The 55,338-nt window shown below is 69.2% G+C and carries 50 protein-coding genes and 6 pseudogenes (2 of these 56 running past the window's edge); 25 read left to right on the top strand and 31 right to left on the bottom strand.

Going from position 1 to position 55,338, the window contains the following annotated elements; all coding sequences use genetic code 11:
• Positions 1-139: the final stretch of a hypothetical protein gene (locus tag QFZ74_RS00230; RefSeq protein ID WP_307618733.1), read on the top strand. Its footprint begins 1,145 nt before the window's first position; the window shows 139 of its 1,284 coding nt (coding positions 1,146-1,284); its start codon lies off the left edge, out of view; it ends in the stop codon at positions 137-139.
• 1,042 nt (positions 140-1,181) lie between these two features.
• Here QFZ74_RS00230 and QFZ74_RS00235 read toward each other — a convergent pair.
• From QFZ74_RS00235 to QFZ74_RS00245, 3 genes are all read right to left on the bottom strand, one after another.
• Positions 1,182-1,289 (bottom strand): ATP-binding protein, encoded by a 108-nt coding sequence (locus tag QFZ74_RS00235; RefSeq protein WP_307618734.1) that lies wholly within the window; start codon positions 1,287-1,289, stop codon positions 1,182-1,184.
• A gap of 126 nt (positions 1,290-1,415) precedes the next feature.
• A complete protein-coding gene (locus tag QFZ74_RS00240) occupies positions 1,416-1,817 on the bottom strand; it encodes a hypothetical protein (protein ID WP_307618735.1) in 402 nt (133 codons plus the stop codon).
• A gap of 77 nt (positions 1,818-1,894) precedes the next feature.
• Entirely contained in the window at positions 1,895-6,148 is a 4,254-nt protein-coding gene (locus QFZ74_RS00245) for a hypothetical protein (RefSeq protein WP_307618736.1), read from the bottom strand.
• A 206-nt stretch (positions 6,149-6,354) separates the two neighbouring features.
• Here QFZ74_RS00245 and QFZ74_RS00250 point away from each other — a divergent pair.
• A pseudogene (locus QFZ74_RS00250) lies at positions 6,355-6,784 on the top strand (transposase); the annotation flags it as partial.
• Here QFZ74_RS00250 and QFZ74_RS30360 read toward each other — a convergent pair.
• The gene (locus tag QFZ74_RS30360; RefSeq protein WP_373462327.1) at positions 6,729-7,148 is read right to left on the bottom strand and encodes a helix-turn-helix domain-containing protein; all 420 of its coding nucleotides are present in this window, start codon (positions 7,146-7,148) and stop codon (positions 6,729-6,731) included. The pseudogene QFZ74_RS00250 and the gene QFZ74_RS30360 overlap by 56 nt on opposite strands.
• A gap of 358 nt (positions 7,149-7,506) precedes the next feature.
• Here QFZ74_RS30360 and QFZ74_RS00260 point away from each other — a divergent pair, with 358 nt between their 5' ends.
• Positions 7,507-8,139, top strand: a complete 633-nt coding sequence (locus QFZ74_RS00260; RefSeq protein ID WP_307618737.1) for an ATP-binding protein — start codon at positions 7,507-7,509, stop codon at positions 8,137-8,139.
• Positions 8,140-9,110: 971 nt separating this feature from the next.
• A pseudogene (locus QFZ74_RS00265) lies at positions 9,111-9,481 on the top strand (ATP-binding protein); the annotation flags it as partial.
• A gap of 911 nt (positions 9,482-10,392) precedes the next feature.
• On the opposite strand, the gene infA reads toward QFZ74_RS00265, so the two are convergent.
• From infA to QFZ74_RS00280, 3 genes are all read right to left on the bottom strand, one after another.
• On the bottom strand, positions 10,393-10,617 hold the full coding sequence (infA, locus tag QFZ74_RS00270; protein ID WP_307618738.1) for a translation initiation factor IF-1: 225 nt from the start codon (positions 10,615-10,617) through the stop codon (positions 10,393-10,395).
• A 254-nt stretch (positions 10,618-10,871) separates the two neighbouring features.
• Complete coding sequence (locus tag QFZ74_RS00275; RefSeq protein WP_307618739.1) at positions 10,872-11,681, bottom strand: GNAT family N-acetyltransferase; 810 nt, start codon at positions 11,679-11,681, stop codon at positions 10,872-10,874.
• Between the two features lie 1,063 nt (positions 11,682-12,744).
• The gene (locus QFZ74_RS00280) at positions 12,745-13,467 is read right to left on the bottom strand and encodes a dienelactone hydrolase family protein (RefSeq protein WP_307618740.1); all 723 of its coding nucleotides are present in this window, start codon (positions 13,465-13,467) and stop codon (positions 12,745-12,747) included.
• Positions 13,468-13,561: 94 nt separating this feature from the next.
• Between QFZ74_RS00280 and QFZ74_RS00285 the strand changes: the two genes are divergently transcribed.
• Together QFZ74_RS00285 and QFZ74_RS00290 are read left to right on the top strand one after the other, a co-directional pair.
• Positions 13,562-14,023, top strand: a complete 462-nt coding sequence (locus QFZ74_RS00285) for a hypothetical protein (protein WP_307618741.1) — start codon at positions 13,562-13,564, stop codon at positions 14,021-14,023.
• 49 nt (positions 14,024-14,072) lie between these two features.
• Positions 14,073-14,399 carry an MGMT family protein gene (locus tag QFZ74_RS00290; protein ID WP_373462456.1) on the top strand — a complete coding sequence of 109 codons (327 nt, stop codon included), beginning with the start codon at positions 14,073-14,075 and terminating at the stop codon, positions 14,397-14,399.
• Between the two features lie 354 nt (positions 14,400-14,753).
• Here the strand turns inward: QFZ74_RS00290 and QFZ74_RS00295 are convergent, their stop codons facing one another.
• Positions 14,754-15,191 carry a glutaredoxin domain-containing protein gene (locus QFZ74_RS00295; RefSeq protein ID WP_307618742.1) on the bottom strand — a complete coding sequence of 146 codons (438 nt, stop codon included), beginning with the start codon at positions 15,189-15,191 and terminating at the stop codon, positions 14,754-14,756.
• Between the two features lie 142 nt (positions 15,192-15,333).
• On the opposite strand from QFZ74_RS00295, the gene QFZ74_RS00300 reads away from it, so the two are divergent.
• From QFZ74_RS00300 to QFZ74_RS00315, 4 genes are all read left to right on the top strand, one after another.
• On the top strand, positions 15,334-15,687 hold the full coding sequence (locus tag QFZ74_RS00300; RefSeq protein ID WP_307618743.1) for a VOC family protein: 354 nt from the start codon (positions 15,334-15,336) through the stop codon (positions 15,685-15,687).
• A gap of 469 nt (positions 15,688-16,156) precedes the next feature.
• Positions 16,157-16,654 carry a hypothetical protein gene (locus tag QFZ74_RS00305; RefSeq protein ID WP_307618744.1) on the top strand — a complete coding sequence of 166 codons (498 nt, stop codon included), beginning with the start codon at positions 16,157-16,159 and terminating at the stop codon, positions 16,652-16,654.
• The gene (locus tag QFZ74_RS00310) at positions 16,651-16,950 is read left to right on the top strand and encodes a hypothetical protein (protein ID WP_307618745.1); all 300 of its coding nucleotides are present in this window, start codon (positions 16,651-16,653) and stop codon (positions 16,948-16,950) included. The genes QFZ74_RS00305 and QFZ74_RS00310 overlap by 4 nt, the downstream gene beginning before the upstream one ends.
• Positions 16,947-17,093: a hypothetical protein gene (locus QFZ74_RS00315; RefSeq protein ID WP_307618746.1), complete on the top strand. Its 147-nt coding sequence runs from the start codon at positions 16,947-16,949 to the stop codon at positions 17,091-17,093. Before QFZ74_RS00310 ends, QFZ74_RS00315 begins: the two co-directional genes overlap by 4 nt.
• Here QFZ74_RS00315 and QFZ74_RS00320 read toward each other — a convergent pair.
• Positions 17,086-17,298 (bottom strand): annotated as a pseudogene (locus QFZ74_RS00320) (hypothetical protein); the annotation flags it as partial. The gene QFZ74_RS00315 and the pseudogene QFZ74_RS00320 overlap by 8 nt on opposite strands.
• A gap of 89 nt (positions 17,299-17,387) precedes the next feature.
• Here QFZ74_RS00320 and QFZ74_RS00325 point away from each other — a divergent pair.
• The 4 genes from QFZ74_RS00325 (at position 17,388) to QFZ74_RS00340 (ending at position 20,045) form a co-directional block, all read left to right on the top strand.
• Positions 17,388-17,798: a hypothetical protein gene (locus tag QFZ74_RS00325; RefSeq protein WP_307618747.1), complete on the top strand. Its 411-nt coding sequence runs from the start codon at positions 17,388-17,390 to the stop codon at positions 17,796-17,798.
• A gap of 127 nt (positions 17,799-17,925) precedes the next feature.
• The gene (locus tag QFZ74_RS00330; RefSeq protein WP_307623992.1) at positions 17,926-18,288 is read left to right on the top strand and encodes a MarR family winged helix-turn-helix transcriptional regulator; all 363 of its coding nucleotides are present in this window, start codon (positions 17,926-17,928) and stop codon (positions 18,286-18,288) included.
• On the top strand, positions 18,285-19,718 hold the full coding sequence (locus QFZ74_RS00335) for an MFS transporter (protein ID WP_307618748.1): 1,434 nt from the start codon (positions 18,285-18,287) through the stop codon (positions 19,716-19,718). The genes QFZ74_RS00330 and QFZ74_RS00335 overlap by 4 nt, the downstream gene beginning before the upstream one ends.
• A 33-nt stretch (positions 19,719-19,751) precedes the next feature.
• Positions 19,752-20,045, top strand: coding sequence for a DUF1330 domain-containing protein (locus tag QFZ74_RS00340; RefSeq protein ID WP_307618749.1), 294 nt, complete (start codon positions 19,752-19,754; stop codon positions 20,043-20,045).
• 128 nt (positions 20,046-20,173) lie between these two features.
• Here QFZ74_RS00340 and QFZ74_RS00345 read toward each other — a convergent pair whose 3' ends face one another.
• A complete protein-coding gene (locus tag QFZ74_RS00345; RefSeq protein WP_307618750.1) occupies positions 20,174-20,527 on the bottom strand; it encodes a transposase family protein in 354 nt (117 codons plus the stop codon).
• 197 nt (positions 20,528-20,724) lie between these two features.
• On the opposite strand from QFZ74_RS00345, the gene QFZ74_RS00350 reads away from it, so the two are divergent.
• The gene (locus QFZ74_RS00350; protein ID WP_307618751.1) at positions 20,725-21,060 is read left to right on the top strand and encodes a hypothetical protein; all 336 of its coding nucleotides are present in this window, start codon (positions 20,725-20,727) and stop codon (positions 21,058-21,060) included.
• Here QFZ74_RS00350 and QFZ74_RS00355 read toward each other — a convergent pair.
• Positions 21,057-21,877 (bottom strand): IS5 family transposase gene (locus tag QFZ74_RS00355; protein WP_373462328.1). Its coding sequence is split into 2 segments (ribosomal slippage): positions 21,057-21,535 and positions 21,535-21,877, totalling 822 coding nucleotides; the frame shifts between segments, so codons are not numbered across the junction. The two genes, QFZ74_RS00350 and QFZ74_RS00355, sit on opposite strands and share 4 nt — an antisense overlap.
• Positions 21,878-21,942: 65 nt before the next feature.
• Positions 21,943-22,299 (bottom strand): helix-turn-helix domain-containing protein, encoded by a 357-nt coding sequence (locus tag QFZ74_RS00360; protein ID WP_307618753.1) that lies wholly within the window; start codon positions 22,297-22,299, stop codon positions 21,943-21,945.
• A gap of 466 nt (positions 22,300-22,765) precedes the next feature.
• Between QFZ74_RS00360 and QFZ74_RS00365 the strand changes: the two genes are divergently transcribed.
• Positions 22,766-23,491, top strand: a complete 726-nt coding sequence (locus QFZ74_RS00365) for a hypothetical protein (RefSeq protein ID WP_307618754.1) — start codon at positions 22,766-22,768, stop codon at positions 23,489-23,491.
• 13 nt (positions 23,492-23,504) lie between these two features.
• Here QFZ74_RS00365 and QFZ74_RS00370 read toward each other — a convergent pair whose 3' ends face one another.
• The 3 genes from QFZ74_RS00370 to QFZ74_RS00380 all read right to left on the bottom strand — a co-directional run bounded on the left by QFZ74_RS00370 (position 23,505) and on the right by QFZ74_RS00380 (position 25,903).
• Positions 23,505-24,425, bottom strand: coding sequence for a hypothetical protein (locus QFZ74_RS00370; RefSeq protein ID WP_307618755.1), 921 nt, complete (start codon positions 24,423-24,425; stop codon positions 23,505-23,507).
• A gap of 569 nt (positions 24,426-24,994) precedes the next feature.
• Positions 24,995-25,645 carry a peroxiredoxin-like family protein gene (locus tag QFZ74_RS00375; RefSeq protein WP_307618756.1) on the bottom strand — a complete coding sequence of 217 codons (651 nt, stop codon included), beginning with the start codon at positions 25,643-25,645 and terminating at the stop codon, positions 24,995-24,997.
• A 111-nt stretch (positions 25,646-25,756) separates the two neighbouring features.
• A complete protein-coding gene (locus QFZ74_RS00380; RefSeq protein ID WP_307618757.1) occupies positions 25,757-25,903 on the bottom strand; it encodes a hypothetical protein in 147 nt (48 codons plus the stop codon).
• 165 nt (positions 25,904-26,068) lie between these two features.
• On the opposite strand from QFZ74_RS00380, the gene QFZ74_RS00385 reads away from it, so the two are divergent.
• Entirely contained in the window at positions 26,069-26,668 is a 600-nt protein-coding gene (locus QFZ74_RS00385) for a TetR/AcrR family transcriptional regulator (RefSeq protein WP_307618758.1), read from the top strand.
• A 20-nt stretch (positions 26,669-26,688) separates the two neighbouring features.
• On the opposite strand, the gene mctP is transcribed toward QFZ74_RS00385, so the two are convergent.
• Genes mctP through QFZ74_RS00410 form a run of 5 tightly spaced genes read right to left on the bottom strand, consistent with a single transcriptional unit; the run spans position 26,689 to position 34,045 of the window.
• Positions 26,689-28,320: a monocarboxylate uptake permease MctP gene (mctP, locus tag QFZ74_RS00390; protein WP_307618759.1), complete on the bottom strand. Its 1,632-nt coding sequence runs from the start codon at positions 28,318-28,320 to the stop codon at positions 26,689-26,691.
• Positions 28,317-29,891 (bottom strand): MFS transporter, encoded by a 1,575-nt coding sequence (locus tag QFZ74_RS00395; RefSeq protein WP_307618760.1) that lies wholly within the window; start codon positions 29,889-29,891, stop codon positions 28,317-28,319. Before QFZ74_RS00395 ends, mctP begins: the two co-directional genes overlap by 4 nt.
• A 2-nt stretch (positions 29,892-29,893) precedes the next feature.
• A complete protein-coding gene (locus QFZ74_RS00400) occupies positions 29,894-31,558 on the bottom strand; it encodes a histidine phosphatase family protein (protein WP_307618761.1) in 1,665 nt (554 codons plus the stop codon).
• Complete coding sequence (locus tag QFZ74_RS00405; protein WP_307623993.1) at positions 31,558-33,600, bottom strand: FAD/NAD(P)-binding protein; 2,043 nt, start codon at positions 33,598-33,600, stop codon at positions 31,558-31,560. The genes QFZ74_RS00400 and QFZ74_RS00405 overlap by 1 nt, the downstream gene beginning before the upstream one ends.
• Positions 33,601-33,634: 34 nt before the next feature.
• Positions 33,635-34,045, bottom strand: coding sequence for an OsmC family protein (locus QFZ74_RS00410; protein WP_307618762.1), 411 nt, complete (start codon positions 34,043-34,045; stop codon positions 33,635-33,637).
• Positions 34,046-34,308: 263 nt separating this feature from the next.
• On the opposite strand from QFZ74_RS00410, the gene QFZ74_RS00415 reads away from it, so the two are divergent.
• Positions 34,309-35,805 carry an NB-ARC domain-containing protein gene (locus QFZ74_RS00415; RefSeq protein WP_307618763.1) on the top strand — a complete coding sequence of 499 codons (1,497 nt, stop codon included), beginning with the start codon at positions 34,309-34,311 and terminating at the stop codon, positions 35,803-35,805.
• A 43-nt stretch (positions 35,806-35,848) separates the two neighbouring features.
• A pseudogene (locus QFZ74_RS00420) lies at positions 35,849-36,439 on the top strand (haloacid dehalogenase type II); the annotation flags it as partial.
• Positions 36,440-36,481: 42 nt separating this feature from the next.
• On the opposite strand, the pseudogene QFZ74_RS00425 reads toward QFZ74_RS00420, so the two are convergent.
• Both QFZ74_RS00425 and QFZ74_RS00430 read right to left on the bottom strand, forming a co-directional pair.
• Positions 36,482-37,284: pseudogene (locus QFZ74_RS00425) on the bottom strand (ABC transporter ATP-binding protein); the annotation flags it as partial.
• 582 nt (positions 37,285-37,866) lie between these two features.
• Positions 37,867-39,234: an alkaline phosphatase PhoX gene (locus QFZ74_RS00430; RefSeq protein WP_307618764.1), complete on the bottom strand. Its 1,368-nt coding sequence runs from the start codon at positions 39,232-39,234 to the stop codon at positions 37,867-37,869.
• A 458-nt stretch (positions 39,235-39,692) separates the two neighbouring features.
• On the opposite strand from QFZ74_RS00430, the gene QFZ74_RS00435 reads away from it, so the two are divergent.
• Positions 39,693-41,357 (top strand): cytosine permease, encoded by a 1,665-nt coding sequence (locus tag QFZ74_RS00435; RefSeq protein WP_307618765.1) that lies wholly within the window; start codon positions 39,693-39,695, stop codon positions 41,355-41,357.
• 178 nt (positions 41,358-41,535) lie between these two features.
• Here the strand turns inward: QFZ74_RS00435 and QFZ74_RS00440 are convergent, their stop codons facing one another.
• From QFZ74_RS00440 to QFZ74_RS00460, 5 genes are all read right to left on the bottom strand, one after another.
• On the bottom strand, positions 41,536-42,078 hold the full coding sequence (locus QFZ74_RS00440) for an FABP family protein (protein ID WP_307618766.1): 543 nt from the start codon (positions 42,076-42,078) through the stop codon (positions 41,536-41,538).
• Between the two features lie 495 nt (positions 42,079-42,573).
• Positions 42,574-42,813, bottom strand: coding sequence for a hypothetical protein (locus tag QFZ74_RS00445; protein WP_307618767.1), 240 nt, complete (start codon positions 42,811-42,813; stop codon positions 42,574-42,576).
• 99 nt (positions 42,814-42,912) lie between these two features.
• Positions 42,913-43,197, bottom strand: coding sequence for a DUF1876 domain-containing protein (locus QFZ74_RS00450; protein ID WP_307618768.1), 285 nt, complete (start codon positions 43,195-43,197; stop codon positions 42,913-42,915).
• Between the two features lie 75 nt (positions 43,198-43,272).
• Positions 43,273-44,031 carry an HAD family phosphatase gene (locus QFZ74_RS00455; protein ID WP_307618769.1) on the bottom strand — a complete coding sequence of 253 codons (759 nt, stop codon included), beginning with the start codon at positions 44,029-44,031 and terminating at the stop codon, positions 43,273-43,275.
• A gap of 25 nt (positions 44,032-44,056) precedes the next feature.
• Positions 44,057-45,124 carry a zinc-dependent alcohol dehydrogenase family protein gene (locus tag QFZ74_RS00460; protein WP_307618770.1) on the bottom strand — a complete coding sequence of 356 codons (1,068 nt, stop codon included), beginning with the start codon at positions 45,122-45,124 and terminating at the stop codon, positions 44,057-44,059.
• A 325-nt stretch (positions 45,125-45,449) separates the two neighbouring features.
• Between QFZ74_RS00460 and QFZ74_RS00465 the strand changes: the two genes are divergently transcribed.
• Positions 45,450-45,911 (top strand): Crp/Fnr family transcriptional regulator, encoded by a 462-nt coding sequence (locus QFZ74_RS00465; protein WP_307618771.1) that lies wholly within the window; start codon positions 45,450-45,452, stop codon positions 45,909-45,911.
• A gap of 370 nt (positions 45,912-46,281) precedes the next feature.
• Here QFZ74_RS00465 and QFZ74_RS00470 read toward each other — a convergent pair whose 3' ends face one another.
• The 4 genes from QFZ74_RS00470 to QFZ74_RS00485 all read right to left on the bottom strand — a co-directional run bounded on the left by QFZ74_RS00470 (position 46,282) and on the right by QFZ74_RS00485 (position 51,233).
• Positions 46,282-47,154 carry a universal stress protein gene (locus QFZ74_RS00470; RefSeq protein WP_307618772.1) on the bottom strand — a complete coding sequence of 291 codons (873 nt, stop codon included), beginning with the start codon at positions 47,152-47,154 and terminating at the stop codon, positions 46,282-46,284.
• Positions 47,155-47,432: 278 nt separating this feature from the next.
• Complete coding sequence (locus QFZ74_RS00475; RefSeq protein WP_307618773.1) at positions 47,433-48,392, bottom strand: ABC transporter substrate-binding protein; 960 nt, start codon at positions 48,390-48,392, stop codon at positions 47,433-47,435.
• A gap of 164 nt (positions 48,393-48,556) precedes the next feature.
• Positions 48,557-49,588 carry an ABC transporter permease gene (locus tag QFZ74_RS00480; RefSeq protein WP_307618774.1) on the bottom strand — a complete coding sequence of 344 codons (1,032 nt, stop codon included), beginning with the start codon at positions 49,586-49,588 and terminating at the stop codon, positions 48,557-48,559.
• Between the two features lie 61 nt (positions 49,589-49,649).
• Entirely contained in the window at positions 49,650-51,233 is a 1,584-nt protein-coding gene (locus QFZ74_RS00485) for a sugar ABC transporter ATP-binding protein (RefSeq protein ID WP_307618775.1), read from the bottom strand.
• A 308-nt stretch (positions 51,234-51,541) separates the two neighbouring features.
• Between QFZ74_RS00485 and QFZ74_RS00490 the strand changes: the two are divergent.
• The 4 genes and pseudogenes from QFZ74_RS00490 to QFZ74_RS00505 all read left to right on the top strand — a co-directional run.
• A pseudogene (locus QFZ74_RS00490) lies at positions 51,542-51,691 on the top strand (GNAT family N-acetyltransferase); the annotation flags it as partial.
• Between the two features lie 109 nt (positions 51,692-51,800).
• Positions 51,801-52,769 (top strand): LacI family DNA-binding transcriptional regulator, encoded by a 969-nt coding sequence (locus QFZ74_RS00495; RefSeq protein WP_307618776.1) that lies wholly within the window; start codon positions 51,801-51,803, stop codon positions 52,767-52,769.
• 67 nt (positions 52,770-52,836) lie between these two features.
• Positions 52,837-54,315, top strand: coding sequence for an FGGY-family carbohydrate kinase (locus QFZ74_RS00500; protein WP_307618777.1), 1,479 nt, complete (start codon positions 52,837-52,839; stop codon positions 54,313-54,315).
• Between the two features lie 36 nt (positions 54,316-54,351).
• Positions 54,352-55,338 carry the 5' portion of a fucose isomerase gene (locus tag QFZ74_RS00505; RefSeq protein ID WP_307618778.1) on the top strand. It continues 654 nt past the right edge of the window, so the window shows 987 of its 1,641 coding nt (coding positions 1-987); it begins with the start codon at positions 54,352-54,354; its stop codon lies beyond the right edge, outside the window.

Here is a 55,338-nt window from a genome sequence, read left to right on the forward strand (position 1 = left end):
CGCCGGGTTCGAACCGTTGGAGCCCTATCCGGGGAGGACCACCGACCGGTGGCGCTGCCGCTGCAGTTGCAGCACGGACCTTACGCTCACCCTGACCAGCATCAGAGCAGGCCGTACCGCGTGCGGAACCTGCTCCTGAGGCATGACTCGGTAACCGTCGCTCACGATGAGCGCCGCCACTGACACCGAGTAGTTGAGCAAGCCCGGGTTCCGCCGTACTAACCGTTTCTAGGAGATCGCTGCCAGCCCACGGCACCCTCACCCATCGACCCCTGCGAATATGCGTTCGGCGGATTATGAACGCCTCGGCCTTCAGGGATGTGGCCGACGTTCTTTCAACGGTGATGGCCTCTCAGCTGACAAGGGCAGGCTGCACAGTCTTCAATGGTGTCGTGGCCACGCCGATACCACTACCCCCGCCCGCCACCCTGGAGATGATCTCGGGTAGCGCTGCGCTGGACGAAGTCCTGGCGTGTCTACGCGCACGCCGACCGGTGTTCCATTCCGAAGCCGATCTCCAGCACAGTTTCGCCCTCGCCGTGGGCGAGGTCGCGCCGGAGGTCAGGTGCCGTCTCGAGGTCCCGGTGCGCGGGAGCGACGCCTCGGAGTACCTGGACCTACTGTGCCTGGGGCCTGCGGGCCGTACGGCAATCGAATTCAAATACGTGACCCGGCAGTGGTCGGGTACCGCCGGGAAGCCTCCCGAGGAGTACGCCTTGCGCGGACACAACGCGCCGGACGTCGCGCGTAGGGACTTCCTGCGGGACGTAGGAAGGCTGGAACGCTTCTGCGACCGCGAGGACCAGAACGGGCTGGCCCTGCTCATCACAAACGAGACCGCCCTGTGGCGCCCCAGGCAACGCAGGATGCCCACCAGGGACGAGGAGTTCCGGATCCACCACGGCCGCGAACTGAGCGGCACCTTGCTGTGGGCCGGCGGTTCCTTCCCGGACAACACCCGAGTGCTGCGGGGCGCCTACATGCTCACCTGGCGTCCATACACCCAACTGGAGGCCCGAGTAGCGAGTTCCGCTGCCTCGCGGTGTTTATCACTCCGAACCCAGCGCAGCCCCAGCCGCCGCACGAGGCGTAACCAGCAGACTGCCTCGCATGTCATTGACGGTGCGGCAATGTCAGCGACGCGCGAATCCACCGTGGGCTTCAGCGAGGCGGGTGACCCACTAGGCGGCGATTACGAAGGCGACCCGGTGACCGGCCTGGCAGGCCCGGATGCCGAGGCTGGTGGCGAGGAGGGTCTTGCCGGTGCCGAGTGCCCTCAGGAAGATCACGTTGTCCTTCCCGACGACGACCTGACCTAGCTCACCCGACCCATTGCACAGCCCCTAGCGGTGGCGCTGGACCGACCGGCCCGAGCTGCCCTTGGAGACCTGCCCAGTGCCCCAGCTTCAGCTGACTCAGGCGTCGCCCGTCGAGGCGCTGCCGATATGACCGCCCGCTGCGATGGATCTGTCGCCGGCTGCGGTTACGGTCCCGGACGCCGGAGGCGGAGTGGGGGCCGCGGACGGTGTCGGCGCGGATGCGGGCGCGGCGCCATTGCCTGTCGTGGCGGCGCCGATGCTGCCTCCGGCCGCGATGGACCGTTCTCCGTCGGCGCTGACCTGGGTTCCGCTGGTGGCAGGAGCGGCCGACTGAGCGAATTGGGCGTACAGCGCCAGGGCGATGCCCGCCAGACTTGCGATGCCACCACCGACGCTGGCCCACGGGTCCGCCGCGTCGACGTCGACAACCGCGCCGACAATCAATGCGATCACGCCGGCACCGCAGAGTCCGACTCCGGTGTACACGAGCGGCTTCATGTCTCGATCAACTCCTGTGTTGGTCGTAGGCCGGCAGGTCACGCCTGCCATCGTGGCGGCGTCTCAGCCCGTCCATCTCATCGGTGTGGGTTGGTCTTTCGAAGCGCCGAGCGCGCTGGGGGTGGCTCGCCCTGCGATACCAGGTCCTGTCTCTCTCGTAGCAGCGGCCCCAGTGCGGTTGGCAGAGCCTGGGATGCTGTCCGGCGAACCGCCTCCAAACAGGTGGGCCACGAGGCAAGGCTCAGTGCTTCGACTGCGGCTGCACGGCCTGCGGGGCAGTCCCCCCATCCTTCGGCCGCGGCGGCCTGAAGGCGGCCTCGCCGGCGTTCCGCCCAGTCTTCCGTCGACTCCAAGGCGGCCGTCAGGAGGGTACCGACCTCGTCGGTGAACTCGTCGACGCAGCGGCGGGCGCCGTGCCGACGGGCGGCCGCCGCGATGGCGCACAGTGCGCGCACCTGGTCCGCGGTGTCCCGGAGGGCGCGGGCGGCGGCAGCGGCTTCAGCGTACTGCCGCTTCGCCGCCGCGAGGTTCACGACGTTGAGCAGAGGGAACCTCCTTTGCTCAACGGGGTGTTCCGCGGCGGACAGGTCGACGGCGATGAGGAAGTCTCCGCGCCGAGCGGCCCAGCAGGCGACGTCATCAAGCACCCGCTCTCGCTCGACCCCTTTCGGCAGGCTCCATGCCAGTTCGCGAGCCACCGCGTAATGCCCAGACGCCGCAAGGGCCTCGGCCGACGCGGCAGCGGCGTTATCCCTGCTGGGGCTGTCGTCCGGCAGTGCGTTGAGCAGGGACCAGGCGCGGTCGTGCTGTTCAGTCCAGGCCAGAGCGGCCACGACGGAGCCGAGGTCCTGCTGGTGATCATGCACATTCGTGATCTGTTCTGCGAGGAAGGCCGCCTCAGCGGTCATGTCCTCGTCGTCCGGGTCGGCGCCGGAAACTGCCGTCAACCCAGCGGCAGTGCCACACAAAGCATCACACTCCGAACGCCGTCCAGGGTCTGCGATGTGCTGGCTCAGGGCCGCGGCGAGGTCTGTGCGGTCGTGGCGGAGCAGCAGTCCCACCTGTTCTGACAGCGCACGGTCGGTCCAACCCGGGCTGCTCAGAACGTCGGCCAGGGCGTGGGCGTGACGGGCCAGGACCGAGTCCCGTACTATGCCGTCCGCCCCGGCCAGGGACTTCGCGGTCAGCGCCAGTGCCTCCGCCTGGTCCGCCGCCCGTGGCAGGAGATCAAGAAGAGCCAATGCGCGTCGAGTTGATCCAGCTTTCGCCCATACAGTGGCGATCGGTGCGGTAAGGCGCGCAGCACGCGGAGATGTCACCAAGTGGCCCACGAGCGAGAGTGCTTTGTCATCCTCTCCGCGCTCGGCGAGACTCCCGGCGATGGCCGCGAGGACCGCCGCCCGGCTCCCGTTCTGTTTTACGGTGTCGGCTACGGCATCCGCCGCTTCGTCCTGGCCGTCCTCGGTGAAGGCCTTGGCAAGTGCGGCAAGGGCCGCTGTCCGGTGATCGCTTGAAACGAGGTCCGCTGGAGGTAGACCGCTCTCGATCTCTCGCATCTCCTGGATCAGGCTGGCCGCCAGGCCCGTACAACCGCCGCGGGCCGCTGCAGTTGCCACCCAGCCGAGCGCTTGCGCTCGGCGCCAGGGGTCCTCGCTCGCGCGGGCGATGTCCGCGCCATGGTCCGGATTGTCGGAAGCTGCAGCGCCAGCTGCCTGCTTTAGGGCCATGGCCTGTCTGTCCGGTTCGCCAATCTTCCGGGCGGCCTCGACGGCAAGGCCCGGCGCCTCCGCCTGAGCCAGGACTGTGGCCAGTTGAGCGACGTGATGGAAGTTGCCCCACCCGGTGTTCTCCCGGGTCACGTCCGACGCCTCCTGCGCCAAGGCCTGTGCCCGCGCACGGTCTCCGGCCGCGAGGTGGGCTGCCGCCAGGTACGCCAACGCCCGGCTCCGGCTGCGTGGAGAGCTCAGGCTGTGGGCCAGTTCGGTGGCCCGCTGGAGATCATCCGACGTTTCCGCCAAGCACCTAACCATGTCCGCCGCAGCCTCTTCCCGAGCCACAGCCGACCTGAGGGGAGCCAGCAACTCAACAGCCGACTGGTGCTGGCGGGCCAGAGCCAGAGCCACTGCGGCCATGGTGAGACCATCGGAGCGCTGGTTGTCCGCGGTCACCTTGTCCGCGAGGGCAGCGGACTCGTGAGCCAGGTCCGCGGCTTCGCCGACCTCGCCGGAGGTGGCCAGCACCGCTGCGACGCGAGCCAGGGAAGTCATTCGGTCGAACGGGTCGGACAGCGACCGGCAGATCTCGCCTGCCCGCCTGGGTTCACCGGCGTAGGCGATGGCGAGAGCAGCTGGGATGAGCGCACGTTGTCCTCCCTCCGCGAGGGCTTCGGCGAGGGCTTCCTCGGCAACGAGGACAGCATCGGTGTGCCCGTCCTCAGCCATGGCCGAAGCGGCGTCCGCCAGCAGCTGTGCCCGCAGGCCGCGGTCACCGACCGTCCGGATGACCGCCACAGCCCGCGGACAGTCACTGTCCAGGATCATGGCCTGCGCTTCCATAACCGGCACAGTGTCGGGGAGCGAGGCGGCGGCCGCACGGGCGAGGATCTCCGCAGTCCCGCGCTGCCCCGCGTACAGGGCGGCCGTGGCCGCCGACGCAAGCACCTCGTCCTGCCCTTGCTGGGGCACCTGCGCGCGCGCCATGCTGTACGCCCGGTTCGTCGACCCGACTACGGCCAGCATGATCACCGCGTACGTCACGGCCTCCCTACGCCCCTGTCCGGCTACGGCATCAGCCAGTTGGGCTGCCTCGTCGGCCACTTCCGTCGCCCGCTGCAGCTCAACCTGCGCGACCAGCACCCGCACAACTTCCACAAGGGCTCTCAGACAGGCCACTTCACTCTGCCGGGCTCGAGCCAGGCTGACAGCGCGCCGCACCCGCCCCAGACCCGCCCACACCGCGATCAAGGCGTCCGGAAGACTATCGCTGCGCGAAAGCAGGGCGTCGCGTCGCACGGCGAGCACGAATGCGTCAGCAACCTCGGCAGGATCTCCGCCGCCCTTGGCCACCAGGCCCTCGAACGCCGTGGACAGCTCGTCCAGCCCGTCCAGATCGGAACCGGACCGCTGCCACAGCCGCGCGTGACGGTGAGCGTCACCGGCCAGACGGACAAGGCGTCGTGTATCGCCCTGTGCCCGCAGCAGTTGACCGTAGCCGCGGAGCAGATACTCCGGTGTGCGGGGCGGCCAGCGCCGCGCTTGGTAGTCGTCCGCCCACTCATGCAGCCGCTCCCGGTTCGCCGCCAGCTCCTTGTCGGTGAGCAGTTCGACCGCGCTGCGCCGGATCTCCTCGTGGGCCAGGACGTAGACGCCTGATGCGGACGCGTCGGCGTCCTGGGAGGACCAGTGCGGCGTGCGGACGCGGAAGGCCCGCCCGGTAACGGTACTTAACTCCTTTTCGACCAGCCGGGGACGGGTATCTGCCAGGCGGGCGAGGTCCGCCGCCGTCAGGCCACCACCGGCCGCCGTCACCAGTCCGAGCAGTTGCCGTGCGAGGCCACCGGCCTGCAGCATCCGCATGAGGCTGTCCTCCGCCTCCCGGCGCACGACTTCCGCGTACAGCGATGGTGCCAGCCACCGGTCGATGGCGCCGCTTCTCAGCGGGTGCGCGTGAGCCACATCGTCCGGGATGGGAGGATGTGGCCGCCCGGCCACTATTACCCGCATTCCGTGCTTGGGCGAGCGCGGCAGCAGTGCGGCGATGCTGTGGCTTCCGGGGCCCGCGAGCACCCCACAGTCCTCATCCAAACCGTCGACGACGAGCACCAGTCGTCTGCCTCGGCTCTCGCACAGGGCTGCGGCCCGGTCCATCGCGGCGAGCATGCTCTCCTCGCGCGTGTGCTCGGTGACCGCTGGTTCCTCCTCACCCAGCAGCGCGTAGAACTGCCGGTGCACCACCTCGCAGTACGCCTCACGGTCGTTTTGCCGGTTCAAGCGCGATGTGATGAAGAAGGACACGACGTCGACCCCGGCAGGGGGCTCCATCACGAACTCGGCCATGAGAGCCGTCTTTCCAGCCCATGCGGGGGCGAGCCACCTCCAGTACGCACCCTCGGCACTGTCGGCATCTTGCCGCGCGGTGCAGAACTCCGCTATCCGCGCCAGTTCTTGAGACCGTCCGCGAAACTCGGCAGCTGCCAGGGACTCCACTTGGTAGCGGTAGTTGGACGTGGCGACGCGCTGTGGAAAGGTGACGAACTGGAACTGATTGCCGTCGCCCGTGACGACCAGACCGATGTCCCCCGCTGCCACCACGGAGCGAGCACCGGTCGCCATAGGCATGCCATCCAGGGGCAGCGACTGCTGTCGCCGTGGACGGCCCCACCACCTACCCAACAATGGTGCCGGGCCTCCCCTCGGCGCTCCGTGCCCAGCGTCACTGGATCTGGCACAGAAGATCCTGATACATCGTCTCGACGAGTCTAGTCCCGCGAAATCACGGCTTCCCGGATACGGTCGGGGACTTCAGGGCACGGGGCTCAATGGATGCGCAGGTGAACAGCCCTTTGGCCACCAGCCAACGCACCGCGACTGCGGCTTCCCATGCCCGCTGGGAGTTGGTCGAGCCGATCCTGACCACCTGGCGGGCCGAACATTGCGGCCGCGGACTGGACATCGACCGGCTCCCAGACCACGACTTGCACAGTCCCCCGGACGCGATCCTCTACGTGAACCGCAATGTGATCCCCTGGCGCCACCTCCCGCACGACTACCCGCACTGGAACACCGTCTATGCCTACTTCGCCCGCTGGCAGGAGGGGGTGCCTTCGACCAGCTCAACAGTCTCCTCCGCCGGCAAGTCCGCTGGCAGGAGGGCCGGGAGGCCGAGCCCAGCGCGTCATCGACGCACAGAGCGTCAAGACGTCCACCAACGTCCCTGCGGCCGGCCAGGGCGTCGACGCGGGCAAGAAGACATCCGATGCGGAAGAATCGTTCCTAGATACGGACGACAGCCCAAGAGCGGTAATGGACGACTGCCACGTCTGCCACCAACCCTACGGTGAAGGATCGAGACCCGGGAGCGGCCACTGCTGCGGGTTGATCTGGTGAGCCAGGTCAGGCCGATCTCGTTGAACCGGTGGATCACGTCCCGGACGGTGTCCTCGTCGGCCTGCACCAGCTTCGCGATCACCGGCACACGGTTCCCGCCCGCCGAGGCCAACAGCATCATCGCTCGCCGGTAGCGCACGGAACTGGTGCTGCCCCGGCGCACGATCTGCTGCAGCTTCTGCCCTTCCTGGTCAGTCAGTCTGCGCACACGGACAGGCTCAGCCACCACACCCCCAGCAGTCGGACGGAACCATCCGGACATCCAACGGCGGGAACCACCATCCCGGCCAACCTTCCCGGTCAGAGCACTAGACACCAACCCCACCCCGTAGGTCGGTTGGCCACACTCGCTGGCCCACGACGCATGCACTCGAGATACCCGCTCGTCCCTTCCATCACCGCTCCGCAGGCCAGCGCATCACTCACCCGGTGAGGTTCCCAGGCCGTTGATGCAGGCCGTGGGCCTCTCACCGTGGCCGCGGGCGGATGCGCCGCGCCGATCGGAGCGGCTGTACTGCCATGTCTCGGCTGGGTGTTCAGTGTGGAGCGTGGCCGTCGGTGCGTATCAACGGCACACTGCGCGGATGGAGATGCGCTCAAGGAGCCCCTGGCAGAACACGACACATGACTGGGCGAGCACCGTCGACCTCGACCACCTGCGGCACATCCGCCGGCACCCGGCTCTCTTCGCCCCGGGCGGTGTCCGGCATCTGATCCTCGAAGTCGTCGCCTACGCGGCTGACGAGGCCGGATGCAAGGGGGGTGGTCATTGCAGGATCGCTCTGCACTCCGATGGTTCTGTCTGCGTGGCCGATGACGGGCGCGGCACGGACACACGCCTCGATGACCGCGGCAGAGCCGTGAAGAAGCCGGTCATCTCGACCAAAGATCTGCGTTTCTTCGACCACCCCGACGCGCAGATCCTTCCCGACGGACACCCCCGGCGGGGCATGTCCGTCGTGGCCGCACTCAGCGACCATCTGGAGCACACCAACCGCCGCAGCGACGGAGCATGGATCCAGCGCTACGAGCGAGGCATTGCCGTCACCGATCTGATACCGCTCCCCCATGACCGCACGATGACCGGGACCACCATCCGCTTCCTTGCGAGCCCGTCCCTGACCGCCACGGCCGCCCTGACTCCCGATGACCTGACGGCACTCACCGCGGCGTGGCCCCGTCTCACCCTCGAAGTCCACGGCAGGCACCCGGGATGAGACGGGGGCGCGGTCGAACGCGCCGGCGACAGCTCGTCCCGGCTGCTCGCGCCAGTTGCTCGCGCCAGTTGCTCGCGCCGGTGGCGCCGTGTCAGGGCCGGCACGGTCACGCGCCACCAGGCGCGGGTACGGATGAGGGCAGAGGCCGGCGGGGGCCGGGATGGTTGTGCGAGGCCTGGCAGACCCTGGACACCGTGGAAGCCGCCCCTCGCCCCTGGGTGAAAGGGGGAGGTGGGAGGGGGAGACTGTGGCCCGGCTCGGGTTGCGCCGGGTCGAGTTCGACAGGATGCGGTGCGGGGCGTCGGCGCAGCCCTGGTTCTGGTCTGTGTGGTCAGTTACGGGTAGGCGAGGCCTTCTCCTTGGCAGTTCGCCAGGTGGGTGGTCCACGTGTCGACGCGTACCTGGTGGGCATCGGCTCGCTCGGCGCGGGTCGGGTACGCCGGCTCCGGCTCTCTCTGTCCGAGCCCCTGGTGCCGGGGTCCTCGGATGAGGGGAAGGGGCCAGGTTGTCACGAGGGGCCGCCGGGTCCGGGTCAGCATCGATTGCGGTGGTGGTGCGCACAGCCCTGGGCAGGGGAGGCTTGAGGCTGGTTTGAGCCGGGGCAGCCGCCGGCAGTAGGGCAGTTGCGCGGGGAGCGGCCGTCCGGTGTCCCGGTCCATGTCTCGCCTGCGGCGCTGTTTGCCGCCCCGGCCATGCCGTCTGTGTGCCGAGGAGCGCTGTCGGCGTCCAGCCGCTGTCGTGCGCAGCCATGAGTTGGGGGGGGGGAGGTTGGGGCCGGGCGATTGGGCACGTACGAGGCGAGGTGTCGGGCCTCGGTCCCGGCGGTGGCCGGCAGGGTGCCTGAGAGGCCATCAATTGGCTGGGCGCGTCGGGCGGTTCGCTATGTGGAGCAGGGTCGGGCGTCGGTGAGGTACGCGGCAGCCGGGCGACACCTGAAGACGCCGGCCGTGGTGATCTCCGCCCATCGGGGTGTCGCTGAGCTCGTCGAAGCTGCCGACGAGAAGCAGCTGACCAAGACCATCGCCCGCTACGGGCGCGTTGATCTTTTGTGCATCGACGAGCTCGGCTACATGGAACTCGACCGCCGCGGCGCCGAACTCCTCTTCCAGGTCCTGACCGAGCGGGAGGAAAAGAACAGCGTGACCATCGCCTCAAACGAATGGTTCTCCGGCGGGACGAAGCCCTTCACCGACCCGGCTGCGCCCGCCTGGACTGCCCCCGGCTCTGCGCGGCCATCGTCGACCGCCTCACCTTCGGCGGCAACATCATCGAGACCGGCGCCGACTCCTACCGACTCGCCACCACTCGCGCCCGCGCCGAACAGCAGGACACGGCCGGCTGACCTCACCCGCAGCTCAGAGCGCGACCGGTCGGTACTTTCAGAGCCTCGTCGGCAATCTGCTCCGCGGACGCATCTTTAAGGCCGCCCCAGGGGGGGAAGACCAAGTCACTCACCCGGGGATGCGACACGTTCGCCTCCAGGAGCCGCAGATAGTGGTCGCTCTCCGGGGCGGCCATCAGGAGTCTGCGAGCGATCTCGACGAGCTCGTCCCGGGTGACGTCCGCGACCACGGGGCGAGCCGGCCGGGCCGCCTCCTCGCGAACTCCTCCAGACTTCTGCTGCCGTAGCACCCGGCGAAGTCGAGAGCCTCGTCATCGTGCCCAGTCATCGCATTGAAGGCCGCGATCGCCTCGCCCGCCACCTCCGATCCGGCTTCCAACCGGTCAGCGATCCGCTCCACCTCGGCGCACAACTTCATCCAGCCGCTGCCGGCTCACGGGCGGGGGCAACAATTCCGGTCTCAGGTCCACAGCCGGATTGTGTCCATCGGTGCCGACACGCCGAGCCGGGCCCTCTGGGCGCTCTGCCACTTCTCATCAACATTTCCGGACATCTCGATCAAGAATCGATGCCAGGACCCATCGACATTGCTCTCTGTTCTCACCTACGAAGCGAGTGCGGGCATGGGTGCGGGTGCTGTGGGGGCATGCACGGTTCGGTGTGTCCGGGCCAGGAGCCGGGGGCGTGCACCGGCGATCTCCGCGTGTGCGGTCAGGGAAGGCCGGGCGACGAGAGCGGCCACCGCGGCCCCCCTCCGGCCCTCTGAGGATGAAGGCGTCATCGCCTGTTGTTGCGGCTTGTGGGCGTCCGCAGCCGCGGGCAGTTGCCTGGAAGCAGGCCGGACAGCGGCCGGGTCAGGCTGTCCGGCGTAGGGGCTCCTTGCTCCAGGCCGGTCCGGCCGGCTCCTTCCGTCATGCCCTGTAGCGGTAGCAGATCCGGCCCCGGGTGAGGTCGTAGGGGCTGAGTTCCACCAGTACTCGGTCGTACGGGAGGATCCTGATGTAGTTCTTCCGGATCTTGCCGCTGATGTGGGCGAGCACCCTGTGCCCGTTGTGGAGTTCCACCGTGAAGGTGGCGTTGCGCAGGCACTCGATGACGATGCCTTCGGCTTCTATGCCCCGTGCTGTTTTGGTCATGATCTCTTGATCTCTCACTTCTCGCGTTCTGTGACGGTTTTTTTCGACAGGACTCGGCAGGCAACGCATGCGATGCGCGGGCGCGGAGCGGTCCCCCTCTCGGCCGGCGGCCCTGCGCAGCCGGCCCCTGGACGACGGCGGCGGCGGACGGCGAACGGCGGCGGTGGCGGCGGTCTGGTATCCGCCCGGTCGAAGCGGCCTTCGCCGGGCCTGCATCAGGTCCGGTGTGGCCGCTCGGTCCGGGTGACGGGACGTCAGCGGCGGACGAGTTCCACGGTGCCGGCCGTGCGGCGCGCACCGGCACTCTCGAACAGGGCGGTAGCCGCCGTGTTCGACTCGTCCACCTCGGCCCATGCCGCAGCCGTCCGGCGGCGGTGCAGCGAACCCAGTGCGTGGGCCAGCAGCGCCCGGGCGATGCCGCGGCGGTGCCTGTCGGCGCGGACGGCGATCAGCCCGATCCGTGGCTGCCGGGTCAGCGGCGCCACCCGGATCAGTCCCACGTACAGGCCACCGTGCTGCGCCACCGCGTACTTCGAGGGGTCGAGGACGGTGGTCCCCGCCGGGCAGGGCAGTACCTCGGCCGGCATCGTCCGCCATCCGGCGGCGGCCTCGACCTCGTCGCGGATGACGCGGTCCAAGGCCCGCAGCGGACCCTCCTGCGCCTGGCCGGCCGGCACGATCGTCACGCCTGCAGGGGGCCGCACCCGGCCGAGCCCGCCGGCCTGCGGGTCGGTCGGCACCAGATAGCCCCGCTCGCGGCGTGCGGCGGTGAAGCCGGCCCGTTGCCAGGCGGACCTCGCATCGTGGTCGGCCTCGTCGACGACGGTGTACAGCGGGAGGGGCAGATCCGCCGACATCACCTCGGCGATCCGGTCGAAGACCGCGCCGTGCCACGCGTCGATGCTGATGAAAAGCCGCCCGTCGGGCCGGCGCGACGCATCACCGCGTCCGATCACTTGGCCGGCCGCCCGGCCGTCCTCCACGGCGTGCCACAGCAGGTCCGACACCCGCGTGACCACCACCTCGTGATGACCCGGACCCGCTGGGGAATGCATGAAGTTCATAGGAGTCACCTCTCAAGGAGTGCCTTCACCCAGGCGCTCCCGGCGACACCTACGTCAACCGCCCACCGTGAAAATGACAGGGAGCACCCACACCGAAACAGCCTTCATGGGTCTCACCTCCTCACGTTCACTCACGGCTGACCGGACAGTACCAAGCGGGGTGCCATGGGCCCCACCCGTTTTCCGGGCGCCATCAACACCCGCCCCCGGCCAGCAGCGGGGCACGGGCAGCGAGTGCAAGGCACGGGCAGCGAGTGCAGGGCACGGGCAGCGAGTGCAAGGCACGGACAGCGAGTGCAGGGCACGGGCAGCGAGTGCTGGGGCGGGCAGCGAGTGCTGGGGCGGGCAGCGAGTGCGGGGGCGGGCTGGAGTGGTGGCGGATCGACCATGGAACGGGAGAAAGCCGTCTCCCCGCGGCCGTCTTCCCGGAGGCAGCCGCCGTGGCCGTCTTCCCGACGGTGGCCGCCGTGACGGGATGCTGCTGGATGTGGTGATGGCCGAACCGGCCCCACGCCCCGGCAGCGGGCCCCGGCCATGGCCGGGGCCGGGGGCTCCGGCGCTTTCGTTCTGTCACCGGCTGTCGAGCGGGTGCGCCGGGCGCACGGGGCGGGGTTCAGTGGCCGCCGCCGTCGACAGCCCGCGACTACGGCAGGCCGGCCGGCTGCGTATCCGGGCGGCGGAGCAGCAGCCGGACGGCCAGGTATCCGCCGGCCTCCCGCGGCGCCGGCCGAACAACGCGTGCAGCCCACCAGGCCGGCCGACGACGCCAACCGAGCACAAGGCACGGCCCCCGCACCCTGGGCAGGCGGCGCCGGCCGCCGTGCACTGCGCGTCAACACGCACTATCTCGATATTCACGTCTACCGACAGCACCGCGATGTCCGCGATCGACTCGAAGCTCTGCAGAGATCGAACCGTTCAGAGGTTCGGGCACCGCGGGCCCCTGCCGAGTTGGCAGGGGCCCGCGGTGGAGAGGGAGCTGAGGAGAGCCGGGACCTGTCCTCGACGAGCAGCATCCTGGCCGGCACCGCCTACCGTCCGCTGCCGGCCTGACGGGCCGGCCTCACTTCAGATGCCGGGCGAAGAACCGGTCCCCGTCGTCCACCTCGAACCACGGGGTGCCGGCGTGCCCGCCCATATTGGCGTGCAGCGTCTTCTCCCTGGTACCGAACGCGTCGAACAGGTCCAGGGCCCGCTGCCGGGGGTTCCCTTCGTCGTCCCACTGCAGCAGGAACAGCAGCGGAATGGTGACCTGCCGGGCCTCCTCCCGCTGGGCGCGCGGCACGTACCCCCCGGCGAAGAAGCCGGCGGCCGCAATACGCGGTTCGGTCACGGCCAGCCGAATGCCGATCGCGGCCATCCCCGAGTACCCGACCGGGCCGCCGATCTCGGGCAGCGAAAGGAGAGCGTCCAGGGTGGTCCGCCATTCCGGGACCGCGTTCTCGACCAGCGGGACGACGAAGGACTCGAAAATCCCATCGACCGGCTCGCCGGCCGCCATCGCCCGGCGGAGATCGGCGCGAGCCCGCTCATCGACGGCGGAACGGGGCCGGTCGCCGTGCCCGGGGTGGTCGATGGCGGCCACCGCATAGCCGTACGCCGCGGAGTGCCGGGCCCGGGCCACCAGCCGGGACTCCCGCCTGTGCAAACCGCCGTTGTGACCGATCAGGATCAGCGGGGCCGGTACGGCGGATTCAGGCGTCCACAGGGTGCCGGGAATCTCACCGAGGGTGAATTCGCGCTCGAGGACCCCGTCGTCGAAGCGCTGGACAGAAGTGAAGTGCACGGTCGTGCCCTTCCGCCAGGCCGGAAACGGGCCAGCCGGACCTCGGCAGGCCGGCCCGTGATTCACACACCCCGACAGGGGAACCCGGACCGGCATGTTCCAGAGCATCGTGCGAGGCAGCGCAGCCGGCGCGGCCGGAACGACCGTCCTGAACGCCGTGTCCTACGCCGACATGGCCTGGCGCGGCAGACCCGCCAGCCAGGCCCCCGCCCAGACCGCCGAAAAAATCACCCACGACACCGGACACCCCATCACCGGATCCGCCAGCCAGCAGGAAAACCGCCTGTCCGCACTCGGCGCCCTGGCCGGCATCACCGCCGGCTGCGGAACCGGCATCGCAGTCGCCCTCATGTACCGGGCGGGCGTGCGGATGCCCTGGTGGCTGGGCGGCATCGTCACGGGTGGGCTGGCGATGGCCGCGGCCGACCTGCCCATGACCCTGCTCGGCGTGACCGACCCGGCCAGCTGGTCGGGAACCGACTGGGCGTCAGACGTAGTGCCCCACCTGCTGTACGGGCTGGTCGTCCACGGCATCGTCACCACCTCGGAAGGCTGACACGATGCCCAGGTACAACCCCTGCCCCTCCCCGCTGATGGACGGCGGCATGAACATCATCGACGAGGTCCGCGACGCCGTCATCTCCATCCCACCCGGCCGCGTCGCCTCCTACGGCGACATCGGCCAGTGGATCGGTACCGGCCCACGGCAGGTGGGGCGGGCGATGAGCCTGCTCCACGACAACAGCGTGCCCTGGTGGCGTGTCGTCCATGCCGACGGGACCCCGCCCACCTGCCACGACGGACGGGCAGCCCAACTACTCCACAACGAAGACACACCCATGCTCGGTGCCCGCGTCAACATGGAGCGTGCTCCTCATCAACCACAGCCGCCCACGCCCCAGTCGGACAGCGCCGACCGCGACAAGGCCTGACCCAACGACTCCGACACACGCGCCCAGCAGTAACGCACGCCGCCCACCGTGATGCACGGCTCGAAACAGCCTCGAAACCCGATCACCCGATCACCCGACAGAGCCAGCCAACCCAGACCGCCCTCGGTACACCACCGGCGAAGCAGCCGCTTCCCGCGCAACGCCTGTCCCGGGCATCGGCGTAGGCGCCGTGTAAGGAGGGGATGCTACGTCCGTCGGTGGTCTGCCGGCTGGCCGGCCACGGGGACCGGGCAGCTGTATCCACATGGGGATGTCGTGGATCAGGGGTCCTGGACCGATCGGCTGTGCGCTCCTCACGCGATGAGTCAGGCGGAGGGCGGACTTCAGTGATGATCAGGCAGAAGGCGCGAGTTGCTGGCGCACCCGCTCAGGGGCGGGGTTGGTGTGCGGCCGGCCCGCGGCCACGACCGTCGGGACGGTCTCGTAGCCGTCGTTGGCTGCTCGCACAGTCGCCGCTCCGTCCGGGTCGCGCCAGATGTCGACCCAGTGCAGCCGGTGGGCGTCACGGCCCAGGTGGATCCGCAGTCGCAGGCAGTACTGGCAGCCCGGGCGCCAGAACACGATCGGCCGACCGTCGGCCGCGCTGCGGCGCTCCGCTTCCAGCGCGCTGATCGAGCTCGGAAAGATCAGCGGGCAGTTCATGGCCGCGAGCAGCACGAACAGAAGGAGGAGTGCCACAGCTGCGAGTGAACTGCCCTTCAACAGCAGCCCGGCGGTGACGGCTGAGCCACAGAGCACGAACAGCGCCGGCAGGATCCACGCTCGCATCATGTGCCGAAGGCTATCGGCGACCCCGTGAAATGCTACTCGGCGGGTGGCGGTGGCTTCGCGAGGGAAGGGCGCTCGGGTTCAGTCCGATGAGGGACGCCTGAGCGTCTGGAATTCGAAGCCCCGGCGGCCCTAAGCTCTGCGGATGACCTTGGAATGGGAACAGGTAATCGTTCACTCGGAAGATCCGGTGGCCCTGGGGCAGTGGTGGGCCGAGGCTCTTGGGTGGGTTGTGGTCCACTCCTCTGACGAGGAGTTCGAGATCCGCCCGGCGCCGGATCGCCTTCCTGGGCTGGACTTCGTCCGGCTTGACGAGAGCAAGAAGGCCAAGAGCCGACTGCATCTCGACTTCAGGCCTGATGACCAGGACGCTGAGGTGGCCCGTCTGGTGGCTCATGGCGCACAGCGAGTTGACATTGGCCAGGGTGATCAATCGTGGGTTGTCTTGGCAGACCCCGAGGGTAACGAGTTCTGTGTCCTTGGTCAGCGGCGTCAGTAGGGCTCACGCCTTCCCGTCGGCTCCAGCGGCGGCTGGGCGAGGACGTCCGGGCCAAGTCCCCCCCGGTCCTCGCCCGGGTGCGGCGTCCGCGCCCCCTGTGCAGACGTGAGTTGGCGACCGCTACAGCCGCCGCCAACCTCACTCGCTCAGCCCGGCCCTCCTCGTCACCGGTCCTTGGCCAACTCGACGAGTTCCGCGAAGAGACCGCCGCATGCGTGAGTTCGTCGTAGCGGCCGTGCTCGATGATGCGGCCGTTCTGCATGACGATGATCCTTTCCGCGAGCCGGGTGTTCTCTGAGGGTTCCCCGGCTGTGGTGTGACGTCGTACAAGTCCTTCTCATTGAGGAGGTTGCGACGGTTCTCAGGGGGTGTGGCTCTGCGGTGGATCGTTGCGATCAACTCGTGGAGTAGAGGTAGATCAGTGCGTGCATTCGCTGTGCAGCTGCCATCAGGCATCCGGTATTGGACCGTGGTGGACGATGAATTGGCTGTGGTGGAGGAAGCTGACCGCTTCCTCCGGGAGCTGAGGTTGGCCCGGGGGCGGGCAGAGACGACGAAGGCGTACGCCGAGGCCGTCGTGCTGTTCCTGACCTGGTGCGCGAACTCCAGGCGGGAATGGCGGACCGCCGCTCGCGACATGGGGTTGTTCATGCTGTGGCTGAAGTGGACCCCGGGAAACGGCGGTCAGCGGCGGGTGGTGGTGCCTGGGCCGGGTGCGAAGCCGGTCCGGGGCGAGAGTCGGATCAACAAGGTGCTGACTGCCGTTCGGATGTTCTTCGTGCATGCCGTGGTGAACAAGGCCGCGCCGACATGGGTGTTGGAGCAGATCTACGAGCTCGGCGACGATCGCGACCTGCCTCAGGAGGCTCGCGGCGAGAGTGGTGCGATGCGGTATCGGATGCGGGCCCGCCACCGGCTCCAGGAGCCCGAGACCACCATCGACAGGAGAGTCGACTGGCTGCTGTGAGCCGGGCTTCCTTGCAGGCTGATCTGGCCAACGCGCTGGAACGAAACACCCGTCTTTCCGCGCGGGTGCGGCAGTTGGAGAAGCGGCTTTCCGAGCAGCTCGGCGAGCAGGCGTGGAACGCGGCCGGTCTCGGAGCCGCACCGGACATCGACCAACTCCAGCGACACACCAGCATGTTGGAACAGGAACTCGCCGAGAAGCGGGGCGAGCTCGAGGAGAGAACGGAAGAACTCGAGGCTGCCCGGGCCGCCAACCGCGAGCTCACACGACTCATGAACCAACCGTCAACCCGGTGATCACCGGATCACCCAGGAGCGGGCATGAACACCACACCCAGGTCCTGCGCCGCCTCGCCCTCGCACAGAGCCGGCCCGACGTCCTGTTCGCGATACTTCGCGTCGGCACCTTCTACGAACTCAGGACAGCGCTGGTCACGTGACCGGCGGCTCCGCCAGCAACACGACCTGGTCGGCTTCGATGTCGAACCCGAGCGCTGGACGGCTCCCGTCACCACCCTCGGAATCCATCAGCACTGGCTTGCCCAGCCACCGCCCGAGCGCCTCCAGGAACTGGCAGAAGACATCAAGTCGCGCCTGTCCCTGAAGCTCCCTCAGGTCGACGCCGAAGTCGATCTCTTCCGCGGATGTCGGCGTACGAGGTTCTCTCCCCAGATGTGTACGGGCGAACGTCCCCAGCTGTTAGGCCACTTGGTTCTCGCGCTCGCTGGAGCGTCATGACGGATGAGGGGATGCTGGAGCGGATCGCCACGCGACGTGCCGAGCTGGACCGGCTGGAAGAGGAGCTGGTCAAGCAGCTGGCCGATGTGCGGGTCGAGCGTGATGAGCTGGTGGTGGCCGGGCGGGTCGTGCAGCGGATCAGCGAGCAGGGCTTCGGGGAGTACCTGTCGCTCGCGCCGCCGGCGCCAAAGGTCCAGGTGGGCGGCCGGTCGGTGCTGCTGATCCCGGCCCGCGCCGCCGGTATCGACCCCGACGTGCTGCCGCAGGACTATCAGCGGCTGGTGGCCATCGTGCGGGAGGCGGCCGGGCCGGTCACCGTCGGCGAGGTGCTCGGCCTGCCGGTCGAGGTGCGGGGCAAGCTGGAGCCGCTGCGGGCGAAGCTGAACCGGCTGGAGCCATTTCCATAAATTATGAATATAAAAATACTATGCTTCGAGCATGAGTCGTCAAGACACCGCTCCTGGCGCGTCCGCCGCCATCGGGGCAGCCCTCTACGGCCTGGCCACCAGGGCCGCGAGACGCCTGCCCCGGGACATGAGCCTGACGTCCGCCGCCACCCTGGCCACCCTGGACCGGACCGGCCCGCGGCGCATCACCGATCTGGCCGCGGTCGAGGGCGTCACCCAGCCCGCGATGACCGCCCTGGTCCGGGTGATGGAGGAGTCCGGCCTGGTCGAGCGGCGGGGCGACGCGTCCGACAAGCGGGTCACGCTGGTGTGCCTGACCGAGGCCGGCGCCTCCTATGTCCGGACGCGGCGCCAGGCGGGCGTCCACGCGTTCGAGCGGTTGCTCGGCGAGCTCACCGGCGACGAGGTCGAGGCGCTGGTGGCGGCCCTTCCGGCGCTGAAGCATCTGGCAGAGCTCGAAAGCCAGGACCGCGAAGGGCCGAAGCAGTGACCGGGCAGCCGGTCGGCGGGGGCGCGGTGAAGGCGTTCCCGGTGGCGCGTTCCGAGGCGCGGCTGCTGGTCCCCGCCCTGATGTTCATCGCTCTGGTCGTGGCGGCGGTCGCCAGCCTCGGGACGCCGCTCATCACCAGCGTGGCGACCTCGTTCCACGTCTCGCTCGGCAGCGCGCAGTGGACGCTGACCGTCGCGCTGCTCAGCGGCGCCGTCGCCACGCCGGTCCTGGGCCGGCTCGGAGCCGGCCCGCACCGGCGGGCCACGATCCTCGCCACGCTGGCGGTCGTCGTCGCCGGCAGCGCGCTCACCGTGCTGCCGCTGCCGTTCGCGTGGCTGCTGGCCGGCAGGGCGGCCCAGGGCGTCGGGCTCGGGCTGACGGCGCTGATGATGGGCGTGGCCCGGGACCACCTCCCCGAGGAGCGCAGCGCGGCCGTGATCGCCCTGATCTCGGTGGTCTCGATCATCGGGGCCGGCGTCGGCTACCCGCTGGCCGCACTGTTCGCCGAGCTCGGCGGGGTACGGGCCGCCTACGGCCTCGGCCTGGTCGTCACCGCCGCCGCCCTCCTGACTGCGTGGCGCTCCATGCGCGAAGCCCCCGGAGGCCGCTCCGCCCACGTGGACGTGGCAGGTGCGGTCGTCCTGGCCGCTGCGCTGCTCCTGGTGCTGTTCCTCGCCGGCGAACGGAATCTGTGGAGCCGGCACCTCGCCGTGGCGGCGGGCCTCGCCGTCGTCGCGGTGGTGCTGCTCTGCGTCTGGGCCGTCATCGAGCTGCGCAGCACGACGCCCCTGGTCGATGTGCGGGCGGTGCGGCACCCGGCGGTCGCCGGGGCGAACCTCGCCATGTTCGTCGGCGGGATCGGCATGTACCTCCTGCTCACGCTCATCACCCGGTACGCGCAGACGCCGCATGGCGCCGGCTACGGCTTCGGGCTGACGACCTTCGTCGCCGGGCTGGTCCTCATCCCGTTCTCGTTGCTGGGGTTCGTCGCCGGCAAGCTCACGCCGCGGGTCCGGACGCGGATCGCCGACCCCCTGCTCCTGGCCGGCAGCGCCGTCGTGGTCGGCGGCGGGTTCGCCCTGTTCGCGGCGGCCCGGTCGGACCTGGCCGAACTGTTCGCGGCGATGGGCGTGCTCGGCTTCGGCGTCGGCGGCTTCTCGGCCGCGATGCCCGGCGTCATCCTGGCCGTCACCCCCAAGAGCGAGACGTCGAGCGCCATGAGCTTCAACTACGTCGTCCGCAGCGTCGGGTACTCCCTGGGCAGCGCCATCGGCGGCCTGATCCTCGCCGCGGGCACCGGCCCCGGCCACCTCTTCCCCGACGACAGCGCCTACACCACCGCGGCGCTGGTCGGCATCGGCGCCATGGCGATCACGACGCTGACAAGCCTCGCTCTCGCCCGCCGACGCTCGTCCGAGACCAACCCGTAAGTCAGATGCACTCATCCCAACACTGGAGGTTCCATGCCCAAGGGCTACTGGGTCAGCGCCTACCGCACCATTTCAGACCCTGAGAAGCTGGCTGCTTACAACAAGCTGGCCGGTCCGGCCGTCGAGGCCGGGGGCGGTCGGATCCTCGCCCGTGGCAGTCGGGTCGTGGCGCATGACGCCGGAATCGCCGAGCGCACCGTCCTGATCGAGTTCGACAGCTTCGAGCTGGCCGTCGCGGCGCACGAGAGTGCGGCCTACCAGGAGGCGCTGGTCGCCCTCTCCGACGGCGTCGAGCGCGACTTCCGCATCGTCGAAGGCATCGACTGACCGAGGTCCAGTCGGATCTTCACTGAAGATCCACCATCTTGGTTTTTCGCTGGTGCGGCTGCTGGTGTGGCGGGGTTCGTGGGTGCTCGTGCTGGTCGTGGGCGGCTGTCTTCGGTCTTGATCGTGTGTCAGCGGTCGAGTTCGAGGTTCGTCGGGACGAGCAGGGCGCGGAGCAGGTTGGTGGCGCGGGCGGGGCTCGTGCGGAGTTTGGTGAGGATGCGCCAGGTCTTCAGGTGCGCGAAGCCGTGCTCGACGGGGGCGCGGCCGGCGGCTTTCAGGTGCTCGACGATGTGGTCGTGGCGGGCGGCGGTGATGTCGTGGGTGCGCCCGGGCCTCGCGGCGGAGATCCAGATCAGGCGTCCGCGTTCGTCGGTGAGCGCGAGGAAGTGCAGGCCGTGGCGCTTGTGCTTCCCCGAATAGTTCTTGCGGTTGTCCTTGCCGGTGCGGCGGCGGGTGGCGATGAGGGTGCCGTCGATCAGCACGGCCTCCCCGCCGCGTCCGGCGACCTTGCCCAGGGCGCGGTCCAGGCGCGGCGCCCCGGCTGTCGGCGTACGAGGTTCTCTCCCCAGATGTGTACGGGCGAACGTCCCCAGCTGTTAGAACCCCTAACGGAATGCTCTACGCGGACTTGAGAGCTAACTCAGGGGTCGTGAACGAACGCGGTTGCTACTGTCCGGACGTGACCCTGACTGACCTCAACAACGGCTTTCGTGACGATGAGCAGCGGTGGCGTGTCCAGAGGGTCATTCATGATCGCCTCGCAGACGACCGCGACCCGCAGGAGTGCCGCTTCCTCATGCGGTTCTGGTGGCAGCTGGTCGTGTCGTACCAAGAGGTGTCGATGGACGAGCTCAGCCTGAACGTCGGCAAGCCGAAGCTGGACGTGATCGAGGCGCTGATCAGCCCCATCAGGTCGTCCCATGCCGACATCGACGCCTGGATCACCACCACACAGCAAGTCTTCCCGGTGATCCAAGATCGCGGCTTCAGGGCTGCCCAGGACAACGAAAGTTAACGCGGCCGGAGCTTCTTCAGCCGTCGCCAGCAGAGGATGCTGCAAGCGAGGCTGAGGAAGGCTTCATGGATGTCATCGCGTATCTCCCAGCGGATGCGCAGGCGGCGGAACCAGTGCACGTGGGCGAACGCTCGCTCGACAACCCAGCGTTGGGTGCCCAGGCCGGAGCCGTGCTCGGTGCCGCGGCGGGCGATTTGCGGCTTCACGCCGAGGTCCCAGACCAGGCGGCGGTACTTGTCGTGGTCGTAGCCGCGGTCGGCCAGCACCACATCAGGGCGGCGCCGGGGCCGGCCGCGCTTGCCTCGCAGGGGCGGTACGGCCTGGAGGAGAGGGATCAGCTGGGTGACGTCATTGCGGTTGCCGCCGGTCAGGGTTGCGGCGAGCGGAATGCCCGTGGCGTCGGTGATCAGATGATGCTTGCTGCCCGTCCTGCCCCGGTCAACGGGGCTTCGTCCGGTCTTGGCTCCCCCTTTAACGCCCGGATATGGGAGCCGTCGACCGCCGCCCGGGAGAAGTCCAGGGCGTTCGCGCCGCGGAGCTCGGCGAGGAGGACCTCGTGCAATCGGGGCCACACGCCAGCCTCGGTCCACTCGGACAGGCGGCGCCAGCAGGTCATGCCCGAGCCGAAGCCGAGTTCCTGCGGCAGGTGCTCCCAGGCGATCCCGGTGTGCAGGACGAACAGGATGCCCTGGAACACCAGCCGGTCCGGATGCCGCTTGCGACCCGGATGCCGGATCCGACGCTCAACCTTCGGCAGCAAGGGCTCGATCACCGCCCACAGTTCGTCATCGACTTCCCACGGCTTCGGCCGAGCCACCCGCACCCCCAGATCACCAGTCTCAGAGTGATCCAACCACCTCGAAGATCATTTCGTTAGGAGTTCTAAGAGAGGTGGAACTTCCGCCCGGTCAGCGTGCGTACCCTTGCGGCGGTCCACACCTGATCGTCCGTCCAGCCGTGCGCGGCCGGCCCCTCGTCCAGCCACATCGCGAGCTTGGCCTGCGGTGGGGGCCAAGCCGGCAGTCGAAACCCGGGGCCACCCTTGGAACGCAGGGCCTCCCGCCCGCCCGCCTTCCGTGCACGGCGCCACTGGTAGACGGACTTCTCGCTCACCCGTAACTCCCGGGAGATCCACGGGACTTTCGCACCCTCCTCGAAGCGGTCGACGGCCCGCATCCGTACCTCTTCACGGCGCTTGCGCTGCTCGGCGGTCAGCCCGCCCCCATCTGGGTACCGCATGCCTCCGGGGTACCAGCCAAGGCGGACGGCGTCACCAGGTCCGACGAAGACCCAGACCCTACGACGCCGAAGTCAGTAAAGCGTGCTTGAGCCGGGACTACGAAGGCGTGTTGAAAACACCGATACCCGGCGCAGACCCAGCTTCCAACCTGGGTACCGATCTGGCTTCCTTGGGCGCCTCGGTCGGCGGAAATTGCGCCATCTACATGCACGAATTGGATCGATTTGGTGATAAATAAAGATGTTTCGGACGAGCGCGGCGATTGAGCGGCCTCACGTATGTGAAGCTCGTCCTCGGGTTCTGAACCGAAGTCCCAAAACGCCTGAAACGAGGAGCAAGCAGATGAGCCCTGAGTGCAGGACTGGGTCACGGCTTGGGCCGCTGCCCGGTCGAGGTAAGTGGCAGACCGGCTGCACGTTCGCCTCGCTCGTCCTGGTCCTGGCGGCCGGTGTGGTTAGTCCGGTCGTGGCCGCCGCGCAGAGCGTGCATGCCGCGCGTGTGCCCGCGGCGAACGGCTACGGTGGCGGAGGCGATGAGTGCAAGGACGGGCCGCAACACGAAAGGCCGAGGGGCCTTCCGTTCCGGCTGGGCGGCGATAAGGGCGACTGCGGGGGAGCCACGGGACCGAAGGGCGACACGGGTCCTGCGGGGCCGAAGGGCGACACGGGTGCCACGGGACCGAAGGGCGACACGGGTGCCACGGGACCGAAGGGCGACACGGGTCCTGCCGGGACTTCGGTCGATGTCGGCGCGAGTATCTATGCCACAGCCGACCAAACCATCCCCAACTCCACCCCCACGCAGATCAACTTCAGTAACGCTGCGTTCGACACTGACTCGATGTTTGATTCGACGTCCTCGACTCTGGTGGTCAAAACTGCTGGCCGCTATCTCCTCAAGGGAGGACTTCTCTGGGGCTTCACTCGGAACCCGAACGCGGTAATCAAACTGTCGATCCTCGTCAACGGCGATGCCGTCGCCGAAGACGAGCAGAGCGCCGCGGCCTACGGGATCGGTTTCAACCTTTCACAGGACGTGTCCACGATTGTTCGGCTGAACGTCGGTGACGTGATCTCCCTCGATGCCTTCCAGAGCACCGGGAGCACCGCCGGCTCGGTCGCCCGGGCCGGGTCCCCATTGGGGGGGACGGTAGTAGCGCCGCAGCTCCAGGCGGAGTTGCTCAAGCCGTAAAGAGCTCCCTCGACTACGGCAGCTGTAGATAGCTGCCGGTGTGCTGTCTGATCATGGTGTGGTGTCGGCGTACGCGTGCCAACGGCGGTGGCAGAGGCGGGCGCGGTGTTGGTGGCGTCGGCGCCAGGTGGACCACCACAGCAGGTGCTCGGGGTCTCGTCGGGGCGGCGGAAGGTTCAAGGCCCATAGCAGGCGGAGGAGTTCGTGGCTGCTGAGGGCGGACGAGGTCGGCCTCGGCGGGGTCGTTCCGGACGGTCTGCGCGGCGCGTTCGAGGGCGGCGGCGACGGCCAGGAAGGCGTAGGCGACCAGGGCGATCACGCTCCAGCGGTGCCAGGAATTCCAGCAGGTGACCTGGCCTTTGTCGAGGTGGCAGATCTCCTTCGCGTCCTGAAAATCGTCCTCTACGCGCCACCTGCGGCACACCAATGACACCAGCCGCGCCAGTGTCACCGGCCCGGGGGCGAAGCAACGGTAGTAGGACACGGTGCGGGTGTAGCGGTGTCTGCGGACCAGCAGGACGGACGTCCCCGCGTCGTGCCCGTCGGGCGTGTCGTCGGCGGTGACCTCGATCATCGCCCAGTCGTAGTCGTGTACGCCTTTCTGCCCCGTGCCGGTCCGCATCCGATGCCAGACGGCCCGCTGCTGGCGGGCGGCCAGGGCCTGGGTGGCTTGGTGGTGGCGGTAGTTGCCGCGCAGCAGGGCGCCGGCGCGGGCATGGACCGGGTCGGTGATGGTCTGCTGCTTGGCCCAGCACCGCGGATGGCGGGCGACCTCCGCCCCGCCGGGCGTCAGAGTCACGATGACCTCGTCGGTGTCGGTGCGGACCTGGACTTTCTTGTCGATCGCCAGGGGCTGCACGGAGTAGTCGCAGGTGTCGACGCGGATGTCGGCGGTACTTGTCGTGGTCGTAGCCGCGGTCGGCCAGCACCACATCAGGGCGGGCCCCCTGGGGTGAGTGCGTCAGACTAGATGGCTGAGCTGCACAAGCCGTCCGTCACGTCCCGACCAAGGTAGCCGGGAGCGCAGCACGAGCCAACAGACCCGGCTTTTGCAGCTGACCCCTGGCTGGCCATCGCCAACCGGCGCCAGCACCGCACCCTGGGCGCCCGTCCGGTTGACCGGTGGGAGGCCGACCGGGCCCAGATGCTCGCCCTGCCGCCCGTCGACCCGCCGCGCTGGTGGCGCTTCGCCACGCGCATCGGCCGCGAGAGCTCACGGCAAAGGCTCAGGCGCTGCGCGAAGAACGCGATGACCTCGTGCTCCAGGTCCAGCAGCTGGTCCGCGTCGTGCAGGTCCTGGAGCTGGAGAACGAGCAACTGCGACAGTCCGGCCAGCACCCGGTGATCCTCCCCCTGCCCCGGCGCTGACTGACCGAACCTTTTAAACTACGCGTCTGACCGTCGCGATTGCCCTTGCGCACGTCGATGGACTCCTCGTCCTTGCATGCCTCATCGGGAAACGAAGTGCTCTCCCTCCGGCCGCGCCAGCAGGCGCGAGGGCGGTCAGTGCAGCGCGTCGAGGGTGGCGATGATGTCGGCCGGTTCGGCGCGGGCGGTGTAGTCGGTGTCGACGAAGGCCCAGCGGATGGCGCCGGTGCGGTCGATGACGTAGGTGGCGGGCAGCGGGAGGGTGCGCGGGTGGCCGTCATTGACGCGCTGGAGGTCGAAGCCGAGCTTGTCGTAGACGGCGGAGAGGTCGTCGGGGAGGTCGAAGGCGAGGCCGTACTGCTTGGCGGTGTCGGAGCCGATGTCGCTGAGGACGTCGAAGGCGAGGTCGTGCTTTTCGGTGAGGGTGAGGGACTCGTCGGGGATCTGCGGTGAGACGGCCACCAGGCGGGCGCCGCGGGCGCAAATCGCCTCGTGGTGCTGCTGGAGGGAGCGCAGAGCGATATTGCAGTACGGACACCAGGCGCCGCGGTAAAAGGTCAGCACGACCGGGCCGTCGTTGAGCAGGCCGTCCAGGGCCACGGTCTGCCCGGTCGCGGAGGGGAGGTTGAAGCGTGGCGCCTGCGCGCCGACGGTCAGTGCGCGGTCGGCCTGGCCGGAGTCAGCGAGTTCCTGGCTGGCCCGTTGCATGATCTGTCGGATCTCGGCGGGGATCTGCTGCTGGCGGGCTTCGTAGAAGGTGCGCAGTTCAGCGTTGAGGCTGGTCATGGTGCTCGTTCCTCCTGGGCGGCGACTGGAACGGGGCCACAATCTTGAAATGACTGTTCCAAGATACGGGTATGCGTGGTCCCGCGCCAGCCATGCGGAAGTGTCGAGGAGTCAGAGGCTCATGAACGGGCGATGGTCGGCCAGGGCGAGCGCTTTGATGAACGCGGCGAGATGGACCGCACGACGGGCGAGGTAGCGGCGGAGGCGGGGGGTCTGTGACCCGTATGCGGCCGCCCAGAGGGCTGGGATGCGATTCATGGGGGCATGGTCGCGGTGCGCGGTACCCCCGGGGATCGATCGTGGACGAAGCTGGACGCCTTGGCGCTGATGGGGGGCCTGTCCCGCTCTGTACCTGTCGGCACCTTTGCGGCGTGCTGAACGGGGAGTATCTTGGAATCCTCATTTCAGGATGGTGGGTGAAACATGCCAGACATCAAGCACTTCGACCCCGATGCCACCCTGGAGACCGTGGTGCGGCTGTTCTGGCGGCAGGGCGTGGCCTCGACCGGGATCCAGGACGTGGTGACCGCGACCGGGCTCAACCGCTCCAGCCTCTACGCCACGTTCGGCGGCAAGCAGGAGCTCTACCTTGCCGCGCTGCGCCGCTACCTGGAGCAGCGATCCCAGCCGATGTTCCGGCGCCTGGCCGAGGACGAGCGGGGACTGCCCGCCATCTCCGAATTCTTCGGCGGCCTGATCGAGGCCCGCTGCTCGGGCGAGTACGCCCGCTGGGGCTGCATGGTCTCCAACGCGCACGCCGGGGCCGAGAACAGCGACCCAGAGGTACGCGCCGTCCTGGACCAGCACCACCAGGAGCTGCGCGAGGCAATGTACGCTGCCCTCGTCACCGCCGAGCACCAGGGGCAGCTGCCCTCCGGCGCCGACCCGGGCGCTTCCGCGGATCTGCTGGCGCTGCTCGCCTATGGCGTCAACCTGCGCTCGCGTGCGGGTGCTGACGCTGCGTCACTGCGCAAGACGGTGACCGCCGCCCTGGACTCGATCGGAGTCCGGGCGGCGGCATAGACAGAGGTTGGATCTGGCTCTCAACTGGGGTTGGGTGCGGGTGAAGTGCCCGGACGCAAGGTGGGAGCCGCCTTCGCTTCCGCTTCTGCCGTGTAGTCCCCAGGCGATGTGACGTCGATGCCCTCGGGGGCCTTCGCCGCCTTCAGGACGAAGGAGAAGACCACCGTGACCAGGACGTTGATCACGAACGCGGTCAGGCCGATGTAGCCGATCTGGCCGATGCCCGGGACCTCCTTGGCCGAGCCGCCGAAGTGCTGCTGGGTCGGGGAGGCCACGCCGTACGCGGCGAGGGTGCCGTAGATCATGCCGACCGCCCAGCCGGCGAGCAGGGCCCAGCGGTGGAACCAGCGGGTGAACAGGCCGCCGACCAGGGCCGGAAACGTCTGGAGGATCCAGATGCCGCCCAACAGCTGGAAGTTGATGGCGACCGTCTTGTCCATCGTCAGGACGAAGACCAGCGCGCCCACCTTCACCAGCAGGGACACCAGCTTGGAGACCTTGGTCTCCTGCGCGGGCGTGGCGTCCGGCTTAATGAAGTCCTTGTAGATGTTGCGGGTGAACAGATTCGCCGCCGCGTTCGACATGATGGCCGCCGGGACCAGCGCTCCGATGCCGATCGCCGCAAAGGCCACGCCCGCGAACCAGGCCGGGAACATGTCCTCGAACAGCTGCGGGATCGCCAGCTGCCCGTTGGTGACCTTGACTCCGGCCGCGATCGCCATGAAGCCCAACAGGGCGAGCAGGCCCAGCATCAGGGTGTAGAGGGGCATCACCGTCGTACTGCGTCGGATCACGTCTCGGCTGCGGGAGGACAGCGTCGCCGTGATCGAGTGCGGGTACATGAACATGGCCATCGCGGAGCCGAGCGCCAACGTCGCGTACGTCCACTGGGCGTCGGGGGTGCTGACCAGGGCGCCGCGCGGTCTGCCGGTGGCGGGGTTGGTCTGGCTGTACGCCTCGCTGGCCTTGGCGAAGATGTCGTCGAAGCCGCCCAGTTTGATCGGGATGTAGATGATCGCGACGATGATGACCAAATAGATCAGCGTGTCCTTGACGAAGGCGATCATGGCGGGGGCGCGCAGGCCGGAGGAGTAGGTGTAGGCGGCCAGCACGCCGAAGGCGATCAGCAGCGGCAGGTCCTTGATGAACCAGTTGGTGTTCTCGCCGCCGCCGACGCCCAGCACGTCCAGCACGGCCTGGATGCCGACGAGTTGGAGCGCGATGTAGGGCATCGTGGCCAGGATGCCGGTGAAGGCCACGGCGAGCGACAGGCCCTTCGAGCCGAAGCGGCCGCGGACGAAGTCCGCCGTGGTGACGTACCCGTGGCGGTGGCACACGGACCACAGCCTGGGCAGGAAGGTGAAGATCAGGGGGTAGACGAGGATCGTGTACGGCACCGCGAAGAAGCCGGCCGCGCCCGCCGCGTAGATCGCCGCCGGCACGGCGACGAACGTGTAGGCGGTGTACACGTCGCCGCCGAGCAGGAACCAGGTGATCCAGGTGCCGAACGACCGGCCACCCAGGCCCCATTCGTCGAGGGAGTACTCGTCACCGGCCTTGCGCCAGCGCGCGGCGAGGAAGCCCATGACGGTGACGAGCAGGAAGAACACGGCGAAGACGGCGAGTGCCACGCCGTTGACGCCGCCGGTCATGTCGCTGCACCTCTCTTGCTCGGCAGGTGCGTTGTCGCCGTGGCCTGGGCGGCAACGGCCTCGCTGCTGACGAGGTCGTCGAGTTCGGCGTCCAGCGCGGTCGCGCCCTCGGGGGCCTGGGTGGCGGCCTGCGGGTTGCTGCCGCGGACGGCGACGGCGAGTCCTGCCAGGGCCATGGGGAGTGCCACGAACACCGCGGCGGTGCGGATGCCTCCGGGTGCTGAGAGGATCAGTGCGATCAGGGGCGGGCCGAAGGCTCCGCCGGACTTGCCGACGGCCGCGGCCCAGCCGCCGGCGGTGCCCCGGATGGCCAGGGGGTAGATCTCGGCCGTGTAGGGGCCGATGAGCGCGATGACACCGGCGGTGCCGGCGAACAGCAGCATCACGGTGGCCAGCAGGATGGTCCGGCTGCCCTCCAGCCCGATGGCTGCGAGCGTCAGGAGGGCGCCGACGGTGAGGGCTGCGTAGACGACCATGGTGCCCTTGGCCGACCAGCGCATGTAGAGCCATGCGCCGACCGCGCAGGTGGGAATGGAGAGCAGCGATGAGATGAATAGCAGGGTGGCGGCGGACATGCCGTGCTGGCCTGAGGATTCCAGCTGGCTGGGCAGGAAGGTGATGAAGCCCCAGTAGACGAGGCCCCAGGCCAGTGCGTAGGTGCTGACGACCAGTGTCTTGGCCGTCTGCGGGCGCTTGAACAGGGCGGAGGCGGGGACCTGCTTCGCCCTTGTCTGCCGGGCGGTGAAGGCGGCCGATTCGGGGATCCAGCGGTTCAGCGCGATCAGGATTAGGACCAGCGGGAGCTGGGCGAACCAGGTCACGCGCCACCCGGCCAGTGGGATGAGGATGGCGGCCAGTCCGGAGGCGGCCATGTAGCCGCCGGTGGTGGTCAGTCCGGCCTGCAGGATCATGATGGCCGCGCGTCGGCCGGGCGGCAGGCTCTCGGTCATCAGGGCATAGACGACGGGCAGCATGCCGCCGGCCGCCATGCCCATCAGGGCGCACATGACGAGGGTGCCGCCGAAGGTCGGCATGGCGCCGCACACCGTGGTGCCGAGGAAGAGCAGGGAGGCGATGAGGATGGTGGCCCGGCGGCCGATGCGGTCCGCCGCGCGTCCCCAGACGAGTGATCCGAGCACGGTGCCGGTCAGCGCGACCGTGGGCAGCCACGAGACGTCGGCGGCGCTGAGGCCGTATTCAGCCCGCAGGCCGGGTGCGATGAACGCCAGGGTGGCGGGCTTCATCTGGTCCACCAGGAGGGCGAAGGTCAGGATGGTGATGAGGCGGTGGCGGCTCGCGTTCGTGGCGGGGGCCGGAGTGGGGGCGGCGGGGCGGGCGCTGGCGGTCCGCGGCTGCACGACCGCGATGCCGGAGAGCACCACGCCGACGACGATGGCGGCCATGGCCGCCCACATGATCGTCGGTGACATGTCCATCATGGACATGTGGAAGTGCGTGGACGCGGAGTCGATGAACATCCACAGGTGCTCGACAACGCCGGCGCAGGTGAGGGCGACACCGGTCCAGAACAGGAACGGCCGGGGTATCAGCGAAGCGGGTGGTGCGGACAAGGTCAACTCCTCGCGGAAAGCTGGGCGTCGGGGTCTTCAAGGGCGCGGACGGAGGCGGCGTCATGCTGCTCGACCGACGGACGGTCCTTGAGGCCGAGTACATCGGGCCAGCGCGGGTCGTCGGGGGCGACGACGAGGCGGCGGGCGTAGAAGCTGTCGAAGAAGGACAGGACGAACATCGGCAGGAGGGTCCAGATCGCCACCTGCTCCAGCGGCTGGTTGCCGGTGAGCGCGGCGATGATGACCACCACGAACACGTTCGGGTAGGTCATGGCGGTGTAGTCGTCGAGCGTCTGGACGTGGCGTCGACGCTTGAGCAGGGCGGCAACCAGGCGCAGGCCGACGGCGATGCCTACGGCGGTGGGCGCATAGGTGGTGAAGCCGTGCAGGTCGAGCTTGAGGCAGACCAGCACGATGAACGCGGTCAACAGGAGCACGGCTACGTATCCGTTGCGCTCGCCGTATTTGGCCGTGCGGATAGGAGAGCGTTCCCGCAGACGTTTGACCAGGAGGTAGACCAACGTGACGACGCCGGTGGAGGTGGCGGCGCTGATGGCCACGGCCGGGGCGACGTCCTCGTGCAAGGTCAGGGCGAGGACGGTGGAGAAGGACACGGTCGCGGCCAGTGAGGAGAGCAGGACCTGCGCGAACGTCGGCATGATCATTCCGCCGAGGCAGCGGCTGACGGTCATCGCCACCACCGAGCTGGGGGTGGCGAGGAATACCGCGGCGATCGCCGCCGTACTCGTGCTGCCTGCGTCCGCCCAGGCCACCAGGGCGGCGAAGGCGATCGGCAGGGCGAGGTAGCGCAGGGCGACGGACCGGAGCGTGCCGCGGTCGGTGACGAAGGTGCGGGCGTTTTCCAGCTCGATGCGGCACATGGTGATGACGCTGGCCAGCACCAGGAGCATCAGCAGCACGTACGGGGACGCCGACAGGTGCACCCCGGCCAGGTTGGCCAGGAGGCCGGCGGTCAGTCCGACGCAGAAGACCACGGGATGGTTGACGACGATCCAGTCGTAGACCATGTTCATGGTCTTGTTCTCGTTCTTGACGTAGCTGTGGATCCGATCGCCCTGCAGCATCTGGGAGTTCGGCAGGCGCAGGTCGTAGGACTCGTCGGCCGGACGGGCCAGGATGAACCGGCAGATCAGCTCGACGACGTACTTGTGGGAGACCACGCAGACCATTTCGCCGCGGCGCAGCGCCGGCAGCAGCTCCTCCTCGTAGAAGGCATGCACGCGGTCCTTGAACTGTGCGAAGGTCTCGCCGCCGTGCATGGTGGGGCTGTCGGCGTTCATGGCGCGCTCGTACTCGGCGATGCCGTGGCGGCGCTGGAGGATGGACTTGCTCTCCAGCGTGTAGCTACCGAAGTCGCGCTCCATCAGGCGCTCGTCAACCACGACCTCGGGAGCATCCGCGTCGGTGGCGTCGAGACGGAAGATGGTGTTGGCGGTCTCGTAGGCGCGGGTCAGCGGGGAGACGTAGACGCGGTCGAAGTGCTGACCGCGGTGGCCCTTGGCGACCTTCTCGGCCTGGATGCGGCCGAGGAAGGTCAGCGGGGCGTCGCGCTGCCCGGCGATGCGGTGGACGGAATTGCAGGTCGATTCGCCGTGCCGGACCATAAAAAGTCGGCTCAGCAGATCCTGCTGGTTCTCGACGGTCATCACGCGTCCTTCTTCGGGGCGTGCTTGACCTGCTCGGCGTACTGGGAGTCCCAGCCAGCCAGCTTGGTGATGTCGCACAGGTTGTGGACCGCGTGCTTTTGCACAAGCGTGGCCAGCAGGGAGACGGTCCGCCGGGCCTGCTGAGGGGTGAGGCCGAACTCGCGGGCGAGGGCGGCGCCGAAGTCCGCCATGTCGTCGTCCAGGACGGTGCGGTACTTGCGGCGCTCCGTGCGGTCCTGGGCTCGGAGGTAGTTGACGGCGTTGGGGTAGGCGCTGTCGCGGGCGTAGTCCTGCAGGCGCTTGCGCAGGCGGGTGGCCTGCGGTTCCTCGGTGGCGAGGTCGGCGGCGATCCAGTCGCTGCTGCGGATCAGGCAGTGGTGGATGCCGTCGGGAATGTCCATCTGCTCCTCGTCGCTGGCGGATTCGAGTCGGCGCAGCACCTCCATGGCCGTGTCGAAGCACTGGTTGCGCAGGGTGCCGATGCTGAACACGAACGCGCCGAGCCGGCCGCGACGGGTGGTCTCGTCGCCCTGGCGCATCGGACCGACGCCGAACAGACCCGCTGCCACCTCGCCGTCGGCGGCGATGAGCTGTCCGTGGGTGCCGACCTCAATGCCCCGGTGGGTCTTGGACTGCGGCTGCGCGTAACCGTGTGCGTTGACCAGGCCGTGCCACAGAGGGTGGCCGGTGCGCTCGTAGTCGGTGTTGTTGCCCAGGCAGTTGACGACCCGGTCGACAATGATGTCCGGCTGGTCGGCGAAGACCACCCGTATCTTCGTGCCGTCCTCGACGGGGCGCATGTCCTGGATGCCGGCGGACCTCACGTCGACGGTCTTCGGGGCGCCGTTGTATCCGCGCATCCGGCTGCGCACGACACCGCCGATCTCCCGCACGGTGCTGGTGCGGTTGGTGACGATCAGGCTCTTGTATTTGTCGAGCAGCAACCGCACGTCGCGGGCGTCCATGCGGGAGACCAGTTCGATGACGTACGGCTCCCACGCCTTCATGACCCGCTCGGGGAAGACGGCCTCGAGCGCGCTGCCCGGCTCCACGCCGTGCTGGTCGCGCAGGTGCGCGTACTCCGCCTTGATCCCCTCCACCACCGCCTCGGGGGTGAGCTCCTTGGCGTCGAGGAAGGGCGGCCGGCGGGCCTGCCAGATGTCGTGCTCGTGGTCGACGGGGTAGGTGCCGTGCATGTGGCCGCCGCGCGAGCAGATCAGGATCTGTCCCCGGTGGCCGGCGTGGATGAGGGAGATCACCGTGTCGAAGGCCGACAGCGCGGAGCCCGTGACAAGGACGCTCTCCTCGGCGCCGACCTCCTGGAACCAGTCCTGCGCACCGGGGGCGTAGGGGTCGGCGAGGAAGCGGTCGCAGTGCTTGATGCGGTGATAGAACGGTGCCTGCACCGGCGAGAGATGACCGGTCGCCAGGACCACCTGGTCCGACGGCAGATCGTGCACACCGCCCTGCTCTGAGGCGTCGGCGTACTTGACGACATACCCGTCGCCCCGCCGGTGTACGTCGATGACCTCACCGGAAAGCTCCCGCAGGGTCACCTTAGCGGGGGCGTCGGCGACCGCGTCGCGCAGCCGCTCGGCCAGGTACTGTCGGAAGATCCGCCGCGGCACCACGCAGGCCACGCCGAAGCTGTGATACTGCCACTTCTGCGGCCAATCAGAGCGGTCTGCCTCCTCGTTGGCCCACTCCAGGAAATCCTCCGGACGCTCGCGGCGCAGGGTGATGCGGCCAGCCTGGATGTTGAGCATGTGCTCCCAGTTGGTGGACGCCCAGCCGAAGGCGATACCGCCGTAGCGGTAACCCTCCTCCCGCTCTATCAGGCATATCTCCAACGGGGCACCGGCGAAGTGGAGCAGCCGGATGGCGGTCAGCGTGCCCGAGAACCCGGCGCCGACGATCGTGACGCGACGTATGGCGGGAGCCGTATTGACCATGGAGTCGTGCTGCATGCCGCTCTCGCGCATGGCCATGTCCGCCATGCCGCGGTCCTGGCTCGGGGTGTCCTGCATCGTGGTGTGCTGCATTTCCACGGTCTTGTCTCCTTCGGTTGGGGGGGAGTCAGCGCCACTCGTGGGTGAAGCGGACCGTTAGGGCGTCACGGATCGAGTTGTGGACGATGCAGCCCCGCTCGGCCTTGAGTAGGGGCTTGGAGATCAGGTCCTGAAGGGCGGCGGGCGCCGAGATCTGCACGGTGATCTCGGAGAAGCGGGTCGGCGCGCTCACGAGGCTTCCGTCCACCTGGAAGCTGATCTCGGAGGCGTCGGCCTGCGGGTCCTCGGCTTTCAGGGCGGCGAGGAAGGTGCTTACGTAGCACCCGCCGAGTGCCAGGAGCAGCAGCTCCCCGCCCATGGGGCCGGCGTCGGTGCCCTCCTTCTCCTTGGGCCGGTCGATGGTGAGCGTGTGGTTTCTGGCCCGGCCCACGACGACGCTGCCGCCGACGGGGCGTAGGGACACACCGATTTCGGGCATGGCGATGCACGCACTCCTGTCCTGGAACGGGGCACGCGAGGCTCGCCGTCGGTGGCGAGTGGGGTTCCCGGGGTGCCGGTGAGCGGGGACGGGCCTCAGCATCGGGACGGAATGTGGGCTTCCGGAGTGATCGTGGATGATCCTGGATGCGCTCCGTGGCCGGAGGTCAACCCTCGGATACCGCTTGACAGGCGAGGGCCCACGTCGTCTAACTTGAAACGAGTGTTCCAAGTTGTTGGTGGCCCAGGTGTCCCAGGGGGAGGATGTTCGTGCCGCAGGTATTGGATCCAGGAAAAGCCCGCACGATCGACGAGTTCATCGCGGAGCTGCGGCTGCTCAAGGCCTGGGCGGGCAACCCGTCGATCACCGAGATCACGCGGCGTATTCACCGGGACTGGCAGCGGGCAGGACGCCCGCGTGGCGAATGGCCGGCCCGCTCAACGGTGGGCAACTGCTTTCAGCTCGGCCGCCGCCGGCCCAACTCCGACCTGCTGCTGGCCGTGGTCCAGGCACTTGTGGGCGCCGACGAAGCGATCCTCTCCGTCTGGCGGCAGTCGCTTCGTGCGGTGCTCGGTGAGGCCGAGGCCGCCGCACGGGTCAGCGCCTACAACCGGCTGCCCGCAGTACCGCCCTTGTTCGTCGGCAGGACTGACCTGGTGACCCAGGCGGAGGCCTTACTGGCCTGCGACCAGGACGTGACGGCGCTTGTGCTGGAGGGCATGCCCGGGGTGGGCAAGACGTCACTGGCCCTACACCTCGCCCACCGGCTGCTGGCCGAGGAGCGCACTGACGCACCCATCCTGTTCGCGAACCTGCGCGGCTCCGCCCCACAAGGCCCGCCCGCCGACCCGGCCGCCGTCCTGGAGGCCTTCCTTCGCCTGCTCGTCACCACCGGCGACCGCATACCCTACGACCTCGAGGCGCGGGCAGCTCTCTACCAGCAACTGCTGGCGGGAACCGGAGCGCTGATCGTCCTGGACGACGCAGCAGACGCGGAACAGCTGCGGTCCCTGCTGCCCGGGAGCCGAGGATGCCGCACGGTGATCACCAGTCGGCGTGCCCTGACCGGCTTCGGAGACACCACTCGCCTATCGGTGCAACCGCTCGCCCCGGACGACTCTGTTGAGCTGCTGCGGGCGACAGCGGGAGCCGAACGCATCGCCCCGGACAATGCGGCCATCCATCAGATCGCGGGCCTGCTGGGCCACCTTCCGCTGGCGCTTTCAATCATCGGCCGTCACATGCGCGACCACCCCGCCTGGGCGCTCGGCGACTACTACCGGGAGCCCCTGACCAGCCTGGCCCTGGAGGACGGCGTACGGACCGCGCTGTCCGCTTCCGACGCACGACTGCCGATGAGCGCGCGACGGCTGCTGCGGCTGTTGGCCCTCCATCCGCTGCAGGAGATCAACGCCGCCACGGCCGCCGCGCTCCTGGACGAACCGACCGTCACGGCCGAGCATCACCTCGCCACCCTGACGGCAGCACACCTGATCGAGCGCACCGCGCCCGGCGGCTTCCGGCTTCACGCCCTTGTCCACGCCTACGCGGAGGAACGTATCTGCATCGACGAACCGGCCACCCTCATCCGTCAGGCACTGAGCCGTCTGCTGGAACACGGCAGCAGCCGCGATGCCGCCGTACGACTGGAAACCCGGACCCTCCACGCACTCCGTCTGCCCGTACCCCGGCAGCACGCCGAAGGGGACGAAGAGTCCAGGCTGCTGCAGCAGCCCGCAGGGCGGGTACTCGCAGCCTGACGGGCCGCGCACCGATTCGGCCCACGGACACCAGGAGAAGGGCATGCTCGCCGACCAGCTCCCGGTCCTCGTCTTCGACATCAACGAGACGCTCAGCGACCTCACGCCGTTACGCGCCCGTTTCGAGGACGTTGGTGCCCCCGGACACCTACTGCGGATCTGGTTCGCCGGGGTGCTGCGGGACGGCTTCGCACTGACGGCCGCTGGCGGTTACGCGGACTTCACCGACGTCGCACGCGACGGAGTACGGGCGGTGCTGTCCGGGCTGGCGGGCTGGGCGGGAGACGGTGAGGCCGCGGCGCGACACATTCTCGATGGCTTTGCCAACCTGGATGTACACCCCGATGTACCGGACAGCCTACGGAAGTTGAGCGAGGCGGGGTACCGGCTGACGGCGATGACCAATGGAAGCGTCGCCCTGACCGAACGGCTGCTGGACAAGGCCGGAGTGCTGGACCGCTTCGACGTCCTGTCGGACGTACGCGGCCCACGCTGCTGGAAACCGGCCGCGGCCGCCTACCACCACGCCGTCGAACGGGTCGGCATACGGCCCGACCAGGCACTGATGGTGGCCGTACATCCCTGGGACATCGACGGGGCACAACGAGCCGGACTGCACGGTGCGTGGCTGCGACGCGGGGCCTCCGTGTACCCGCAGACGATGATCCGGCCCAGCGGTCATCCCGTTGGCGCGGACCTCGTCGCCGTGGCGCGAGTAGGTGGCCCGCCAGCGCATCATGCCGCGTACGTTGCGGTCGCCGACGTTCGCGTAGTGCCTCTCGTAGGTGACGCGCGCTGACAGCACGGCGCCCGCGCCGGCCGGGAGTACGGCGAGAAGCAGGAGGGGGAGCATCAGCCAGTGCAGGCGGTGATCACACCGGCGGCGGCGATCATGCCGGTGAGGGCGGCCATGAACCGCTGGGCGTCCTGGACCATCATGGTGGTGCGGGTGACGCCGGCCTCGGCCGCTTCCTGACGATCGGAGAACCCGTCCTCACCGTGAGCGGAGGCTTCGACTCGGCAGACGGCGGCGACGAGGGCGACATCGGCCTCGGTCATCAGGCGCGGAGTGACGCGCCCGTCCGCGTACGAGGCCAGGGCGCTGCTGAAGCGCCCGACAGCCGACGCGGCCGAGACGACGAGGAGAGCGGGCAGGGCGGCGGGCAGGCGCGCGGAGACCGTGCCGACGCCGAGGACGTGCATCATGGCCTTCGCCGTGAAGCCGAGGACGATGGCGGCCGCCACGCCCGTGAGGACCTGGCACGCGAGCAGCAGGACGAGCGCGCCCCGGTCAACCGCCCGGGCCATGCGTGCGGTGCGCCCGCGCACGGACGGCAGCCGACCGCACATGTTGGCGAAACCGACCTCCTCCAGCGGGTTCTTGGCGTACTTCCCGGAGTAGCTGAGAACGGCCGGTGGTGGAGGGGGAGGCGTCTCGGAGTCCTCCATCGAGGCGTCTTCGGTCACGGTCACCTGCATCCCCCTTCGGGTCGGCGCCGCACCTGGATGGTCCGGCGATGTCAGGCCCAACGAGGGGGTGGGCGAATCGAACGCGCTCGAATCCGGACGATGCGCGAGCCTTGAAATCCCGGGGCTTCGAACGCGTGGCCGCGGTGGAGTACGGCTTTCCGTGCGGCCGGAGGTGGCCGAAACGCCGGTGCTGTTAACCAGGGGGTTCGTGGGTTTTCTGAGGTCTGCTCGCGACCGCTTGCCGTACGGGGTGGAGCGGCTGTGGGGCGGCGGCCCGGCTGCCGTCGCACAGCCGCCTCACAGAGACGTGCTTCGGCGCCCCGAGCGAGCGCCCCGGCCGAGCGACATGACCGAGCGACATGACCGCTCGCCTCGACGGCGGCCACCAGGCCTTCCTGACCCCAGTCGTCCCGTTCCCGGCCGTCGACGCGCACCCGGGGCTGGAGTACGAACCTTCGGCAGGCACACGTCACAGCCGCTGGAAACTGCGGGTAGGAACGTCATGGCCGAAGCACAAGCGGGTGGGATCGGGCCGCTCCAGCCAACCGGCCCGATCCCACCCGGGGTTACAGCTGTCGCCGCGGTCCTCCCTTACCTACGCCACGGCCCCGTAACCGCGAACGTAGTACCGGGCGTATAGCAGTTCACGTACATCGTGTCGCCGTCCGGAGAGAAGGTGACCCCCGCGAACTCGCCCCATTCCGGGGACTCCGGGGTGCCGAGGTTCTGGCGTCCTCGGGCCATCGCGTAGACCTCTCCGCCGCGGGTGACGCCGAAGACGTGCTGGGCGCCGTTGCCGTCCTCGCAGACCATGAGGCCGCCGCTGGGGGCGAGACAGATGTTGTCCGGGGACTCGCCGGGGAGTTGGACGTCGGTGTCGGGGCCGAAGACGATCACCAGGGTGAGGCGGCGGTTCTGGGGGTCGTAGCGCCAGATCTGGCCGTAGTGGTCGGCGGCGGAGCCGTCCGCCGAGTGCGCGAACGACGAGACGAAGTAGACGCAGTTGCCGCCCCAGTAACAGCCCTCCAGCTTCTGAGCGTGCGTGATGCCGTTCGGGCCGTAGTCCTGGAGGCGGGCGGGGGTGGAGGCGGCAAGCGGGTCGGGTACGTCCACCCACTCGATGCCGTCGAAGGCCGTGCCGGGCTGCTGGATCATCGACAGATCCGGTACGCCGGGCACGCGCATCGCCTGGAGACGGCCACCGGCGCGCAGTGAACCCACGCCACCCAGCGGCTTGTTGGGCAGGAAGCGGTAGAAGAGGCCGAACGGCTTGAGGAAGGCGTCCTCGGTCTCGTAGACGACGCCGCGGCGCGGGTCGATCGCGATCGCCTCGTGCTGGAAGCGGCCCATCGCGGTCAGGGGGACGGCACCGGTGCGGTGCGGGTCGGTGGGGTGGACCTCGAAGATGAAGCCGTGGTCCTTGGTGTAGCCGTTGGTACCGGCCTTGTCCTCGGTCTCCTCACAGGTCAGCCAGGTGCCCCAAGGAGTGCGGCCGCCGGCGCAGTTGACGGCCGTACCGGCGATGGCGACCCGTTCGGACAGGACGCGGTTGCGGGAGTCGAGCGCGAGGGCCGTACAGCCGCCGTGGCCTTCCGGGTCGTAGGTGAGTCCTTCGATGGCAGGGACCCGGATCGCCGCGGTGGGGCGGTTCTCGTGGTTGCGCACGAGGTTGGTCCCGCCGGCTCTGCCGGCGAAGGCGGCCATGCCGTCGTGGTGGGACGGCACCGGGCCCTCACCGGAGCGGAGTTGGTCGCCCTCGCGGGAGAGCACGGAGTAGCGGAAGCCTTGCGGCAGGTCGAGCAGGCCGTTCGGGTCGGGGACGAGCGGGCCGTAGCCCGTGTGTCCCAGGGTCTGCGCGGCGGCGGTGCCCGCGAAGAGTTCGGACAGGACGCCGGTGAAGGCGATGCCCGCGCCGAGCGCGCTCGCACCGGCGAGGATCTGACGTCGTGTTGCGGACATACGGCAGCAACCTTCCTGCTGGCGGACAGGAACTGTGATCCCGCTGTGTCTATCACCTCGTACAGAGTGCGGGAACCACGCGCGTAGCACGTGTCACTTCTCGTCCAGGGGGTCCTTCGATTCCGGGAGTTGGGCCGCGTGTGCCTGTCCGGATTGTTCGTCGTACGGCGTGAGGGGCCCAGGGCGGCGTCGGGGTGCCCCTCGTTGCACTCCGAGCGGAGCCCGGCGGCGCGGGCGGTGGGATCCCCGGGACCTGCTGTCGTGAGATCCCGGAAACGCCCCGTTCATCGCAGCCGGGGCTTCGGGGAAACAAGTCCTTCCTACCGTGTCCGCTCATGGGTTCGACGGCGCGTTCGACGGTGAGCGTTTGCCGCGGGCCGGGCGGGAGCGGGGTGCCCCACCTCTCGTCACCCCGGCGCCGTCGCTCAGCACCACCGCCGCACCCCGAAGGGCTGACCATGAGCAGCATCACCGAGCCACGTCCGGCCGCCACCGGCCCCACGGACTCCCCGACGGACCGGCGCACCCGGGAGACCCTGGAGGACTACACCCTCCGTTTCGCGCCCCGCAGTTACCGCCGCTGGACGCCGATGGTCGTCGCGACGACCGCCCTCGGCGGTATCGCCTACATGGCGGACTTCTCCATCGGCGCCGGCATCGGGCTGGCCCACGGCACCGGCAACGCGTTGGTGGCGATCGCCGTCGCCGCCGTGGTCATCTTCGTCACCGGCTTCCCGCTGGCGTACTACGGCGCCCGCTACAACATCGACCTGGATCTGATCACGCGCGGCTCCGGCTTCGGCTACTACGGCTCCGTACTCACCAGCGTCATCTTCGCGAGTTTCACCTTCATCTTCTTCGCCCTCGAAGGCTCGATCATGGCCCAGGGCCTCCGGCTCGGCCTCGGGCTGCCGCTCTGGCTGGGCTACGCCGTGTCCACGCTGATGGTGATCCCGCTGGTGATCTACGGCATGAAGGCGTTGAGCAAGCTCCAGGTGTGGACGACTCCGTTCTGGCTGGTGCTGATGGCGGCCCCGCTGGTCTACCTGACCGCCTCCGACCCCGGCACGGTCGACCGCTTCCTGGCCCATCCGGGCACCGACGGCACCGGCGGCGTGAACACCGCGTCCGTCCTGCTGGGCGCGGGCGTGTGCCTCTCGCTCATCGCGCAGATCGGCGAGCAGATCGACTACCTGCGCTTCATGCCGCCCAAGACCGAGGCCAACAAGCGCAGTTGGTGGGCGGCAGTGGTCATCGCCGGACCCGGCTGGGTGGTACTCGGGGCGCTGAAGCAGGCCATCGGTGTCTTCCTCGCGGTGTACATCCTGGCCGAGGCCGGTCCCGTGGCGGCGATCGAGCCGATTCAGCAGTTCCGTGGCGCGTTCGACGCGATGATGCCCTCGTGGATGGTCGTTCCACTGGCCGTGGCCCTCGTCGTGATCAGCCAGATCAAGATCAATGTGACGAACGCGTACTCCGGTTCGCTGGCCTGGACGAACTCCTTCACCCGCGTCGCCCGGCACTACCCCGGCCGCATGGTCTTCGTCCTGGTCAACCTGGGCTTCGCGCTCGCCCTGATGGAAGCCGACATGTTCAGCTTCCTCAACAGCATCCTCGGCTTCTACTCCAACTGCGCGATCGCGTGGGTGGTCACCGTGGCCACCGACATCGGCGTCAACAAGTACGTCCTCGAACTCTCCCCGCGTACGCCCGAGTTCCGCCGCGGCATGCTGTACGCCGTGAACCCTGTGGGAGTCGTGGCCTTCGTCGTCGCCTCCGGGCTGTCCATCGCCCTGTACTTCCACGCGCTCGGCGACACCCTCCAGCCGTACTCCCCCATGGCGGCGGCCGTCATCGCCTTCGTCCTGACCCCGCTGATGGCGGTCGTCACCAAGGGCAGGTACTACCTGCGCCGCACCGACGACGGCATCGACGAGCCGCTGCTCGACACGGAGGGCAACCCGAGCGCGACGACGTACGACTGCCACGTCTGCCGGCAGGCCTACGAGCGGCCCGACTTGACGGCGTGCGCGACGCATGAGGCGGTGGTCTGCTCGCTGTGTCTGAGCACGGACGGGGCGGGCGAGCATGTGCTGCCCGCCGCGCAGTCGGCGAGCGCCTGACCCGGGGGCCCGCATCTACACGTGCGCGGCTACGTGCCTGAGTTCATGGCCGGCGTCAGCTCGATGTCCAGGTACAGCATTTCCGCGGTGTGGTGGAAGGGGCCGCGGGCGTGCACGATCACGTCACCGTGGGGAGTGAGTGCCGCAGTTGAGGCGAGCCCGTGTGGCTGTCGAGCACCTATGCCTTGCGTCGTAGGACAGTCGACAGATGGTGCTGCAACGGCTGACCGACTGCCGCGAGGTCCTGGGTGAACGTGAGGGTGCCGGGGTCGGTCAGCGCGTATCGACGGCGCGTGGCGGTGACTTCCTTGGCCGTGGGGGTGAGGCTCACCTCGTCGGCGGACAGTTCGACCGTGCCGTCGGCCGCGTGGCCCACCGCGATCTCCGCGATGCCGGTGGGCTGAGTGATCAGGGCTTCGATCCGGCCACCGGGCTGCACCCGCCACCAGCCGGCCTCCCGTGCGGACGGGCGCAGCGGTGCGCCTTCGGCGTCGAGGAGCCAGGCGCGGGACTCGTAGCGGAGGAAAGGGCGGCCGTCGTGGCTGAAGGTGACTTCCTGCGCGTACGTGAAGTCGTCGGGGAGCGTCGGGTACGTGCCTCGGCCCTGCCCGCGCCACGTACCCAGGAGGCCGAGCACGGGAGCGAGCAGCTCGTGCGGTTCGGGCGATTCGTCCGGTCCGTAGCTGTCGGGGTACGGCTGCTCAGGTGCGGGGTCGATCACGTACGTGCTCCTTGAGTCGTGCCGGTGCCGGGGACCGGTACCGGCCCATGCTGATTCCGGTGCTGGTGGAAGCCTAGGGCGTGTCCCCCTCGGCAGCTGACAGCCGATCAGCCCGCCGTCGAGCGCGGCGTGTCAAGACGGGCTACCGGACGGCGGTCGCAGTACGCCGATGACGGCTGAGTCGCTTGTCGAACGTTCCGAACCAGCCCTGTCTCCCTTGGGCGTTACGCGAGGCGAGGGAAGGCTGGAGACGATGTTCGAGCGAAGGAAGTTCCTCATGGCCGGTGGCGCCATGGGGGCTGCGGCCATGCTGCCACAGGATGTCCTGGGAGCGCGGGCGTACGCGGTGCCGGCTCACCAGCCGGCTGATTGCGAGGCCCCCAGGGGACGCCGAACACCCCGTTGCTGGAGAAGTTCGTCGACGCTCTGCCCAGGCCGATGACGGCCATCGCGGCAGCCCGAGCCACTCGTCGTGGAGCCGGACGAAGTGCTGTCCTACAAGGACACGGCCAAGGCCCATGCGGAGAGGGTGACCAGAATCATCATCCAGGAACCCCGCCGAAGGAGACGATCGCGTCGATTCCGGGCAGCGGTGCCGAGTTGCCGGCGACATACCTCCACCACTGCCATCTCCTCGAGCACGAGGACGACGACCTGATGCGCCCGTGGACGATCGTCGGCCGTGACGACGACGATGGCGGTGGGGGTGGGGGTGGCGGTGGCGGTGGCGGCCATGGCCACTGATGGGAGCGGTCGATCCGCGTGTGCCGGTCCGTGCCCAAGTCCCACGCGCCCGTCAAGCCCGGTTCCGCTCCGCCTCCCCCGAACCGATGCCTACATGGGCCAGCCCACGACCTGCTGCGGGCTCGGCCGTTCGGCGCCCATCCCCTCGATGTCGCGCTCGGCGGCACTCACCAGTTGCCCGGCAAGGTCGTGCAGGGCGCGGCCCGCGGCCAGTTCGTCGCCGATCTCCGGGACGTCGGCGTCGGACGGGTTGCGGTGGGCCACACCGTGGCCGGTGAGTTGCGTGGTGCCGGTGTCGAGCTGCACGCGTGCCTTTGTCGTTCCCTCCTCCTCGAAGAGCTGGAGGCGGACCGTCCATTCCTCGGTGTGCGGCATCGTTCCTCTCCCTCTTCCCTCGCCTGGAGCCTGGAGCCTGCCTGAGTCCGTTACTTTTCGGGGCGCCCGGGGATGTCAGGGCGACGGTTCGCCTTCGAGCAGTTCTCCGAGGTCCTGGACGACGATGTCGGCGCCGTACCGCAGCAGCCGCTCGCCGCTGTCCGTGTCGCCGGTGCGGTTCACGCCGACGACGACGGCGAAGTGTCCGCGGCAGCCCGCTTCGACGCCGGCGAGGGCGTCCTCCATGACCGCGGCGCGTCCGGCGGGGACGCCGAGCCGTCTCGCCGCCTCCAGGAACAGGTCCGGCTGCGGTTTGCCCGCGAGGCCGAGCCGGGCGGCCTCGCCGCCGTCGACCAGGGTGTCGAAGAGGTCCAGGACTCCGGCCAGGGTGAGCAGCTCGCGGGCGTGCCGTGACGCGGAGGCGGCGGCGACGGGGACCCCGGCCCGGCGCAGGGCGCGTACCAGCCGCACGGTTCCCGGGTAGACCTGGACGCCGTACGCCCGCAGCCGCTCGGTGAACAGCCGCTCCTTCTCCGTGGCCACGGCGCGCACCGCCTCCGAGGACGGGGCGAGGCCGCGCGAGGCGAGGAACGCGGCGGCGCCGTCGAGCCGGGATCGGCCGTCGACGTAGCGCAGGTAGTCGTCGCCGGTGTCGAAGGGGCGCCGTTGGCCGGGATCCTCGGGCGGGTGTTCGCGGATGAAGGTGTCGAAGGCCGCCTTCCAGGCGGCGGCGTGCAGCCGGGCGGAGTCGGTGATCACTCCGTCGGTGTCGAGGACGACCGCGTCGACGTCGCGGAGCGCGGGTGCGAGCGTGGTGCGGGACGGGACCGTCATGGGGGCTCCTCCTCGGCCGCGTGCGTCAGTCCGGCCGTACGGCCACTTCGTACTGCGGGCCGCCGAGGACCACCTTGAGCGCGCCTGTCTCGGCGGCGTGCGCGAAGACGTCGTACGCCTCCTCCATGCGGTCGAGCGGGAAGGTGTGGGTGACCAGCTGCGCGGTCGGCAGCCGGCCGGTCTCCGCCATTCGCAGCAGGGTCGGCGTGGAGTACGTGTCGACGAGTCCGGTCGTGATGGTCACGTTCTTGATCCACAGGTCCTCCAGGTGGAGGGTGGCCGGCCTGCCGTGCACGCCGATGTTGGCGACATGTCCGCCGGGCCGGACCATGCCGGTGCACAGCTCGAAGCTCTCCGGCACGCCGACGGCCTCGATGGCCACGTCCGCGCCGAGCCCGTCGGTGAGGTCGTCGACCAGTTCGCCGGGGTCCTCGCGGACGTCGGCCACGGCGTCCGCACCGAGCCGCCGGGCCGCCTCCAGCCTGGCCGGGGAGAGGTCCACGGCGATGATCCGCTCGGGCGCGTACAGCAGCGCGGTGGCGATAGCCGCGAGGCCGATGGGGCCGGCCCCGACGATGACGACGGTGTCCCCGGGGCGTACCCGACCGTTGAGGACGCCCACCTCGTAGGCGGTCGGGAAGATGTCGGCGAGCAGGACCGCGTCCCGGCTGTCCACGGGGGCGGGGAGCGGGTACACGGACAGGTCGGCGTACGGGACGCGTACGTACTCGGCCTGAGTGCCGTCGATCAGGTGCCCGAGGATCCAGCCTCCGCCGCCCCGGCACTGGCCGTACGACTGCTCGCGGCAGTAGCGGCAGCGGCCGCAGGCGCTGATGCAGGACACCAGGACCCGGTCGCCCGGCCGTACGGTGCGTACGTCATCGCCGACCTCGACGACTTCGCCGACGGCCTCGTGCCCCAGCACGGTGCCTGGGCGGACCTCGGGCACGTCGCCCTGGAGGATGTGCAGATCCGTGCCGCAGATCGTGACGGCGTCCACCCGCACGATCGCGTCGGTGGGTTCCTTGAGGTCGGGGTCGGGGACCTCCTGCCAGCCGGACTGGCCGGGGCCGTGGAAGACGAAGCCTTTCATGACGTCCTCACCCTCTCCCGGGCCCGGCGCGACCGGACCGGACGGCTGCGGGTTCACTCCACCTCTCCAGCTTGTCCGCCACCGCGGGGTTCCGCTTGGGCAGGCCCGCGGAACCACTCGGCGCCCGCTGGACGACTCGGCCCGCGCGGGGCCACTCGGCCCCGGCGGGTCCGGACAGCCCATGTGCGGCCGGGGGCCGGCCGCCGGATGCTGAACACGGGACGGTCCGCTCGTCACGGGTGACTGGTCGGGTCCGAGCGGTCCGTGGTGCGAGGGCGGTGTGGGGCGCACGCTGGTTTCAGGGAGCACGAAAGGAGCCGGTGCGATGACCTCCGCCACCACCATGATGAACGCGGCGCTGCCCGCCGAGTACCGCGACCGGCTGATGCGCCTCGCGCGTGAGGCCTCCTTCGAGGCGGGGGCCCGCCTGTTCGAGGAGGGCCGGCTCGCGGACCGCTTCTGGATCGTGCGCACCGGCACGGTCGCTCTGGACCTGCACGTCCCCGGCCGCCGCCCCGCCGTCGTCGAGTCGATCGGCGCCGGCGAACTGGTCGGCTGGTCCTGGCACTTCCCGCCGTACGTATGGCACCTGGGCGCCGAGGCGATGAGCCCGGTACGGGCCTGGGAGTTCGACGCCGAAGCCGTGCGCGCGCTCTGCGCCCAGCACGCCGAGTTCGGGCGGGCGATCGCGGTCTGGGTGGGCCGGGTGGTCGCCCAGCGGTTGCACGCCTCTCGGATCCGGCTGCTGGACCTGTACGGGCCGTACGGCAGCGGGAGCCCGCGATGAGGACCGACGGCGACGAGGACTGCCTGCTCGGTAGCCCGCACCGAGCGAGCGAGGTGATGGCGCGTGCCGTTCGGGGCCGGCGGTGTGCGGCGGATGTTCGGCCGGCGGTGTGCGGCGGATGTTCGGCCAGGGGCCAGGGCCGTGGCCAGTGCGGTCTACGCCGACAGGGCGGCGACGCTCGCACTCCTCGCCTGCACCACCGCCGCGACGCGTCGGGCCGCCGTGCGCGAGATTCGTCGCGGCATCATGTTCGGCGAACCACCACCCGCCCACGGACGCGACGCGGTCGGCCCGGCAGCACTCCGGGCATTCAACCTGCTCAGTGCGGAGGTGCGGCGATGCGGCGATGCGGCGGTGCGCGGCGCTGCGGTCAGGGCGGTTCCGGTACGACGGCCACCGGGCACTCGGCGTGGTGCAGCACCGCGTGGGCGGTACGGCCCAGGCGCGGGCCGAGGGGCGCGCGGCGGCGCCGGGTGCCGAGGACGAGCAGGTCGGCCTCGCGGGAGGCTGCGCCAAGGGCGTCGCGGGCGTGGCCCTCGACGGTGCGCCGGCGCACCTCCAGGTCTGGCGGTACGTCCCGCAGGGCGTCCTCCAGCAGTTCGGCGGCCTGTTGCTGTCTGAGCGGCTCGGGCTCACCGGCGAGCAGCGCGTGCCGGGTGGTCACCTGCGCGGGGCGCCGCCAGGCCCGTACGGCGTCCAGCGGCACTCCGCGCAGGGCGGCCTCCTCGACGGCGAACCGTACGGCGGCCGTGCCCGCGGGCCTGTCGCCGACGCCGAGGACGACCGGGCGCCGCGACACCGGGCGGGCCGTGCTGTCGTGGGTGCCGCGCACCACGATCACCGGGCAGTGTGCGTGCCCGGCGACCGTCAGGCTGACGGATCCGAGGAGTACCTCCGCGACCTCGCCGCGGCCGCGGGAGCCCACCACCACGGCGAGCGCGGTGCCGCTCTCCTGGATCAGGCCCTGGTCCGGCTCCGAGGGCAGGACGCCGGTGGTGACCTTCACGCCGGGGCGGCGTCGCTGGGCGCGCTGCTCGGCGGTGCCGACGACGTCCCGGGCCATCACCTCCTCCAGCGGCCTGCCCGTCTCCTGGGCGAGCAGGGCGCCTTCGTAGCGCTCCCAGAGCGAGGCGTACACGATCCGGAGCGGTGCTCCGCGCAGCTCGGCCTCGTCGGCCGCCCAGTCCACGGCCCGCAGGCTCATCTCGGATCCGTCGACGCCGACGACGATCGGTAGGTCCATCGCGCTCACCGTTCCCTGCCACGGCCGAAAGGCGTCCTGCTTCCTGCCTCCCGTTTCCTGCCTCCTGACACCGGACGAGTGATCCGTTTCCAGCGTGGTGACACGGGGCTCATGGGGTCAAGGGCCGACAGGTTCGTGCCCAGGACCGACCCGCACCCGTCTTCGTCGGCGCCGGCAGTGAGTGGGGGCGGTGGGCCCTGGTCCGCACAAGAGGCGAGATCGGCGTGCGCCGCCACGGCGGCCGGATGTAGATCGGTGTGTCCGCCTCTGGAGAGGCCTCACTTGTAGAGGGCGGCCTGGATCTTCCTGTCGTTCATGCTGCTCTTGTCGTACCAGTAGAAGCCGGTGTCGATGGACTTGGGGACGCTCTTGCCGTCGATCGCCTCCATGGCGGCCCTGACGACCTCCCGGCCGATCCCCATCGGGTTCTGGGTAACGGCCCCGGCCTCCAGGCCACTTGAGATGGCGTCGATCTGCGCCTGTCCGGAGTCGAAGCCGACGATCCTGATGCCCTTCCTGCGGCTCTCCTTGACGCCGTTGATGACGCCGATGGCCGAGCCTTCGTTGGAGCCGTAGATTCCGTCGATGTCGGGGTTGGAGGTGATGATCGACTTGGTGATGTCGGCGGACTTGATCTGGTCGCCTCCGCCGTACTGCGGGTGGAGGAGCTTGATCCCGGGGGCGTTCTTCTTCATCCACTCCATGAAGCCGTCCCGGCGGTCGATGCCGGAGCGGCTGGTCTGGTCGTGGACGACCATGGCCACCTTGCCCTTGCCGCCGAGGAGTTGGGCCATGTGCTTGGCCGCTTCCGCGGCGGCGGCCTTGTTGTCGGTCGCAGCGGTGGTGACGGGGATGTCGGACTCGACTCCCGAGTCGAAGGCGACGACCGGGATGTGCTGGGACTTGGCCTGTTCGAGCAGCGGGGCGGAGGCCTTGCTGTCCAGTGCGGCGAAGCCGATGGCGTCGGGGCTCTTGGCCAGGGCGTTGGAGAGCATGTTGGTCTGCTGCTCCACGTCCGCCTCGGTGGGCGGCCCGACGAACGTGATCGTCGCCCCTTCCTTCGCGGCCTCCTGTTCGGCGCCCTTCTTCACCGACTGCCAGAACTGCTGCTGGAAACCCTTGGAAACGATGGCTATGCGCGGCTTGCCGCCGTCGGCGCCGTCGGAGGAATTGCACGCGGTCAGCGCGAGGGGCATGGCGGCTGCCACGAGGACCGCCCCGGCTCGTCGTGAGTTCATGCGGCTCGACTCCTTGTCGCGGGTTGTCACTGCTTCATGAGCGATTGAGCGGACGACCGGTTGAGCGGGCGACCGGTTGAGCGGATGGCCGGTCGGCCGGTGTTGGCCGATTGACCGGTGTGGGCCGGTGTGGGCCGGTCGAGCGCATCGACGTGCGGGTCGAGTCACGCGGCTCGCTTGCGCATCATGTCGGCGTAGACGGCGACGAGGATGACGCAGCCCAGGATCACGTCCTGCCACTCCTGCGGGATGGACATGATCTGGAGACCGTTGTTCAGCACGGAGATGATGAGCGCGCCGATGACCGTGCCGACCAGCGATCCCTTGCCGCCGGTCAGCGAGGTGCCGCCGATGACGACCGCGGCGATCGCCTGGAGTTCGTACCCCATGCCGGTCGCGGGCTGCGCCGATCCCAGGCGGGCCGAGATCATCACCCCGGCGAGCCCGATGAACAGGCCGGCGAGCGTGTAGACCACGATCTTCCACTTGCGGACGTCGATGCCGGAGAGCGCGGTCGCCTCCTCGTTGCTGCCGATCGCGTACGTGTACCGGCCGAGGGTCGTCTTGTTCAGGACGACACCGGCGATGACGGCGACGACGACGAGGATGACGACGGCGTTGGGGAAGTCGGCACCCGGGATCAGGTTGCCCGTCGAAATCCTGGTGTAGCCCGGCGCGTTGGTGAAGTAGATCGGCGCACTGTGGGAGATGACCAGGGCGAGGCCCTGGGCGACCAGCATCATCGCGAGGGTCGCGATGAACGGCGGAATGCGCAGCAGCGCGACGTTCAGGCCGTTGACCAGTCCGATCAGGCCGCCGAACAGGATCGCGCCGAGCACGCCGACAGGCAGCGGCAGTCCCATCCTGACGATGAACGCGCCCGACATGACCGCGCACAGCGCCATGCCGGTGCCGATGGAGAGGTCGATGCCGCCGGTGATGATCACGAAGGTGGTGCCGACCGAGAGCAGCCCGATCACCACGGTGGAGAACAGGACGTTGGTGATGTTGCCGTAGGTGAAGAAGTCGCCGCTCGCCAGGGAGAAGAACGCGACGATGACGATCAGGCCGGCGAAGGCGAGGAGTTGTTGCAGGCGGTCCCGGGCGGCGGCGCCGAGTCCGCCTGATGTGCGTTCTCCCGCTGGTGCGTGGGCGGCTTTCGTCACGGTGTCCGCCGGTGCCTTGAGAGTGGTCACGGTCGTCCTCCCTGGGGGCTGCCCAGACAATCGCTCGGGTATCGGTGGGGTGCCGGGGTCCTCAAGGGGCGGCTGCCTCGGTCGCGTCAGCGGCATGGGCGCCGTCGGCGCCGCTGCTTCGCAGGGTCGCGTAGTGCATCACGTTCTCCTGAGTGGCCTCGTCCGCGTCCAGCACGCCGGTGACGCGGCCCTCGCTCATCACCACGATCCGGTGGGAGAGGCGTAGCACCTCCGGGAGTTCGGAGGAGATGACGATGATCGACTTTCCCTGGGCCGCCAGTTCGTTGAGCACGCGGTAGATCTCCTCCTTCGCACCGACGTCGATGCCGCGTGTCGGTTCGTCGAAGATCAGTACGTCGCAGTCCTTGACCAGCCACTTGGCGATCACCACCTTCTGCTGGTTGCCACCGGAGAGGTTCTTCGCGGCCTGTCGGAGGGACGGCGTCCTGATCCTCAGGGAGGTGACCAGTTCGGCGGACTTCGCGCGCATCGCCCGGTCGTTGACGAAGCCGCCGACGGAGAACAGTTCGCCCATCGAGCTGAGGGCGATGTTGCTGTTCACGTCCTGTTCGAGCAGCAGCCCGAGGCTCTTGCGGTCCTCGGAGAGGTAGCCGATCCGGTGCTTGGCCGCCTCGGCGGGACTGCCGATCCGTACGGCCTTGCCGCGCAGTTCGATGGTCCCCGAGTCGATCCGGTCCGCGCCGACGAGGGCCCGCGCGACCTCGGTGCGGCCCGCTCCCATGAGGCCGGCGAAGCCGAGGATCTCGCCCTCGCGCAGCTCGAAGGACGCGTCCCGCAGCAGCGACTTGGTGGACAACCCCCGTACGGACAGGGCCACTTCACGGTCGCCGCGGACCCCTTCCGGCCGCGCCTCCCTGGTCAGCTCCCGCCCCACCATCATGGAGATGACCTCCTTCATGGTGGTGGCCTCGGTGTCGACGGTGCCGATGTAGCGGCCGTCCCGGATGACCGTGATCCGGTCGGTGACGGCCTTCAACTCGTCCATGCGGTGCGAGATGTAGATGACGCCGGTGTCCTCGCGGACGAACCGGCGGATCAGTCCGTGCAGCGTCGCGACCTCGGCGTCGTTGAGCGCGGCGGTCGGCTCGTCCATGATCAGCACCTTGGGGTCGTACGACAGCGCCTTGGCGATCTCCACCATCTGCTGTTGCGCGACGGTCAGGTTGCCGACCAACGCTCCTACGTCCAAGGGGAGTTCCAGCCGGTCGATCAGATCCCGCGCCTTGGCGTTCAGGGCCCGCTCGTCGAGCAGGAACCCGAACCTCCTGACCGACGGTTCGCGTCCGATGAAGATGTTCTGGGCCACCGTGAGGTCCGGCATCAGGTTGAACTCCTGATGGATGATGCTGATGCCCAACTCCAGTGCCTGTTTGGGGCTCGTGGGGCGCAGCGGTTCACCGCAGAGCCGGAAGTGCCCGGTGTCGGGGGCGTGGATGCCCGACAGCAGCTTCATCAGCGTGGACTTGCCGGCGCCGTTCTCCCCCACCAGCGCCAGCACTTCACCACAGCGCAGGTCCAGCCGCATGTCCGACAGGGCCTGGACACCGGGGAAGCTCTTGCTGACGCCCTCCAGCTCCAGCAGCGGTGTGGCGCTCGTGGTCCGCTCCGCCCGCAGTGCGGTCATGGCTACCTCCGCGTGGTGAGCCTCGGTGAGGACGACGCCGGCACGGCACCCCCAGAAATCGATTTCTGGCAGCGTAGGTGTGGCCATGTGAGGCGTCAACGGTTGGGGCGGGCTTTGTTGTTGGGGGCGACTGCGGCGCTGGACGAGGGCTGCGCGGGGGCGTGGACTGCACGCACCCTTCAGAAGCGGATACGGCGCCCTGCTCGACGTCGCCAATGCTGCGGTTCCTCGGCTCGGCTGCCACGCGGGCCAGAAGCTGCTGTGACTGTCGGTCGGCTGAAGCCCCTGTCCGGCGGGCGCGCGATAGGTTGCCCGCCACGACCGAGCTTGGACCCGTCGCGTGGCCTCCTGCCCCGATCAGGACCGAGAGGCTCGTCCTTCGCGAGCCCGAGGCCCGGGACCGTGCGGCGGTCATCGAGCTGCTGGCCTCGCCCGAGGTGGGCACGTACCTCGGTGGGGTCCTCGCTCACGCCGTCCGGCCGAGCTCGTGCCTGCCGTGCGCGCCCACCACTTGAGTCAGGCACCCCTGGCCGGTCCCGCCATACCCGGAGGTAGCCTCTGACCATCATGGCAACCATCTACGAGGTCGCAGCTCTGGCCGGAGTGTCCCCGGCCACCGTTTCCCGTGTCCTCAACGGCGCCCCGGTGGGGCAGCCGTACGCCGACAAGGTCCGCAAGGCCGCCGCGACGCTGAACTACAAGCCCAATCGCACGGCGCGTACGCTGCGTCGCCGCTCGGCGGAGGTGATCGCGCTGATCATCCCCGACATCGAGAACCCGTTCTTCACGGCGCTCGCCCGGGGCGTCGAGGACCGGGCGCAGGCGGAGGGGTACTCCGTCGTCCTGTGCAACACGGACGACCGGCACGACAAGGAAGCGAAGTACCTCGAGATCGCGCTGTCGGAGCACATGGCCGGCGTCATCCTCGCGCCCGCGTCGGACCGGACCAGCCTCGACACCGTGACGGCGCGGAAGACGCCGGTGGTGGTCGTCGACCGGACCGCGCACCACAACGACGTCGACGCCGTGGTGGTGGACAACGCGGCGGGCGGCCGGACCGCGGCCACGGCCCTGTACGAGCAGGGCTTCTCGCTGGTCGCGTGCATCACGGGCCCGTCGGACGTGGAGACGGCCGAGCAGCGCGCCGCCGGCTGGCGCGAGGTCTTCACGGCGCGCACCCCCGAGGCGATACCCGACGACTATCTGCGCTTCGCCGACTACCGTGTCGACGGGGGCTTCGCCGCCATGGCCGACCTGATGCGGCTCCCCGAGCCGCCGGACGCGGTGTTCGTGGCCAACAACCTGATGTCGCTGGGCGCGTTGCACTGCCTGGCCGAGCTCGACCAGGCTCCGCCGGCCATCGGCATGGTCGCGTTCGGCGACCTGCCGCTCGGCATTCCGGCTCCGGCGGGCGTCTCGGTCATCCACCATCCGGCCCGCGAGATCGGGGTGGTCGCGGCGCGCCTCCTGATCGAGCGCATCGCAGGCGACACCCAGCCGAGCCGGACGGTCGTACTCCCGACCAGCCTCGACTGAGCTTCCCCAACACCCTGCAACCTCGGGTCTATTGACTGAGAAATCGATTTCTGTCAGCCTGCCGGGCATGACGGTCCCAGCGGTTATCGGCGTGGACATCGGCACCTCCAGCAGCAAGGGCGTGCTCGTCGCCCTCGACGGTCACGTGCTCCGCACCGCCACCCGGCAGCATGCGGTCCAGCGGCCCCACCCGGGCTGGGTCGAGATGGACGCCGAGACGTGGTGGCAGGAGTTCCTCCAGCTCAGCCGGGAACTGCTCGAACAGGCCGCCGCGGAGGTCGTCGCCGTCGGGGTGAGCGGCATGGGCCCGTGCGTGCTGCTGACCGATGAGGCGGGGGTGCCGCTGCGTCCCGCGATCCTCTACGGCATCGACACCCGCGCGACGCCGCAAATGACCCGCCTGGACGAGGAGTTGGGGGCGGAGGAGATTCTGCGCCGGTGCGGTTCGGCGCTGTCCACGCAGGCGGCCGGGGCCAAGGTCTCCTGGGTCGCCGACAACGAACCCGAGGTCTTCGCCCGGGCCCGGCGCCTGTTCATGCCGAGTTCCTGGCTGGTGCACAAACTGACGGGCGCCTACGTCCTGGACCAGCACTCCGCCAGCCAGTGCACCCCGCTCTACGACACGCGGAGCCGCGAGTGGTACCGGCCCTGGGCCGATCTGATCGCGCCCGGTCTGGAACTGCCGCCCCTGCGCTGGCCGGGTGAGGTCGCCGGGGTCGTCAGCCGCGAGGCCGCCGCCTTCACCGGGCTCCCCGCAGGCATTCCGGTGATCACCGGCACCATCGACGCCTGGGCCGAGGCGATCAGTGTCGGCGCGCAGGGCGTGGGCGACCTGATGCTCATGTACGGCACCACCATGTTCCTGGTGAACACCGTCCCCGAGCTGGTGACCAGCCCCTGCCTGTGGGGGACGGTCGGCGCGCTGCCCGACACCCGCAACCTCGCGGGCGGCATGGCCACGTCCGGCGCCATCACCGGCTGGCTGCGCGATCTCTTCGGCGCCTCCAACTACACCTCGCTGCTGCAACTGGCCGAGCGCTCGGGCCCCGGCGCGAACGGCCTGCTCATGCTGCCGTACTTCGCGGGCGAGCGGACCCCGGTCATGGATCCCGACGCACGCGGCATCATCGCCGGTCTCACCCTCTCCCACACGCGCGGTGACCTGTACCGCGCGGCGCTGGAGGCGACCGGGTTCGGCGTCCGTCACAACATCGCGGCCATCGAGGACGCCGGTGGCGACGTACGCCGTGTCGTCGCCGTCGGGGGCGGCGCGCAGGGGTTGCTGTGGACGCAGATCGTCTCCGACATCACCGGGCGCCCGCAGGAGATCCCCTCCCAGACGATCGGCGCGAGCTACGGCGGTGCCTTCCTGGCGGCGCAGACGGTCGGCGCGTTCTCCATCGAGGACTGGAACCCGGTCAAGGAGATCCGCGAGCCGAACCCGCAACTGACCGAGCGGTACGACGAGTTCTACGCGGCCTACCTCGACCTCTACACCAGCACCCGCACCATCGCCCACACCCTCGCGGCCCACCAGGAGCGCTGAACTCCACCGCTCTGTTGCCCTCTAAGGAGTCGCCCGATGACCAGCTACCGCATGCCCGTCCTCGCGGACCCTCCCCAGGCGGAACCCCACACGGTCTATCTGGTGGCGAACGGCGATCTGCGCCCCGCCGCGAACGTGACCTGCTGGCCGGCGCAGGAGCGGCTCGAATCCGACCTTACGGCCGCCGTCACGTCGCTCGGCTGGCGCATACGACGCGGTCACGAGGTCGACGAGGCGAAGGGGCACGGCTTCATCGACAGCCAGCGCGCCGGGATCGAGGTCTTCAGGACGCTGCCCCCGGACGCCCCGCTGATCGTGGCGGAGGCGGTCTGGCAGTACAGTCACCACCTGCTCGCCGGCCTGCGCAGCCACCGGGGTCCCATCCTGGTCGTGGCCAACTGGAGCGGCCAATTCCCGGGCCTGGTCGGCCTGTTGAATCTCACCGCCAGCCTGACCAAGGCGGGCAGGAAGCACTCGGCGCTCTGGAGCAAGGACTTCACCGACGACTGGGCCCTCGCCGGTCTCAAGGCCTGGCTCAGCACAGGCGAGTTGGCGCACGACCAGAGTCACGTACGCCCGCTGCCCTCATCCGCCCTGTCCGGTCCCGAAGTCGAGCTGGGCCGGGCTCTGGCGGTTCAGCTCTCCACCGAGAAGGCGATCATCGGCGTCTTCGACGAGGGCTGCATGGGGATGTACAACGCCGTCTTCGACGACGAGTTGATCAACCCGCTCGGCATCTACAAGGAACGGCTGTCCCAGAGCGCCCTGTTCGCCGAGATGAACACGGTGACCGACGACGAGGCCCGCGCCGTCCGCGCGTGGCTCGACGCCGCCGGTCTGACCTTCCACCTCGGTACCGACGACGCCACCGAGCTGACCGACGACCAGGTTCACAGCCAGTGCAAGATGTACGTCGCCGCGCTGCGGATCGCCGACGACTTCGGTCTGGACGCCGTCGGCATCCAGTACCAGCAGGGACTCAAGGATCTCGTCCCGGCGAGCGACCTCGTGGAGGGGCTCCTC

Source organism: Streptomyces sp. V3I7, assembly GCF_030817495.1.
In the GTDB taxonomy this organism is placed as follows: domain Bacteria; phylum Actinomycetota; class Actinomycetes; order Streptomycetales; family Streptomycetaceae; genus Streptomyces.

What these genes read in the sequence shown, in the direction of transcription:
- QFZ74_RS00415 (WP_307618763.1), top strand. Translation starts at nt 34,309, where the DNA reads ATGTTCGTGCCGCAGGTATTGGATCCAGGAAAAGCCCGCACGATCGAC.
- QFZ74_RS00290 (WP_373462456.1), top strand. Translation starts at nt 14,073, where the DNA reads ATGAACATCATCGACGAGGTCCGCGACGCCGTCATCTCCATCCCACCC.
- QFZ74_RS00240 (WP_307618735.1), bottom strand. Translation starts at nt 1,817, where the DNA reads ATGAAGCCGCTCGTGTACACCGGAGTCGGACTCTGCGGTGCCGGCGTG.
- QFZ74_RS00500 (WP_307618777.1), top strand. Translation starts at nt 52,837, where the DNA reads ATGACGGTCCCAGCGGTTATCGGCGTGGACATCGGCACCTCCAGCAGC.
- QFZ74_RS00435 (WP_307618765.1), top strand. Translation starts at nt 39,693, where the DNA reads ATGAGCAGCATCACCGAGCCACGTCCGGCCGCCACCGGCCCCACGGAC.
- QFZ74_RS00275 (WP_307618739.1), bottom strand. Translation starts at nt 11,681, where the DNA reads ATGAACTTCATGCATTCCCCAGCGGGTCCGGGTCATCACGAGGTGGTG.
- QFZ74_RS00260 (WP_307618737.1), top strand. Translation starts at nt 7,507, where the DNA reads ATGGAGATGCGCTCAAGGAGCCCCTGGCAGAACACGACACATGACTGG.
- QFZ74_RS00300 (WP_307618743.1), top strand. Translation starts at nt 15,334, where the DNA reads ATGACCTTGGAATGGGAACAGGTAATCGTTCACTCGGAAGATCCGGTG.
- QFZ74_RS00330 (WP_307623992.1), top strand. Translation starts at nt 17,926, where the DNA reads ATGAGCCTGACGTCCGCCGCCACCCTGGCCACCCTGGACCGGACCGGC.
- QFZ74_RS00475 (WP_307618773.1), bottom strand. Translation starts at nt 48,392, where the DNA reads ATGAACTCACGACGAGCCGGGGCGGTCCTCGTGGCAGCCGCCATGCCC.
- QFZ74_RS00485 (WP_307618775.1), bottom strand. Translation starts at nt 51,233, where the DNA reads ATGACCGCACTGCGGGCGGAGCGGACCACGAGCGCCACACCGCTGCTG.
- mctP (WP_307618759.1), bottom strand. Translation starts at nt 28,320, where the DNA reads ATGACCGGCGGCGTCAACGGCGTGGCACTCGCCGTCTTCGCCGTGTTC.
- QFZ74_RS00495 (WP_307618776.1), top strand. Translation starts at nt 51,801, where the DNA reads ATGGCAACCATCTACGAGGTCGCAGCTCTGGCCGGAGTGTCCCCGGCC.
- QFZ74_RS00325 (WP_307618747.1), top strand. Translation starts at nt 17,388, where the DNA reads ATGACGGATGAGGGGATGCTGGAGCGGATCGCCACGCGACGTGCCGAG.
- QFZ74_RS00405 (WP_307623993.1), bottom strand. Translation starts at nt 33,600, where the DNA reads ATGCAGCACACCACGATGCAGGACACCCCGAGCCAGGACCGCGGCATG.
- QFZ74_RS00450 (WP_307618768.1), bottom strand. Translation starts at nt 43,197, where the DNA reads ATGCCGCACACCGAGGAATGGACGGTCCGCCTCCAGCTCTTCGAGGAG.
- QFZ74_RS00430 (WP_307618764.1), bottom strand. Translation starts at nt 39,234, where the DNA reads ATGTCCGCAACACGACGTCAGATCCTCGCCGGTGCGAGCGCGCTCGGC.
- QFZ74_RS00385 (WP_307618758.1), top strand. Translation starts at nt 26,069, where the DNA reads ATGCCAGACATCAAGCACTTCGACCCCGATGCCACCCTGGAGACCGTG.
- QFZ74_RS00470 (WP_307618772.1), bottom strand. Translation starts at nt 47,154, where the DNA reads ATGGACCTACCGATCGTCGTCGGCGTCGACGGATCCGAGATGAGCCTG.
- QFZ74_RS00285 (WP_307618741.1), top strand. Translation starts at nt 13,562, where the DNA reads ATGTTCCAGAGCATCGTGCGAGGCAGCGCAGCCGGCGCGGCCGGAACG.
- QFZ74_RS00360 (WP_307618753.1), bottom strand. Translation starts at nt 22,299, where the DNA reads ATGCGGTACCCAGATGGGGGCGGGCTGACCGCCGAGCAGCGCAAGCGC.
- QFZ74_RS00455 (WP_307618769.1), bottom strand. Translation starts at nt 44,031, where the DNA reads ATGACGGTCCCGTCCCGCACCACGCTCGCACCCGCGCTCCGCGACGTC.
- QFZ74_RS00445 (WP_307618767.1), bottom strand. Translation starts at nt 42,813, where the DNA reads ATGGCCGCCACCGCCACCGCCACCCCCACCCCCACCGCCATCGTCGTC.
- QFZ74_RS00245 (WP_307618736.1), bottom strand. Translation starts at nt 6,148, where the DNA reads ATGGCGACCGGTGCTCGCTCCGTGGTGGCAGCGGGGGACATCGGTCTG.
- QFZ74_RS00460 (WP_307618770.1), bottom strand. Translation starts at nt 45,124, where the DNA reads ATGAAAGGCTTCGTCTTCCACGGCCCCGGCCAGTCCGGCTGGCAGGAG.
- QFZ74_RS00370 (WP_307618755.1), bottom strand. Translation starts at nt 24,425, where the DNA reads ATGTGGTGCTGGCCGACCGCGGCTACGACCACGACAAGTACCGCCGAC.
- QFZ74_RS00295 (WP_307618742.1), bottom strand. Translation starts at nt 15,191, where the DNA reads ATGATGCGAGCGTGGATCCTGCCGGCGCTGTTCGTGCTCTGTGGCTCA.
- infA (WP_307618738.1), bottom strand. Translation starts at nt 10,617, where the DNA reads ATGACCAAAACAGCACGGGGCATAGAAGCCGAAGGCATCGTCATCGAG.
- QFZ74_RS00410 (WP_307618762.1), bottom strand. Translation starts at nt 34,045, where the DNA reads ATGCCCGAAATCGGTGTGTCCCTACGCCCCGTCGGCGGCAGCGTCGTC.
- QFZ74_RS00465 (WP_307618771.1), top strand. Translation starts at nt 45,450, where the DNA reads ATGACCTCCGCCACCACCATGATGAACGCGGCGCTGCCCGCCGAGTAC.
- QFZ74_RS00380 (WP_307618757.1), bottom strand. Translation starts at nt 25,903, where the DNA reads ATGAATCGCATCCCAGCCCTCTGGGCGGCCGCATACGGGTCACAGACC.
- QFZ74_RS00340 (WP_307618749.1), top strand. Translation starts at nt 19,752, where the DNA reads ATGCCCAAGGGCTACTGGGTCAGCGCCTACCGCACCATTTCAGACCCT.
- QFZ74_RS00400 (WP_307618761.1), bottom strand. Translation starts at nt 31,558, where the DNA reads ATGACCGTCGAGAACCAGCAGGATCTGCTGAGCCGACTTTTTATGGTC.
- QFZ74_RS00375 (WP_307618756.1), bottom strand. Translation starts at nt 25,645, where the DNA reads ATGACCAGCCTCAACGCTGAACTGCGCACCTTCTACGAAGCCCGCCAG.